A 54,216-nucleotide genomic window follows, 5' to 3' on the forward strand; every position below is an offset into this window, starting at 1 on the left:
AGGGCCGACAGATCCCGTTCAGGACCCAAGGTCAGTCAGTCGCTGGGTCAGACCCCCGCCGGGAGGCGCTCACCTACATCATCTCTGTCAGTCGCCGGCGGCGATGCAGAACGGGTGGCCTGCCGGGTCGGTGAGGACGGTCCAATCGCCTCCGCCGGGCTGGGTGTCCGGGCGGGTCGCACCGAGGGCGAGGAGCTCCTTCACCGCGGTCTCGACGTCCGAGACGGAGAAGTCCAGGTGCGCCTGCTTGGCGGGGCCGGGCCACACGGGAGGCTGGTAGCCCTCGATCCGCTGGAGCGCGAGTTGCGGCGCGGACCCGTTGCCGAGGTAGACGACGTCGTCGTCGCCGTAGGTCACCTCCCACCCGGTGGCCTTCCGGTAGAACTCGGCCAGCGCGGTGGGGTCGGCGCAGTCGAGGATGACCGCACCGAGCTTGTTGAGGACGGACATGGGGACCCCCTGTTGTCGAACATGGCTGGAACAGGACGGCCGAGTGCTTCCTCAGCACCCCGCCTGCGACCAGCCTGCTGGCACCGGCAGGCCCAGGGCTTGAAGATCTTTGCGCCCCTGGACGCCCGTCAGGCGCGGGTCCCAGGTCGGCGACGACGGCTGCGGGCGGAAAGCCCGTTCAAGCGCGGCCGAGCTCGATGACCAGGCCGTCGTGCGCCGTTTCGAAGGGGACGTCGCGGCCCAGCATGTCGTCCGACATATGGGTCAGGATCACGCGCCTGGCGGTCAGCCGGTCGCGGTGGGCCGCGAGGTCGGCCAGGCGCAGGTGGTACGGGACGGCCTTGTCGCGGTAGTAGGCCTCCGCGATGAGCAGGTCGGCGCCCGCCGAAGCCTCGATGAGCGCGTCCGTCCATGCGGTGTCGCCCGTGCAGGCGATGGCGCGTCCGGCGGCGTCCAGCCGAAGGGCCAGCGGCGGGGCGCCGCTCGGGTGGTCGACCTCCCACGCGGTGACGCCGAAGCCGGCGACGGTCGCGGTCTCCCCCGGCGCCAGTTCGACGACCTCGACGGCGAAGCGGCGGCGCGCGGTCGACGAGCCCGGGAACATCACCTCCATCGCCGCGGCCAGGCGGCGTCCGGTCCCCGGCGGTCCGGCCACGGTCAGCGCGCCGGTGCGCCCGGAGAACTGGCCGTCGAGGACGAGGAACGGCAGCCCTCCGAAGTGGTCGCCGTGCAGGTGGGTGACGAAGACGGCGGCCACCTCGCCGGGGTCGAGCCCCTGCCGTTTGAGCGCGGTCAGCGACGTGGCGCCGCAGTCCAGCAGGACGGGCGGCAGGCCCGGGGCGCGGACGTGCACGCAGGCCTGGCACCGTCCGCCGCTGCCGAACGCGTCGCCGGACCCGGCGAACGTCACGGTGATCGGGTCGTCCACGTCCCCAGTGAAGCAAGCGCCCGGGAGGGACGCGAGCCCCCTCCGCCGGGGCTGGGCTTTTCCTACCGATACGTAGCTATTCGCGGGGGGAGGTGCGGAAGAGGGCGGTTCACTAGGATGCTCGGGTGCGCGAAGATCAAGAGGTCCAGGACGACGTCGTGCTGACGGCGCCGATCCGGTTGCCGGGCGGCGCGCCGGCGGCCGCGGACGAGCCCGTGGAGCGCGCCACGAGCACCGATCCCGCGCCGGTCCGGGCGTTCCGGCAGGACGTGGAGCGGCTGTCCGGGCTGGTCGCGCAGCTCGTCGAGGCCGCGGGCGCGCTCGGCGTCCGGCTGGACGGCGAGGTCGGCGAGGTGCTCGGCAGCGCGGAGAAGGCGTTCGCCGAGGCGCGGGAGGCGCGGCGGGAGGCCGCCCAGGCGGACATCCTCGCGAGCGAGGCCGAGGCCCGCGCCGAGGCGGCCCGCCAGGAGGCCGTCGAGGCGCAGGAGGAACTCCGCAAGGGGCTCGCCGCCGCCAAGGCCAGCGTCACGGCGGCGCAGGAGAGCGAGGCCAACGCGTGGAAGGAGGCCGGCGCCCACCAGCAGGCCCGTGCCACCTCCGCGAACGAGGCCGCGAGCGCCGAGGGGCTGCGCAAGCGCGCCGAGGCGGCGTGGAGCACCGAGCACCAGGCGCGCATCGATGCCGAGCGCGAGCGCGACGACCTGGCCACGCGGCTGAGCACCGACCAGGCGGCGCTGGCCACGGCCAGGAGCGAGCTGGTCGACTCGCGCGCCGAGCTGGTGGAGCTGCGCGCCAAGCTGGAGGCCGCGGCCGAGGCCGAGCGGCGGCTGCGCGCGGAGCTGAGCGTCGTGCAAGGCGAGGTCGCGGGGCTCACCGTGGAGCGCGACGCCGCGACCGCGCGGGCCGACGAGTTGGCCGCGCGGGTCGAGCGCGCCGAGAAGCTCGCCGACACGGCCGACGCCCGGATCGAAGCCGAGCGGGTGCGCGCCGACCGGGCCGAGGAGCGCGCGGACGCCGCCGAGATCCGCATCGACCGCGACGCCGCGACCGTGCGGGCGTTGCAGGACACGCTGCGCGCGGCGCTGGACCTCCCGTCCATGGAGGACCTCGACGACGGCCGCGGCGTGCAGGTCGGCGACGTCGGGGCGGTCACCGTCCAGCCCGGCGGCCTCGTCGGCGTCGACCAGGTCCCGGAGCTGATGGACGGGGAGCTGGCCGGACGGTTCGCCCGCGCGATCCTGGCCGTGCGCGTCCACCAGGCGACCCGGCGGGCCGTGGCAGAGCCGCAGAACGAGCCGGACGAGGCGTCCGCCGAGGAGTAGCCCCTTACTCGGCAGGTCGCTGGGCCGGGGCCCGGCGGCGCAGGATGAGCCACCGTCCCGCCAGGCCGACGGCGAACATGATCACTCCGGCCGCCACCGACGGCCAGGGCAGCGCGGCCACCAGGACCAGGCATCCGGCGGCGCCGAGCAGGTTGAGCGGGCGCGGCCGGCGGCGGTCGGCCGCGGGCTGGGTGAACGCGGACGCGTTGGCGATGGCGTAGTAGACCAGGACGCCGAACGAGGAGAAGCCGATCACTCCGCGCAGGTCGGCGGTGGCGACCAGCGCGCTCACCACGACCGCCACGGCGATCTCGGCGTGGTGCGGCACCTGGTAGCGGGGGTGGACGGCGGCGAGCCGCTCCGGCAGGTCGCGGTGGCGGGCCATGGCCAGGGCGGTGCGTCCGATACCGGCGATCAGCGCCAGCAGCGCGCCGAGGGCCGCCAGTGCCGCACCGATCCGCACAACGGGTGCCAGGCCGCCGGCGCCGGCGGCGTTGACGGCGGTGGCCAGCGGGGCGGTCGAGGCGGCGAGCCGGTCAGGACCGGCGGCCAGCAGCGCCGCGACCCCGACGACCAGGTAGACCGCCACGGCGATGAACAGGGCGAGGGGGATCGCGCGGGGAATGGTGCGGCGCGGGTCGCGGACCTCCTCCCCCATGGTGGCGATGCGGGCGTAGCCGGCGAAGGCGAAGAACAGCAGCCCGGCGGCCTGCAGGAGGCCGTAGGCGCCGCCGCTGCCGAGGGACGACCAGCCGCCCAGCCGCCCGGTGCCGGCGTGCCCGCCCGCCGCGATCCCCGCGACCACGACCGCCAGTGCGGTCAGGCTCGTGGCGACGAGCACGCGGGTGAGCAGGGCGGTCCTGGTCACCCCGCGGTAGTTGAGCGCGGCCAGGCAGACCACGGCCGCGACGGCGACCGCGCGCTGCGCCCACCACGGCCCGGGGACCGCGTAGGACGCGAAGGTCAGCGCCATGGCCGCGCACGAGGCCGTCTTGCCGACCACGAACCCCCACCCGGCGGCGAACCCCCACCAGTGGCCCAGCCGCTCGCGGCCGTAGATGTAGGTGCCGCCGGAGGCCGGGTAGGCCGCCGCCAGTTGCGCGGAGGCGACCGCGTTGCAGTACGCGATGACCGCGGCGATCACCAGGCCGACGAGCAGCCCCGTCCCGGCGGCGCGCGCGGCCGGGCCGAACGCGGCGAACACGCCCGCCCCGATCATGGAGCCGAGCCCGATCAGCACCGCGTCCCCGGTGCCGAGGCGGCGCGCCAGGCCACCGCCGCCGGGCGACGGCGCCGCCCCGGACGGCCCCTGGGCTCCTCCGGGACGTGGTTCAGACGCCATCGCCGGGCCTCCCGCCACTATTGCATCAAACTGGTTTGATGTATCGTCCCGAGTGTGGTGTCACCGAGTCAAGCCGCCCGCGGGCGGGGCGAGCCGGATCACGGTCCGTCGGCCCCGGGGCAGGCCGTGCCGGAGTTCCTGCGCCTGGCCGCGCACCCGCTGCGCTGGGGGCTGCTGACCGCACTCGCCGGCGGCGACCTGCGGGTCCGTGAACTCATGGCGCGGGTCGACGCGCCGCAGAACCTGGTGTCCTACCACCTGCGGCTGCTGCGCGAGGGCGGCCTGGTCACCGCCGTCCGCAGCACCTTCGACGGACGCGACAGCTACTACCGCCTCGATATGGACAGGTGCGCGCAGTCCCTCGCCGGAACCGGCGCCGCCCTCCATCCGGCCCTGAACCCCGCCGTGCTCCCCGGCCTGCATCCGGGCCTGGATCCCGCCCTGCTCCCCGGCCTGCATCCGGGCCTGCGTCCGGCATTGGATCCCGCCTTACATCCGGCCCCGGATCCGGAGCAGGGCCAGATCGGGGCACGGCCCGCGGACCCGGACGACCGGCCCCGCCACGGTGTGCTGTTCGTCTGCACGGGCAACAGCACCCGCTCACCGATCGCCGAAGCGCTACTGCGCCACCACACCGCCGGACGGGTGACCACGATCAGCGCGGGCACCCGTCCCAAGCCCGCCCTGCATCCCCGCGCGGTGGAGGTAATGCGCGAGCGGTACGGCATCGACATCGCCGGCCGGCTGCCCCGCCATCTGGACACCCTGCGCGGCCACCGGTTCGACTACGTGGTCACCCTGTGCGACAAGGCCCGGGAAGCCTGCCCCGAGTTCGGCGATCGCACGCGCCGCATCCACTGGAGCACCCCCGACCCCGCCACGGCCGCCCCGGCCGGTCCGAACGACCCGGCCGGCGCGGAGCGTCAGGCCGAGGAGGCGGCGTTCGTCCGAGCGGCCGCCGAAATCGACACGCGCGTCCGCTACCTGCCGCCCGTCCTCTTCCTAGCATCGGAGGCTCAACCATGACGGAGCCCGCCCAGTACGCCAGCGTCCGCTACCTCGTCGACGACGTCCAGGCGGCCGTCGACTTCTACACCGCCCACCTCGGGTTCACCCTCAACTTCAGCGCCGCCCCGGCCTTCGCCGACGTGGTGCGCGGACCGCTGCGGCTGCTGCTCTCCGGCCCCGCCAGCTCCGGCGCCCGCGCCACCCCGGCCGACGCCGCCGGCGCGGGCCGCAACCGCATCCACCTGGTCGTCGACGACCTGGACGCCGAGACCGCCCGCCTGCGCTCGGAAGGCGTCGAGTTCCTCGGCGACGTCGTCAGCGGCCCGGGCGGAAGCCAGATCCTGCTCACCGACCCCGCCGGCAACCTCATCGAGCTGTTCCAGCCCGCTGCCGCCGCCCGCTAGAGAGACCGCTCGCTGGGCAAGCCGCTGGACGAGCCCGCGGAAGCGGTCGCCATGGAGATCTGCGGCGCAACCGGCTCGCGGACGGCCGTCCGCCGCTTTCCAAGAACCGCTTCCCGGCGGACCCGGGCGGCTTCGGTGCGATGCGGAGAACCGGCGCCGTCGTCGCACCGTGACCCGGCGGCGACCGATCGCAACCCCCCGGCCGGGAACGGCCGCCCGACGGCCGAATGCGGCCGGAAAAGAAGGGGCGAAGATGTGTTCCTTCGGGAAAATCCTCCTACGAACGGGGAGGGATTTCCTTGGACGCATTCTGGTCGATGATTCGCGCCGAGGAGCGGCGGGAGTTGTGGCGGGCGGGCCGAGTCCGTGTTTTCCCGGATGGGGCGCCGATGTATGTCGAGGGGCGACGGTCGGAAAAGGTGATGGTCCTTTTCGAGGCGCACGTCCGGATCACTCGCAGGGCGGGGAACGGCGAGAAGTGGCTCGCCTGCCGGGGCCCCGGCGACATCGTCGGGGAGATGGCACTGGTGCTGAACACACCGCATTCGGCGAACGTCGTCACCGTGCGCGGCGGGCGGGTCCTGGAGCTGTCGTACCAGGCGTTCGACACGGCGACGCGGCGGAGCGACGCCGTGCAGCGGGCCCTGCTGCGGGTGATGGCCGAGCGGCTGCGCAGCTCCGACGAGGAGCGCAGCGCCGCCGAGCAGCACGTGCTTCCACGGGTCGCGCGGCTGCTGAGCGGGCCCGGAACGGACGAGCGGCCGGCCGCGCCGCTCCGGTTCCAGCATGAGATCGCCGACCTGCTCGGCGTCTCCCGCGCCTCGGTGGTGCGGGCGCTGTCGACGCTCAGGGCGAGCGGCGTCGTCTCGACGCGGCACGGCTCCATCACCGTCCTCGACCCGGCGGGGCTGACCCGGTTCCTGCCGGACTGATGGCGCACATGCGCCTTACTCGCAGGTACCTTTCGGCCTGCTTTTCCGCTCATTGGGCGATCGGCGCCCCCCGGCAGGTCCACTCGCCGTCCCGGCTGAGCTGGGACGACGAGGAAAAGAAGATCGTCTATTTCCTCCGGTTCCGATCCGCGCGGTCGCGTTCCCCATTCCGGCGCGTTGACCCGCGGCACTCGCTTCCCCGAAATTGGCCCGAACAGATGGCCGATGACCGCCGCCGCGGTCCCGTCACCGAGGGGATTTCCAATGAACTGGTCCGTGTGGGAGGTCTTCTCCGTCATCTCCGGCCTCATCATGGCGGTCGCGGGGGTCGTGATGCCCGACACCTCCTTCCGCGAGCGGCTTTCCATCAGCGGAGTCGGCATCGGATTCGTGGTCTACGGGTTCTACGTCGCCAACCAGACGTCCGGCACCTTCGAGTTCCCGATCGTCATCTTCTTCGTCCCGGTCGTCGCGCTCGTCTACGTGGGGATCCAGGCCTACGAGTGGTGGACGAAGAGCGACGCGGAAGAGACCACCCGCGACTGACCATCCGTCACGGCTCAGGAGGTGCTTTCCGTGCACGCGAACGAACTGGCGACGACGGCGGTCGAGGTCCTCGCCGATGAACTGCCCGGCATCGCCGACGGCGCCGCCCGCGCGCGGGGCGACGCCGCGCTCGCCGACCTGTACGACCTGGTCCGGCAGCGACTCGTCCGGGACGGGCGGCACTCCGCCTTCGCGGCCTACACCATGAACCCGCGCAACAACGCGCTCGTCCAGGACGTGCTGCGGCAGGCGGCCGAGACCGACGCCGCCTTCGCCGCGGCCCTGCTGGACGCCGTCCGGCGCGCGCACGGCTCCGCTCCGGGCCCGTCCCGGTCGAGCGGCGTCAGCACGGGCGACATCGGGAGCGTCACCGGATCGATCACCGCGGCGGGCCGCGACATCAACGACAACAGCGAGAAGAAGACGACCGTCAACACGGGCGGGGTGGTGCTGCTGGTCGCGGGAGCCGTCGCGGCGCTGTTCGTGTTCGTGTTCGTCATCAAGGCGGCCACGGCGGACGCCATCACCGCCGACTCGACCTGTGCGGAGTTCCTCGACGCGGACGCCGAGACCCAGCAGCACGCGATCATCAAGATCGCGCGGGAGAAGGGTGTCAGCGGCGCGGGCAGCCCGCTGGCGCCACTCTCGATCCGCTACGACTGCAGCAGCGCCCCGGACGCGAAGGTCGGCGACATCATCGCCCGGTCCAAGGGCTTCTGATCCGGTCCCGGGGGGGAATGGGCCCCGCGGCCTGGGGAGGTCGCGGGGCCCGAGGGGTCAGGCTTTGCCGGCGCGGCCGGGGGTCCTGTTCTTGAGCGGGAGTTCCACGAGGCGGACGCAGAGCATCGTCAGGGCGAAACCGGCCGCGCACTCCGCCAGGAGGAAGGAGAGCTCCTGGACATCGCTGAACTCTCCCTCCACACGGAGCTGGCTCACGCGGTCGAGGAGCGGCAGGCCCGCCATCGCCAGGAGCGCGCAGGCCCGGCGGCCCTGGCCGGACCTCGACAGGATGGCGCAGACGAGTACGGCGATGACCAGAGCGGCACCGAGTTGGAGGTCGCTCCAGACCCCCGAGAAGTCGTAGAGCCGGTCGTAGTTCAAGTGCAGGACGTCGAAGTCTCCTTGGAGGAGGAGGGTGAACAGCGGCTGCGACGAGACCGCGACCAGGACGCCCGCCATGACCGCGATCCCGGCGACGCGGGCGCGCCCGAGCAGGCGGGCACCGTGCCGAGGACCGGGGGACGCGACGAGCGACGCGGTGGCCAGCAGCGCGAGCGGCAGCGGGACGCCCGCCACGGAGGACGCCACGAAGGCGTATGGGGCTTCCGGGAAGTCCGCGGCCCAGACGGCCAGGACGACCTGGGCCGCGGTCACCGTACAGGCGGTGGTGGCGGCTTGGCGGCGGGCTCCGCGCCAGGCCATGACCGCGATACCTGCCCAGGCCAGCCAGAACGGCGCGGTGCCGAAGAGGACGGGGAGCAGGCCCCACAGGGTGGCGCCATCGTACATCTGCAGGCCGACCTGCATCGCCGTCTGCGGGATGTTGACGGCGAACCGCACCCCGTCGGCCAGCAGCATGATCATCGAGACGAGACCGGCGACGGCGAGCGCTCCCGGCCACGGCGACCCGGTGGCGTCGCCCGCGGCGCGGCGCAGCCGGATCCGGACCGCGCCGCGGACCAGGTCGGCGGCGTCGGCGAGGGACGGCCGCGTCTGGTCCGGCCGGGCCGCGGACAGCAGCACGTCCAGCATCTCCTCCCCGTGCTCGGCGCGGTGTCCGGCCGGGTAACAGGCGAGGAGGCGGCGGTAGCGGAGTTCGAGTGCGCTCACCGGAGCCCCCCGAAGGCCGGGGTCGTGCCGCCGCGGAGGCTCGGGAAGGCGGCCAGCCGGCGGGCGGCGATCCGCGTCCGCTGCTGGAGGGCCTCGACCTCCGCGGCGAGCGCGGCGGCGCCGTCCTCGGTGAGCCGGTAGTAGCGGCGCAGCCGGCCGTCCACGACCTCCTCCCGGTCGGGCGCGATGAGCTCCTCGGCCTGCAGCCGGTCCAGTGCCGCGTAGAGCGTGCCGGCGCGCAGCCGGGTCCGCCCGTCGGAGATCTGCTCGACGTCGGACATGATCCCGTAGCCGTGCTGCGGGCCGTCCGCGAGCGCGGTCAGGATCAGGAACGTCGGCTCCTGCATCGATTTGGGCATGCCATCGTTATATATCGATCATCTGACCATGTGCAAGCGCACCGCATCAGCACCGGTCACCTGAGCGCGGCGGGGGCGGTGGGCGGGACGGCAGGGCTCTCGGGCAGGACGCGGTCGACGCGCTCGTAGGGGCGGCCCGGCTCGGGGCGGGGGTCCTTCTGCCCCCGGTTCGGCCAGAACGCCATGGCGCGTTCGGCCTGGGCGGTGATGGTGAGGGACGGGTTGACGCCGAGGTTCGCGGTGACCGCCGAACCGTCCACGATGTGCAGGCCCGGGTGGCCGTGGACGCGGTGGTAGGGGTCGACGACGCCGGTCTCGGGCGTCTCACCGATGACGCAGCCGCCGATGAAGTGCGCGGTCGTCGGGATGTTGAACAGGTCGAACCACGTCCCGCCGGGGGTGGCGTCGAGTTCCTCCGCGAGCATCCGGACGGCCTTGTGGGCGACGGGTATCCAGGTGGGGTTGGGCTCGCCGTCGCCCTGGCGCGCGACGAGCCTGCGGCGCCCGAGGCGGCCGCGCTTCTCGCCGATGGTGATGGAGTTGTCGGCGGTCTGCATGACCAGGGCGATGACGGTCCGCTTGGCCCAGTCCTTGAGGGACAGCCCGCGCAGGATGACGGTCGGGTGCCGGGCGGCCTGGCTGAGGAACTTCAGCCAGCGGGGCGCGCCGCCGCCGTCGACCAGCAGGGTCCGGATGACGCCCATGGCGTTGTTGCCCGCGCCGTAGCGGGTGGGCTCGATGTGAGTCCTGTCGTCCGGATGGAACGACGAGGTGATGGCGAGGCCGGTGCTGTGGTCGACGTCCTTCTTGCGGTGCCAGACGGTCATGCGCTCGACGCCGAGGAGCGCCTCGGAGTTGGTGCGGGTGAGCTCGCCGAGGCGGGGCGACAGGTGCGGGAGGCGGCCGGCGGCGCGCATCCGGTGCAGGAGGCGCTGCGTCCCGTACGTCCCGGCGGCGAGGACGACGTGCTCGGCGGTCAGCGTCCGGCGGCGCTTGCGGACCGGCCCGGTGCGTTCGGTGGTCACCTCGTAGCCGCCGGCCTCCAGGGGCGCCAGGGCGGTGACGGTCGTGTCGGGTATCACCCGCACGCCCGCCTTCTCCGCGAGGTAGAGATAGTTCTTGGTCAGCATGTTCTTCGCGCCGACCTTGCAGCCGATCATGCAGGAGCCGCAGCCGGTGCAGGTGGTCCGGCGGGGCCCGGCGCCGCCGAAGTAGGGGTCGTCGGCGTCCTCTCCCGGCCGCTCGCCGAAGAACACGCCGACCGGCGTCGGATGGTAGGTGTCGCCGACGCCCATCCGGTCCGCGACGCGCTTCATCGCCTCGTCCGCGGGCGTGACGAGCGGGTTCACGGTGACGCCGAGCATGCGGCGGGCCTGGTCGTAGAACGGCGCGAGCTCGTCCTGCCAGTCGGTGATGTGGCCCCACTGGCGGTCCTTGAAGAACGGCTCGGGCGGGACGTAGAGGGTGTTGGCGTAGACGAGGGACCCGCCGCCGACGCCCGCCCCGGCCAGGACGAGCACGCCGGCCTTGCCGCCCACCAGGTGGACGCGCTGGATCCCGCGCATCCCGAGGCGCGGCGCCCACACGTACTTGCGCAGCCGCCAGGAGGTCTTGGGCAGCGTGTCCTCGTCGAAGCGGCGCCCGGCCTCGATCACCGCGACCCGGTAGCCCTTCTCGGCCAGCCGCAGGGCCGACACGCTGCCGCCGAACCCCGAGCCCACCACGATCACGTCGAAGTCGTAACCGTCACCGGACATCCCGCTCTCACGGGACACAGCGCCATTACGGGACACAGCGCCATCAGGGGACACGGCGCACACCACCTTCGTCGGGGGGAACGAAGGGGCCGAGTGTGCCCCTCCGAAGCGTCGCGCACCATGCACGCATCGCAACGATTCACGGCGGTATTTGTCACCGGGGTGACAAAGCGCGGCACGGCGGACGGCGGCCCGCCCCGCGCTCGCCGCCGACCGCCCGCGCGGCTCCCTCCCAACGTGGCCCGGCCTTCGCGCGGCCCGATATCGTCGAGGCCCCATTCCGCTGGAGGGACCCCTGTGAACCGACTTCATCTGGCGGCTCTGCTGCTCGTCCCGGCGCTGGCCCTCACCGCTTGCGGAGGCGACGGCGGCAAACCGAAGCCGACGGCTCCGGCGCAGGCCGATGCCACGGCCTCGGCCCCCGACGACTCCTCCGGCGCGGGCGACTCGGCCAAGGGCGGCTCGGCGAAGGCCCCGGCGGGGGCTCCGACGTCCGCGCCCCCGAAGGCCGTGAACGCGTTCGTCGCCTGCATGCGCAAGCAGGGCGTGAAGGTGCCGAAGGACACGACCGGTTGGCGGCCCGACCCTCAGGACGGCCGGACGCAGAAGGCGCTCATGGCCTGCATGAAGTCCGCCGGTGCGCCGACGCCGTCATCCTGACGCGACGCAATGTTCTAATTCGCACTGCCTCGTTCTAATTTGCACTACCTCGCCAGGTGGCGTTTCCCCGGGCCGTCCGGCGCGGACGCCACCTCGACCTCCTAGGCTCGACTCCCGTGACCGAGGACCCGTCAGCGAGCTTCGCCCGTGCCAGGGCGGCTGCGGGTGTCCTGTTCTTCGACGACCATGACCGCGTCCTCCTGGTCGACCCGTCCTACAAGGACTACCGCGACATCCCCGGCGGCTACGTCGAGCACGGCGAAACGCCCCGCCAGGCGGCGGAACGCGAGGTCGCCGAGGAACTCGGGATCCACCCGGAGATCGGCCGGCTGCTGGTCGCCGACTGGGCGCCCGGCGAGGCCGAAGGCGAAAAGATCCTCTTCGTGTTCGACGGCGGCTCCCTCACCGCGGGCCGGCTCGACGCCATCCGCCTCGACCCGAGCGAACTGGCCGGCTACCGCTTCCACGACATCGCCCGGATCCACGACCTGACCATCCCGCGCCTCGCCCGCCGCCTCGTCCACGCCCACGCCGCCCACCGGGACGCCACCACCCGCTACCTCGAACACGGCGAGCCGATCTAGAGCGTTCGGTCACCCCATCCCTGGGCGGGCACCCGGACCGTCCCGCATCGCCCGCCGGTCTACGAGCTCTTGCGTGCCTCCCCAAGTCGGCGAACCTATTAGAATTTTCTTGTATTTTTAGAACTTGTGTCCAAAGATGCAGGTGACCGGGGCGCGCGCCCTGGCCCACGTGGCTCGACCGCTCGCATTCCGATTGCCTCGAAGAAGGAGCCACCCGCCAAAGGGGTCCCAAGCTCATGAACGACACCACCAGCACTGCGATGGACGGCCTCTTCCTCTACGACAGGTCTGGGCGGCGCTACCCGGTCAGCGACCGGCGATGGCGCGGTGAGGACGGCTCGCCCCTCATGCTCAGCCCGGTGCCCGGGCCCGCACCCGACCGGATCGACACGAGCGAGCGCTCCCTTTGGCGCTACCAGGCCGCGATCCCGGTCTCCCCCCGGCACCGGGTGAGCCTCGGAGAAGGCTTCACCCCCATGCCGCCGCTGGACTGGGACGGGATGCGCGTCCACTTCAAGCTCGAATGGTTCAACCCCACCTCCAGCTTCAAGGACCGCGGGGTCGCGGTGATGGTCTCCCACCTGCGCGGGCGGGGAGAGACGCACATCCTCGAGGACAGCTCCGGCAACGGCGGCTCCTCGGTCGCCGCCTATGCGGCCGCCGCAGGGATGAAAGCGAAGATCATCGTTCCCGCAGCGACGTCGGCCGCCAAGATCTTGCAGGCACGCGCGTACGGCGCCCGGATCGAACTCGTCGCCGGCACCCGCGAACAGGTGTCCGACGAGGCGATCCGGCAGTCCGAGCAGATCCCCTATGCCAGCCACAACTGGCACCCGTTCTTTCTGCAGGGCACCAAGACGGTCGCCTACGAGATGTGGGAGTCGCTCGGGTTCAGGGCACCGGACAACGTCGTGCTCGTGGCCGGTGCGGGCAGCAACGTCCTCGGCTGCGACATCGCGTTCAGGGAACTGCTCGAAGGTGGCCGCATCGACCGGCTCCCCAGGCTTCTGGTCGGCCAGCCGGAGCATTGGGCCACCATCGCGGACACGGTGAACGGGATCGATCCACGGAGCCGAGGACCGCGGGTTCCGACGATCGCGGAAGGAGCCTCCATCGCCGCGCCCGTCCGGCTCCCGGAGGCCGTCGAGGCGATCCACCGCTCGGGCGGGGCGGCGGTGGCGGTCACCGAGGACCAGATCCGCACGGCCGTGCGCAAGCTCGCCTCGCGCGGGCTGTACGCCGAGCCGACCAGCGGCGTCGCCGCGGCGGCCCTCGACCGCTTCTCGGCAGACGGCACCATCGGCCCCGGCGAGACCACCGTCGTCGTCCTCACCGGCTCCGGACTCAAGTCCGCGGAGAAAATGGCCGCTGTCTTCGACATCGACCGCGCCCCGGACGGAGAGAGCCACCCGTGACCCCCGACGACCCCGACGAGCACCTTCTCGCCGAAGCCGAGAAGATCGCGATCGCGATCGGACGCATGTTCCCCGGCCTGTGCGAGGTGGTCCTCCACGACCTGCGCCGGCCGGAGCACGCGATCCGCGCCATCGAGAACAACCTGTCGGGCCGCCAGGTGGGAGACTCCGCCACCGAGCTGGGACTCCGCCGGATCGCGGACCCGGACTACCCGAGCGTGATCCAGAACTACCCCAACCAGTTCCCGGACGGCCGTCCGGTCAAGAGCACGTCCATCGGGATCAAGAACGCCCAGGGCCGCTACGTCGCGGCGCTCTGCCTGAACCTCGACGTGTCGAACCTCTCCCCCCTGACGCTCGTCCTGGCCAACCTGGTGGCGACCGAGGTCGAGCATCGGGAAGAGGCATTGGAGACCCTGCAGAACCGCACGGCGCGGGAGTTGCGCGAGTTCATCGAGAAGTTCGCCGCCGAACGTGCCGCCACCCCGCGCTCACTCGGCCGTACCGCCAAGAAGGATCTCGTCCGGCAACTGCACCGCGACGGCTACTTCGCCACCAGGGGCTCCACCGAGGCCATCGCCGACCTGCTGGGGATCTCCCGGAGCACCGTCTACAACTACGCCAAGCAGTCCTGACCCCGCCCGACCGCCGCATGGAAAGAGCGTCCCCCGTCCGAAGGCCGCGTGACCAGATCCGGTGAACGTTCGTGGTCACCGCGACAGGGGGCGGGAAACGCGCCAGGACCGTCGGACGCGATGGTCCGACGGTCCTGTTCGGCCGGTTCACTGTTCGGCCGGTTCACTTGTGCGGCCGGTTCACTGTCAGGCCTTGTTGAAGGTGTGCTTGGCCCAGAGGTAGGAGACGACGCCGATCCCGGCGCACCAGGCGGTGGCGATGGCGGCGCTGTCGCCGATCGGGGTGCCGAGGAGGAGGCCGCGGACGGTCTCCATGATCGGCGTGAAGGGCTGGTACTCGGCGAACCAGCGCAGGACGGTCGGCATGGAGTCGGTCGGGACGAACCCGCTGCCGAGGAAGGGCAGGAACACCAGGGGCATCGGGGCGTTGCTGGCGGCCTCCGGGGTCGGGGACTTCATGCCCAGGGCGACCGCGAGCCAGGTGATCGCCACGATGAACAGGGTGAGCAGACCGGTGGCGGCCAGCCATTCGAGGGGTGTCGCGTTGGGGCGGAACCCGATGGCGAGGGCGACGCCGACGACGACGGCCAGGCCGATGAGCTGCTGGATGACGCTGCCGACGACGTGCCCGGTGAGGACGGAGGCGCGGGAGATCCGCATGGTCCGGAAGCGGGCGATGATGCCCTCGGTCATGTCGGTGGCGACCATGACGGCGGTTCCGGTCGCGGCCGTGGCCGCCGCCATCAGCAGGATGCCGGGCACGACGTAGTTGACGTATTCGTCGCGGCCGCCTCCGAGCCCGTCGCCGAGCGTGCCGCCGAAGACGTACACGAACAGGAACAGGATGATGACGGGCGTGACGACCAGCTGCACGGTCATGGCCGGGTAGCGGAGCAGTCGCTTGAGCTGGCGCCGGACCATGGTGGACGAGTCGCGCGCGGCGAGGGCGAGGGCGCTCATCGGAGGGCCTCCTTGTTCTGGTCGGCCGGGTTCTGGTCGGCCTGCCGACCGGTGAGGGTGAGGAAGACGTCGTCGAGGTCGGGGGTGTGCACCGACATCTCGTCGACCTCGATCGAGTGCTCGTCCAGGACGGCGAGCACGTCCCGGATCACCCGGACGCTGCCGTCGCTCGGCACCTGCAAGGTGAGCGCCTCAGGGTCGGGGGTGCCGACGCCGAGGGCGAGCAGGGCGGCGTCGAGACGGCCCGGGTCGGCGAATCTCAGCAGGATGTGGCCGCCGGGGATGCGCCGCTTGAGCTCATCGGCCGTTCCCTCGGCGATCAGCTGCCCGTGGTCGAGGAGGGCGATGCGGTCGGCGAGCTCGTCGGCCTCCTCCAGGTACTGGGTGGTGAGGAAGATGGTGACGCCGTCCCGGACGAGGTCGCGGACGATGCCCCACATGGCGCGGCGGCTGCGCGGGTCGAGGCCGGTGGTGGGCTCGTCCAGGAAGATCAGGCGCGGGTCCCCGACCAGGGTCATCGCCAGGTCGAGCCGCCGCTGCATGCCGCCGGAGTAGGTGGACGCCGGCTTGCGCGCCGCGTCCACCAGGTCGAACTTCTCCAGCAGTTCCGCGGCCTTCCGCTTGCCCTCGCGCTTCGGCAGGTGCCTGAGGTCGGCCATGAGGAGCAGGTTCTCCTCGCCGGTCAGCAGCTTGTCGACCGCCGAGTACTGCCCGGTGACCCCGATCGCGCCGCGCACGTCGTCGGCCTGGCGGACCAGGTCGAACCCCGCGACCCGGACCTCCCCGGCGTCGGCACGGATCAGGGTGGAGAGGATCTGGACGGCGGTGGTCTTGCCCGCGCCGTTCGGGCCGAGCAGGGAGAAGATCGTTCCTTCGGGGACGGCCAGGTCGATGCCGTCCAGGACGACCTTCTCGCCCTTCTTGTCGCGGTAGGACTTGCGGAGCCCTTCCGCCGCGATGGCCAGGGTGGTCATGGTGCTTGCTCCTCGGGGGGCCGGAGGGTCAGAACCGCAGGTCAGAGGCTGCGGGCGGCGATGTCGCCGTGCATGGTGGTGGCGTGGAGGTCGAGTTCGGCGGTGCCGTCGTTCTTGAGGGCGTTGGTGATGCGGCCGTGGCCGGTGCCGGCGTCCAGGGAGGCCGAGACCCCTGCGGCGGCGGCGACCGAGATGTCGCCGGACTGGGTGCGGAGGACGACCTTGCCGCTCACGGCCTCGGCGATCCGGATGTCGCCCCGCTGGGTGCTGATCTCCGCGGGCCCGCCCAGCCGTCCGACCTCCACGTCGCCGTCGGTGGCGGTGAGGCGGACGCTCGCGGCCTCGTCCAGCTTGATCGACCGGTAGGCGCCCTCGAAGGCGACGTCGCCCAACCGTCCGACGGCCCGGAACTCGGCGGCGGCCGCCTTACCCTCGACCTGGGAACCGGCGGGCAGCTGGACCGTCACCTCGATGGATCCGGAGGAGCCGAGGTACTGGTTCTTCGCCGGGACCTCGATCCGCAGGACGCCGTCGCCGTACTCGACCCTGGTCTGCTCCGCCGCCTTCACGTCGCGGCCCTTGGCGGCGTCCGCGGGCAGGACCTCGACCACGGTGTCGGCCCGGTCGGCGGCGATGAACTGGACGCGCCCGGCGGGGACGTCGAGGACGGCGGAGATCGGGGCGGGGGTGTCGAACTTCTGCATCGTGCTCTCCTTGCGGCTCGTCATTTCCAACGATGGAAAAGCTACGTTGCTTTCCAGAACTAGGCAACAAGGGCTTTGCATTTGAACAGCATCTATGCAGATCAGAGCCATAGAATCATTGCAACGAGCTTGAATCTAACGCAACGGCCCGCCTGGCTCGCGTTGCAATGTCGTGAGTGTGAACGCTATGGTCGAGGCGTCAGCGAACACCGGCAGCGCCATCGCCCCGCGCGGGCATCGAAGGGGGTCGTGATGCCCGGAGGCAGGCTCACCCAGCAGGAGCGCCAGCAGATCGCGGCGGGGCTGGCCGACGGCCTCGCCTACGCCGAGATCGCCCGCCGCCTCGACCGCCCGACCTCCACGGTCACCCGCGAGGTGATGCGCAACGGCGGACCCGCCGGCTACCGGGCCGACCTGGCCCACCACGCCACCCAGCGCCGCACCCGGCGGCGCCCCCAGGCCTCGTCCCGGGGGACGCGGGCGGTGCCGCAGCCCTATGGACGCGACAACGCGGCCGTGCAGGAATTCCAGGAGGCCCTCACGACCGTCATCCTGACGTCGGGCCTGCCCTCGATGGCGGCCCGGGTGCTGGGCTGCCTCTACACCGCCGACGACAGCCTCACCGCCTCCGAACTCGCCGAGCGCCTCCAGGTCAGCCCGGCGTCCATCTCCAAGGCGGTCACGCTCCTCACCGGCCTGGACCTCGTCCGCCGGGAGAGCGAAGGCCGCCGCGAGCGCTACGTCGTCGACAACGACCTCTGGTACCAGTCGATGATCCGCAGCGTCCGGGACAACGACCGCTTCAGCGAGACCGCACGGCAGGGCGTCGCCGTCCTCGGCCGCGACACCCCGGCCGGCAACCGCCTGGAGAACGCCGCCCGCTTCCTCGACTTCGTCAGCGAGAGCCTGACCCGCGCGATGGAGCAGGCCCGCGACGTCCTCTACACCAAGCCCGAAACGCCCCCGGCCGCCACCGCCCCGAGTCCAGACCACGAATAGAAGCCGTCCCGAAGGCCCGGCGAACACGACTTCCCGCCGGATGAACGGGGGCTCGCACCCGAGGCGGCTCCCGATGGGCTGAATCCGGCGACGCATCGGCGCGCCCCCGGGCAGGATCGGTCCCATGACGAACGCCGCGGACAGGCAGATACCCGGGTACCTCAACTATGTCGGACCCGGGTGGCGGGACATCCTGATGCGCGCCCACGCCCAACTCGTCGCCGTGCTGCCGAATTACCAGGTGGCCCAGGTCAAGGAGAAGTGGGGCATGCTGGACGTCCACCTGAGCGTGTACACCGACCCCGTCACCGGCGGACTCGGCATCTCACGTGAGCTCGGCAGTCGGGTCAGTGCGATCCTGAACGCCGCCCGCGACGAGTCCCGTCGCACCTGCGAGGTCTGCGGCGAGCCCGGCAGCGAGACCGGCCGGGAGTGGATCAGGACGCTCTGCCCCGACCACGCCCCGCCGCGCTAGAGCGGCCGGGCTCAAGCGTCCGGTCCCAGGGGCACCGCACGACCGGAGGCTTCACCCGGACGTGAGGGAGAGCGACTTCGGCCGGTGTCGCAGATCACACGAGCGGCCTGTCAGACGGACGGGGCCGCCGGTGTCTTGTGTGCGTCAGGAAGCCCGCGGACGATCCGCGCGGCACTCCCCTCCACGAGTGAGGACGAAGTCATGGCGACCACCAAGGCGCCCCCGCCGACCGCATCGCGCCGCTGGGCCGCGCTGTTGTTCATCGGCCTGGCCCAGCTAATGATCATCCTGGACGGCACCGTGGTGAACATCGCGCTGCCCTCGATCCAGCGCGACCTGCAGATCTCCGACGGCGACCGGCAGTGGATCATCACCGCGTACACGCTGGCGTTCGGCAGCCTGCTGCTGCTCGGCGGCCGGATCGCCGACTACACCGGCCGCAAGCGGGTCTTCCTGATCGCCCTGCTCGGTTTCGCCGGCGCGTCGGCGCTCGGCGGCGCGGCGTCCGACTTCGAACTGCTGCTGGCCGCCCGCGCCCTCCAGGGCGGGTTCGGCGCACTGCTCGGTCCGTCCGCGCTGTCGCTGCTCACCGTGACGTTCAGCGAGCCGAAGGAGCGCGCCAAGGCGTTCGGCATCTGGGGCGCCATCGCCGCCGCGGGCGGCGCGATCGGGCTGCTGGCCGGCGGAGCGCTGACCGACTACCTGGACTGGCGCTGGTGCCTGTACATCAACATCCCGATCGCGGCGGTCGCGGCGGTCGGCGGATTCGCCATCCTCACCGAGTCGCGGCGCCCGGGCCGGGCCCGCTTCGACGTCCCCGGCGTGCTGGCGGTCACCGGCGGCCTGGTCGCGATCGTCTACGGCACCAGCCGCGCCGAGTCCGACGGCTGGGACTCGGCGAAGGTCATCGGCCTGCTGGCGGCCGGCGCGGCGCTGCTCGCCGTGTTCGCCCTCATCGAGAGCCGCGTGGCGCAGCCGCTGCTGCCGCTGCGCGTCGTCGCCCACCGCACCCGCGGCGGCGCCTACCTCGCCGTCGGCATGGCCGTCATCGGCATGTTCGGGGCGTTCCTCTTCCTGACCTACTTCATGCAGGTCGTCAAGGGGTACTCCCCGATCAGGACGGGCGTGGGCTTCCTGCCGATGACCACGGCGGTGCTGGTGTCGGCCGGCGGGCTCACCACCCGGATGCTGCCCCGCGTCCCACCGCGTGCGCTGATCGTCCCCGGCATGCTCATCAGCGCCTGCGGCATGCTCTGGACGCTCACCCTGGACCCCGGCACCTCCTACGCGTCCGGCGTGCTGGTCGCGCAGCTCCTGCTCGGCTTCGGAGCGGGCATGATCATGCCCGTGGCCCTCAACTACGCCACCCACGGCGTCGAGCAGGGCGACTCCGGCATCGCCTCGGCGAGCGTCAACACCGCGCAGCAGATCGGCGGCTCGATCGGCATCGCGCTGCTCAACACCATCGCCACCAGCGCCACCGCGGACTACCTGGCCACGCACGCCCGGCACGGCATCAGCCCGGACGTCGCCAAGCGGGCACTGGTGGAGGGCTTCGGGGCGGCCGGCGCCTGGTCCGCGGGGATCATGATCGTCGGTGCGCTGATCGTCGGCATCCTGATGAACACCCCGCGCCCCGAGCACCAGCCCGTCGCCGAGGACGGGACTGTCGCCGACGACCAGCCCGTTCCCGAGGACGCGGGAGCGCCGGACCTGTCGGCAGGAACCCCCGCTCACAGCGTCTGACCAGCCGGAACCACGACCGCCGACCGGCCGCCTCAGACAACGGGCAGAAGCCCGAGGACCATGAGCCCGGCCGGTGGCGGCCCGGCCGCGGCGATGGTGGGGGGCTGCGGTGAGGCCGTCGATGGAAGCGAGGCCGGGGGTGGGCGCACCACCGGGGCGGCGCACCTCGTCCCGCCGGACGCACCCGGAGTTTCGGCGGCACTGCCGAGACGTCCCCGGGCGCAGGGGCTCATCCGGGGTCTGCGGTGGGGGGACGGCCGCGGAGGTAGGTCAGGACGGCGAGGACCCTGCGGTGCGTGTCGTCGGTCTGGGGCAGGTCGAGCTTGGCCAGGATGCTGCGGACGTGCTTGCCCACGGTCGCGTCGGTGACGACCAGCCGCCGGGCGATGGCGGCGTTGGAGCGCCCTTCGGCGATCAGGGCGAGCACCTCGTGCTCGCGCGGGGACAGCGCCGCGAGCGGGTCCCGGCGGCGGCCGAGGAGCTGCCGGATGACCTTGGGGTCCACGACCGTCCCGCCGTCGAGCACCTGGCGCAGCGCGGCGACGAAGTCGGCGACGTCCACCACCCGGTCCTTGAGCAGGTAGCCGACCCGGCGGCCGTCGCCGGAGTCCAGCAGGTCGGCGGCGTAGCTCAGCTCGACGTACTGGCTGAGCGCCACCACCGCGAGACCCGGGTCGGCGCGGCGCAGCCGCACGGCGGCGCGCAGGCCCTCGTCGGAGAAATCCGGCGGCATCCGGATGTCGGTGACGACGAGGTCGGGCCGGTGCTCGGCGACGGCCGCGAGCAGGGCCTCGGCGTCGTCGACGGCGGCGACGACGTCGAAGCCGAACCTGGCCAGCAGCCCGGCCAGCCCCTCCCGGAGCAGGACGCCGTCCTCGGCGAGGACTACCCGGACGGCGGTCGGATCGGTTCGCAAGGGAGCTCCACACGGACGAGGGTCGGGCCCCCGGCGGGGCTCGACACGAGAAGTCTGCCGTCGATGACCGCCACCCGGTCGGCGAGGCCGGTCAGCCCGGTGCCCCGGGCCGGGTCGGCGCCGCCCGCGCCGTCGTCGGTGACCTCCACGGTGAGGACGCCGCCGGTTACGCGCGCGACCACCGCGGCCCGGTAGGCGCCGCTGTGCTTGACGGCGTTGGTGAGCGCCTCGGCGGCGGCGAAGTAGGCCGTGCTCTCGACCTGGCGGGGCGGACGCCCGGGCAGGTCGGCCTCGACGGTGACCGCGAGCGGGGACCGGTCGGCCAGCTCGCCCAGCGCCGCCGCCAGGCCCCGGTCGGTGAGGACGCGCGGATGGATGCCGTGGACGAGTTCCCGCAGCTCGGTCATGAGCCGTTTGGCCTCGTCATGGGCGTCCGCGACGCTGTCGGCCGCCGGGGACCCGGGCGGCAGGTCCACGCGGGCGATCCCGAGCTTCAGGGTGAGTGAGAGCAGCCGCTGCTGGGCGCCGTCATGCAGGTCGCGCTCGATGCGGCGGCGCTCCGCCTCGAACGCGTCGACCAGCCGGGCCCGGGAGCGCGCCACCTCGACCAGCTCGGCCTGGAGCCGTTCCCCGGAGCCGTGGCGCAGCAGCGCCCGCGCGAGCGCGCCCTGCGCGGCGGCGGCCAGGGACAGCAGGTACGGGACGGCGGGCAGGAGCACCAGCCCCGCGACCGCATAGGGCAGCGCGGCCGCCGGAGTGGCGAGCCGCACCGGACCGAGCACCATCGGGCCGTCGCCGCCGAGCAGGATCAGCGGGGCGGCCACGGCGCCGAACTGGAAGGCCAGCACGGACATCAGCGCCGCGTACAGGACGGGAACGGCGGCGGACAGCAGCAGGAAGTAGCCGAGCGCGCGCCAGGTGACCGGCTCGGTGTAGCGAGTGCGGAACCACGGCAGAACGCCATGCTCGGGCGGCCGCCGATGCCCGGGGCCCGCCGGACGGACGTCCACCAGCCGGAGCCGTCGCCGTTCCAGCCCGGTCAGCGGGATGGTCGCCGCCGGACCGAGCCCGGCGATCAGCAGGAGGCCGATGGCGGCCGGCAGCGCCCGCTCGCCGAGGGCGGCGTCCGAAATGGCGGCCAGGAGCAGCGGCATGCCGAGCAGTACCAGCGGCAGGCCTGCCGCGACCACGACCGGCACGGTCGAGAGCAGGTAGCCGGCGGCGCGCCAGGGCCAGGCCGTCAGGAGGAACCCGCGGCGTCCCATCGCGGCCAGCAGAGTGGGCGGCGGGGCCGGCGGAGGAGTGGCCGACGGGGTGGCCGACGGGGTGGGCGGCGGGTCGTTCGGCACAGGCGTACGGTAACCGACCCCGCCGCCTGCCCGGCCCGGACGAACGCCGAGGTAGTGCCAGCCATACCTCCAAGTTGGTGGGCCACCGTGATGCGCTCGGCGGGGCCCCGGCGGTGGGATCGAAGCATGAGACGAAAGCTTCCCGCCCGGGTCGCCGCGCCCCTTGCCGGCCTCACCGCCGCTGCCCTGGTCGGCGGGCTCGGATACGTCTGGCCCCGTCCCGCTCCTGCCGCGGCGCAGCCTGTGTCATACGGGCCTGCGTCCCAGCGGGCGGCGTCCTTCAAGACCACGGGCTGGTCGCAGAGCTGGGGCGCGGCGATGCAGCGTCCGATCGCCGGCGGCGAGGACGAGGGGCCGAACTGGTCGGTGGAAGGCTTCGGCGACCATTCGCTGCGCCAGGTCGTCCGGCTGAGTGCGGGCGGGACGAAGGTGCGGATCCGGCTGTCCAACCGGTACGGGACCCGGCCGCTGCGGGTCGCCGGTGCGGCCGTCGCCCGGTCGGCGGGCGGCGCCCAGGCGTGGCCGGGAACCACGGTGCCGCTGAGCTTCGCCGGGGCACGGTCCGCCACCGTGACACCGGGCGGCGAGATCGCCAGCGATCCGGTGCCGGTGGCCACCGCGCCGCTGGAGAAGCTCGCGGTCACGCTGCGGTTCCCCGGCTCGACGGGACCCGCGACGTTCCACCGCTTCACCACCCAGCCCGCCTACCGCGCCTCCGGCGACCACCTGTCCGACGTGGGCGCCGACGCCTACACCACCTCGACCGACGCGCTGTACTACCTGACCGGCGTAGAGATCACCAACGGCAACAACAGAACCGGCGGGGGCACGGTGGTCGCCTTCGGGGACTCGCTCATCGACGGGGTCGGAGCCGCGCCCGGTGCCGACGCGCGGCTGCCGGACGCGCTGGCCGAGCGCCTCGCCGCCGCCCGCAGCCCGCTCGCCGTCGTGAACGCGGGCATCGGCGGGAACCGGCTGCGCTACGACTCGGCATGCGCCGGGGAGAAGGCCACCGCCCGGTTCGCCCGCGACGTCCTGGACCGTCCCGGCGTGCGAGCGGTGATCGTCCACCTGGGCGCCAACGACATCCGCGTCACCCCCGGCGACCCGTGCCTGCGACCGGGCGGGCCGGCGACCGCCGCGCAGGTCATCGACGCCCAGCGGCGACTGGTCCGCGCCGCCCGCGCCCGCGGCCTGACCGTCATCGGGACGACCATCCTGCCGATGAAGGGCGCCCTGTTCCCGGTTTGGACGCCGCAGGTGGAGAAGGAGCGCGACGCAGTCAACCACTGGATCCGGACCAGCGGCGCATACGACGCCGTCCTGGACGCCGACCGCATCATGTCCGACCCCGCCGACCCGGACCGTCCCCGCCTCTCGTACGTGTACCAGGACGGACTGCACCCCAACGACGCGGGCTACCAGGCTCTGGCGCGCGGCATCGACCTGCGGGTCCTGCGATGACGGCTCCCGCCCTCGCGCATCCCGCCGTCCCGGTCGCGCCGGTGCAGCTGCACCAGGTGAGCAGGCATTACGGGACGGGCGAGGCGCGGGTGCAGGCGCTGTCCGACGTCAGCGTGACCTTCCCCGCCGGTTCGTGGACCGCCGTGATGGGTCCCTCGGGCTCAGGCAAGTCGACCTTGCTGCACTGCGCGGCGGGCCTGGACCGGGTGACGTCCGGGCGCGTCCTGCTCGCCGGGCAGGACGTCACCCATGCCACCGACGCGATGCTGACCGGGCTGCGGCGCCGCGCCGTCGGGTTCGTCTTCCAGAACTTCAACCTGATCGGCGCGCTCACCGCCGAGCAGAACGTCGCACTTCCGCTGAAGCTCGCGGGTGCCCGGCCGTCGCGCCAGGTCGTGCGGGCCGCCCTCGCCGAAGTGGGCCTGGCCGACCGCGCGCGGCACCGTCCGCGCGAGCTGTCGGGCGGGCAGCAGCAGCGGGTGGCGATCGCCCGCGCGATGGCGACGCGGCCTTCGGTGCTCTTCGCGGACGAGCCCACCGGGGCCCTGGACACCGGCTCGGCCCGCACCGTCCTGCGGCTGCTGCGCCGCATGGTCGACACCGCCGGGCAGACCGTCGTGATGGTCACCCACGACCCGGTCGCGGCGGCGAGCGCCGACGCGGTCGTGTTCCTGTCGGACGGGCGGCTCGCCGACCGGCTGGCGAGTCCGTCCGCCGCGCAGGTCGCCGAACGGCTCACACGGTTGGAGGGCTGACGCGTGCTGCGCATCTCCGCCGGCACCGTCCGGGACCGCTGGCCGCTGTTCGCCGGGGCCCTGCTGACCGTCTCGCTGGGCGTGGCGCTGGTGCAGTCGTCGGTGCTCGTGCTGGTCTCGACGGGCGAGCCGAAGATCCCGCCGGGCGCGTCCGGACGGACGGCCGAGCAGATCCGGGAGGGGTACGTCGGGGCTGCCACGCTGCTCGGCATGGCCACACCGCTGGCGATGTTCCTGGCGGTGTTCATCGTGGGCTCGACGTTCGCCTTCGCCGTGGAGCAGCGGCGCAAGGACCTGGCCCTGCTGCGCATGCTCGGCGGGAGCCGTCCCCAACTGGTGAGGCTGCTGCTGGGCGAGGCGTTCCTGCTGGGGCTGGTCGGGAGCTTCTTCGGCATTCTGCTGGGCGTGCCGGGCACGTGGGCGCAGGCCCGGTTGCTGATCTGGATCGGGTTGCTTCCGCGTGACTTCTCCGCGCACTGGTCCCCCGGGGTCCTGCTGCTGTCGCCGAGCGTGGGGATCGGCGTCGCGGTCTTCGGGGTCCTGTCGGCGTCCTACCGGGCGGCCCGGGTCCGTCCGCTGGACGCGTTGCGGGACGCCCCGCGCGCGGCCCGGGTGATGACCGTCGGCCGCTGGCTGTCCGGGGTGTCGTCGCTCGCGCTGACGGTCGCGCTGGTCGCGGCCGGGCACGGCGCGGACCTGCTCGGCGCCCTGCTGATCGCCATGGCCGTGTCGGTCTTCGGGTCGATCGCGCTCAGCGCGCTGAGCCCCCTCGCCGTCCCGCTGGTCGGCCGGATGCTCGGGACGGTGCTGCGCGCCGGCGTGCTCGGCGAGCTGGCGCAGGCGAACCTGCGCGACGCGGTACGGCGCAGCGCCTCGACGGCCGCGCCGCTCATCGTCCTGGTCGGCCTGCTGGTCGGCCTGACCGGCGCGCTGAACTCGCTGGCCCGGGCCACCGGCGCGGACCTCGAACGGACCACCGCCGCCGACCTGGTGGTCACCTCGAACGGGGCGGCCGCCGCCCGGATCCCGCAGGTCCCGGGCGTCGCACTGGCGTCCCCGCAGAGCCAGGTGGAGATGTCGGTGACGTCCCGGCACCGCGTGGAAGGCCGTTCCTACCGGCAGACCCATCACTCGGGGATCACCGCCGTGGACGCCGCCGCGTACCGTCGCACCCACCGCCTCACCCTCCGCTCCGGTTCCCTGGACGCGCTGCACGGCCGCACCATCGCGATCGGCCCCCGGCTGGCCGCCGAAGGCGTCCGCAGCGGCACCGTCACGGCACGGATCGGCTCGCGCAAGGTCAAGCTCCGCACGGTCGCGCGCCTGCCGGAAGTCCTGGAGAACGGCAGCGACAACTTCCTGGTGCCGCGCGACCTCGTCCCCGCCGAGATGCTCGCGGACGCGCCCACCGAGACCTTGGTGCAGGTCACCCCCGGCACGTCACCGGCTGAGGTCGCCGCACGCATCCTCGCCGCCGAGGGCGGCGAGGTGCGCACCCTTCACCAGTGGGCCGACGCCAGGGTGGCGGACCAGCAGCGCGGCACCATGGGGATCATGGCCGTCCTGATGGGCATGTCCGGCCTGTACGCGGCCATCGCGGTCATCAACGCCGTCGTGATCGCCGCCGCCGAACGCCGCACCGAGTTCGCCGTCGCCCGCGCCACCGGCCTGACCCGCGCCCAGGTCGTCCGGATGGCCGCCATCGAGTCGGCCGCCGTCACGTTCATCGGCTTGTCCTTGGGGGCTTTGGTCGCGGCAGGGGCTTTGGCGGGCTTCTTCCCAGAGACCCAAGGCGTCCGCATCCTCTCCGTCCCCTGGACCCTCCTAGCCCTGCTGACCACGGCTTCCCTCCTCGTCACCCCCGCGACCGCCGCCCTGACCGCCCTCGCCGCTACAAGACCGTCCCCCACGGCTCTGGTCGCCGCCCGCGAATAGAGCCTCGTTGAGCCCCGACGCAGGTGAAAAAGGGTTTGAGCGAGACGACGCTCCGTTGCTACCTTCGCGGTCGACCGTGAAGAAGTCGCAAGGAGGTGAGGACCCGTGAACACAGTCACCCATGGGTGCTCCCTCAGCCTGTCACTGTCCGGCGACTGACGTCCGGAGTCGCCAGGAGCGCCTGAGATCGAGGCTCTCCTGGAAGGAGACTCCGATGGACGCAAAGCCTTCTACATCCGGCCTGAGCGATAACGCCGTGCTGACCACGCGCGTCGCGGACAGGCACTGGCATGCACTGGACGACGACCTGGTGGTCGGCCGCGGATATGCCGAACACCGGCCCGACGGACGCCTGTTCGTCAGCATCGACGCCTGGCAAGACGCCACCTTCGACCAGCTCGCCGAGGCGATGCTGGCGGAGCTGCCGGCGCCGCTGTACACGGTGGTCGATGAAGCCGACGTCGACCTGACCGCTCGCTGGCAGCGGGTCGGTTTCACGATCCGGCGCCGCGAGTGGGAGTACGTCGTGCCGACCGACCCGCAGGTCACCGGGCTCGACAAAGTCCTGCCGCCTCCGGGCGTCACGATCGTGCCCGCCGGTCAGGCGGACGAGAACCTGCTGCGGGAGGTGGACCGCGCCATCCGCGACGAAGTCGAGTCGACCGTCGGATGGTGGCAGTCGATGCCCGCGGAGGTGCTCCCCCACCCGGGCGACGACACCATCGTCGACCCGTCGAAGTACGCGGCGGCCGCGGCGCCCGGCCGCTACCTGGGCCTGATCCGGGTGGTGACCGTGCGCCGCCCGCGCATCGGGCTGATCGCGGTCCGAGCCGGCGAGCAGCGCCGCGGCATCGCACGGGCACTGCTGGCCCACGCGCTGGGCAAACTGCACGACTCCGGGTTCACCACCGCCTGGGCCGAGGCCCACGAGTCCAACCGAGCAGCCGTAGCGCTCTTGGAGGACATCGAGGCCCGGCAGGTGGGCAGCAACCTGGAGCTGGTGCGATGAGGAACAAACACGGCATAGAAGTCGAGGGCAAGGTCGTCGAGTGCCTCCGCAGCGCCATGTTCACCGTGGAGCTGCAAAACGGCCACCGGGTGCTCGCGCACATCAGCGGCAAGATGCGCAAGAACTTCATCAAGATCTACCTGGAAGACCGGGTCCTGGTGGAGCTCACGCCATACGACGTAACCCGCGCCCGCATCGTCTTCCGCTACCGCAACTAGCGGTCGGCACCGTCCCTTGTAGCTGATCCCGGAGGTGTGTATTGCTGTGGAGGGCAGGGCATGCGCTCTGCCCTCCACGCCATGTCAAGCGGACTCGGTCGGGAGGCCCGCCTCCACCCAGTCCTGGATGCCCTCGCGGTACTTGCGGACGTTGGTGTAGCCGAGAGCGGTGAGTCGATCGGCGACCTGTCCGCTGTTGGCGCACGCCGGGTTGGAGCAGTAGGTGACGATCGCGGCGCCGCGGTCGGGCAGCAGGGTCGGCGCCTGGGCGTCGACATCGGCCAGGACCAGTTCGAGCGCACCGGGCAGGTGCTGCTTGGCGTAGTACTCGCCGCCCAGGGTGTCGAGGACGGTCACGGAGCCCGCGTCGATCGCTGCCTTCAGCTCGTCGCGGGTGATGAGTGCGGTCATGCCAGTACCCCTCACAAATTAGGACTACGGTCCGGTTAGTCATGGGACGTTACCGGACTGTGGTCCGCTTGCAAAGTCCAGTGGAAACCCGGCGTTGAGCCCGCCCGTCCGGCGAGGCGGGGGAAGCGCGGTCGCACCCCAGGGGGTCGGGTGCGGCCACTCGCCGGACGGGCGGGGGTTCTAGAGGACGAGCCGCGCCCAGACGACCTTGCCGCGACCGCCGTTGACGTGCCGGTATCCGCAGCCGCCGGTCGCCAGGAGCCGCACCACCATCAGGCCCCGGCCGCCCTCGGCCTCGGGATCGGCCGTCGGCACGACCGGCGGAGCGTGCGACGGATCCCACACCCGGAACTCGATGGCACCGTCCAAGAGCGTGACCCACGCCTGGATCTCGTGCCCCTCGACGGCGTGCACCACGGCGTTGGTCGCCAACTCGGACATGATCGTGCGCCCCACGTAGTCGTGCTGCGCCAACCCCCACGCCTCACACGCCTGCGTCACCAGCGAACGCGTCAGATACACGCTCTCGGGATACGCGCGCCAGCGGAGAGCGAATTCGTTTGGCGCCTTTGATGGAAGCTTGTCCCAATTGCCCTGAATGACATTCACACCGGGCCACCTTTCGCCGACTGGGCTCTGGCGAAAGACTGCCGCCTCCCGATACGGTAAATACCATTCAATCAACCAACCTGTACTTTAAGGATCTTGAATGACCTCGGCGAACGAGCTTGATCCGGATAACAACCACTGGCACTGGCTCGCCTCTGACCTGCGAATATGGCGCACGGAGCGGAACATGACACAGGAAGCCCTGGGCGACCTTCTCGGCGTGACGAAATCCCATGTTTCGAACTGGGAATCGGGTCGCGAAAATATTCCCATGAAGCACGCCGAAACTTTGGACCTGCTTTGGCGCGCTCGCGGGCATTTCGCCCGACTTCGACGCTTAGCTGAGCGAACACACGACCCCGGCTGGTGGTCCCAGTACACCCCGCTGGAGGAAAAAGCATCCCGCGTGAGCTACTGGGCGCTCGCGATCATTCCCGGACTACTCCAGACGGAGGATTACGCCCGAGCCCTGCTCGAAGACGGCCAGATCATCGAGGACGTCGAGGCAGCCGTCGCCGCACGCATGGCCAGGCAAGTGATCCTCGAACGCGAAAAGCCCCCTGAACTGCGCGTCCTGCTCAACGAGGCGGCACTGGAACAACCGGTTGGCGGGGCGGAGGTTATGCGTCAACAACTCGCCCATCTGGTGACCCTCAGCCACAGGCGAAACGTCATCCTTCGCACTGTGCCACGCGAGGTCGGAGCGCATATCGGCCTGGACGGCTCGTTCACCCTCCTGAACGGAACAAACTGGTCCGCGGCCTACATGGAAGCCAACACAGGTGGCAGACTGACGCACGACCCCACGATGCTTGACGACTTCGTAAGGCGCTACGACCTCATAGGCTCGGAAGCCTTGTCCGCATCTGCCTCACGGAGTCATGTCGCACGGATTATGGAGGCCATGAAGTGATCGAATGGCGGAAGGCCAGCCGGAGCAACGCGTCCGGGAACGAATGCGTGGAGGTGGCCGCCCTCCCGCAGGGACGCGGCATCAGGGACAGCAAGGCACCCGACACCGGACACCTCACCCTCTCCCCCGCGAGATTCGCCCAACTCGTCACCCGCGTGAAGCGCGGAGACCTGGACCTCTAACCCGCCGGACAACACGGACGGCCCCGCCTTCGATCTATGGCGAAACCCGAATCGACGCGAGGGCGGGGCCGGTCCCGGGCCCTGACGCTGGGCACCATGACACCCGCTCTCGCAGGCGTGCCGCTCCTGGCAGTCTGTGTCGTTCCGGCCACCTGTGTCTGCGCGTAGGGCACTCCGACTCGCCTGCCTGGCGCGGCCGTTTCTCCTTCTCTCTGTCCGCCCCTCCCTCATGGACTCGACGGGTAGCCTCATCGCGGTGCCCGTAGCGACGGGATACGGCGGCGCTGGTGGCCGGTGGCCCGGGCGGGGCGAGCCGTTGGCTTGTGGATGTGACGCATGGACTTGCTGCCCGAAGACGACTTCACCATCAGGCTCACGCGTGATCAGGCTCTGGTGCTCTCCGACTGGCTCGACCGCATGGAGGGCAACAAGGAGTTCGCCAAGCTGGTGAACGAAGACCGAGCCGTGTGGTCACCGATCCACCGGATCTCCGGAACGCTGGACAAGTCGCTGGTGGAAATCTTCATGCCCGACTACACGGCCCGTCTCGACGCCGCCCGAGAGCGGCTCAAGGACACCCTCGGCGACCTTGGCCACCCACCGGCGGAACCCTAGAGCCCATGTCGCGCCTGCTGGAGTTGCCGCGATGTCAGGTGCGGGCGCCGGGGCGGTCGACGATCTTCTGGGTCACTTCCGCGTACCACGACAGGACGGTGCCCGGCTTCGTCGTGTACGGCTTGCCGTCATCGCCCTTATAGGTGTGCGGGTACACGACGTCCTCGCGAGAGCCCAGGTAGGCGTAGGTGGTGGGGTCGAGGATGATGCTGGTCTGTTCGCCCACGTCGTTGGTGCGGGCGAAGGCGACGCCTGGGCGGCCGGCGGCGTCCCGTACGTTCTTCCGCAGCGTCACGCCCTCGACCTTGGGCAGTGCACGGTAGACGGCCGCTCGCAGCTTGGGCGGCGACGGGTCGCGGAGGATGTCGTCCATGGTTTCGAAGACGTCCTCGGCGGACGTCTCGCCGACCTGGGTCGGATACCGGGCCGTGGACAGGCGATGCAGGAGTGCGCCGGGCGCCGTGGGCAGCGTGTCGTAGTTGCCGAGGTTGAACAGCGGTCCATTCGTGTGGTTCTTCAGGTCGTACGGGGCGGCGGGGAATACGCGCAGTTTGCCGCCGAAATAGTGGGCCCGGCCGCCACCGTCGACACGGTGCCAGTCCTCGAACGTTATCCGGGAATTGACGTCGACGCCCTTCCACCAAGTGCTCATGTCGAAGCCGCCCGCGCTCACCGCACGCGTGTAGACCCATTGCTTGGGACCGGGTTTGCGGTACGGCTGCCGCTCGGCGGCATGGGCGGCGCGTGAGCCCAGTTCTACCGCGCTGGCGAGCCGGACGTCAGGGAACGGTTTGACGTCCGTGGTGGGAAGCGCCGTTGAGGCATGTGTCGGACGTGGCGGCCCGTCGGAATCGTGCAGGATGACCACGCCCGCCACGGCGCTCGCTGCCAGGATCGCCCCGGTCGGCAGGACCCATGGTGTGAACCGTCCAAAGGCAGGGCGTCTGATCCGGCCCCGGATGGTCCCGCCTGCGGGCCGGGGGGCGGGGCCGTCGGCGGCGGCCAGCGCGCGCAGGCCGCGCCGCACCGACTCCTCGGCTTCGGCGGACATCGGCGGAACGGTCTTGCGGAACTCCCGCACCTTCGTGAGTTCGTCCATCAGTGCTCCTCTCCGATCGAATCCACGTCGCCGAGCGCCGCGCGGATCTTGCGGCGAGCCCGGTTGAGGCGGGATCGGACGGTGCCGATGGGCACGTCCAGCGCCGCCGCGACCTCCTCGTAGCTGAGTTCGGCCCAGGCGACCAGCAGCAGCACGTCGCGGTCGCGGCGGTGGAGCGCCGCGATCACCCCGGCCAGGCGGCGGTCCTCGACCTGCGCGTCCACCCGCCGGACGACGGTCTCCGCGAGCGGCTCGGGGAGCGGGTCGAGTCCCGTGCGCCGGAGTGCCCGGTACATGCGTTCCTCGGTGCGACGGTGCCGCGCGATGAGGTTGGTCTCGATCCCGTACAGCCAAGGCCGCGCCACCGGCTGCGCCAGGTCGTAGGAGGCGCGCTGCCGGAACGCGACGAAAAATGTCTCGGCGACGATGTCCTCAGCCGTCTGCCAGCCGAGCCGTCGCGCCGCGTACTGCTGGATCTGGCTGCCGTACCGTTCGAACAGCACCGAAAAGGTCTCCGGTTCGGTCAGCGAGTGCCGGATCACCTCCGCGTCGCTCAGGACCCGCGCCGTTCGCTGATCGGCGGCGGCGCCGGTCACGGGGTGGGCCCATCTCGATGCGTCATGGCGTCCCTTCGTGTGGTTGCGATGGGTTGTTGCCCGAATTCGCCAAACGAGTTCACGCGCCTATTCGCCCTGCTCCGGTACATGCGAGTCCTTCTGCGTCTATCTGCGTCCATCCGCCGTCGCGGCCGAGCCGACATCGGGGCGGCGCGGCGGGTCCGGTTGGCGTGTTCGGTGCTGGACGTCGCCCCACATCGCTGGTTGGTCGGCAGGCGCTGTTCGGGCTGGTTCCAGAAAGTTCTGGGATTTCGTGGCCGGGGATGTCGAGAGGGGAGGGGTGGCTCCGTCCCAGGGGCACGGGCGGCCGCGAACGGGGCGCTCGACGACGCGAGCCAAGGAGCGATGACCATGGAGCAGCACGAGATCGACGAGATCCTCGACCGGCCGTTCAGCCAGGAGCTGCTGGCCCGCGATCTGACCCGCCTGGCCTATGTCGCCGAGGACGGCACGCCCCGCAACGTGCCGATCGCGTTCACCTGGAACGGCTCGGAGATCGTCCTGTGCACCAGCAAGAACGCCCCGAAACTGCGCCACCTGCGGCAGCGTCCCGAGGTCGCGCTGACGATCGACACCGAGGTGCACCCGCCGAAGATCCTGCTCATCCGGGGATGCGCCGAGCTCGACGTCGTCGACGGCATCCCGGACGAGTACCTCCAGATGAACGGCAGCTACGAGATGACGCCCGAGCAGCGCGTCGAGTGGGAGGCCGAGGTCCGCTCGCTCTACGACGGCATGGTCCGGATCGTCGTCACCCCGACCTGGGTGAAGCTCATCGACTTCGAGACCACGCTCCCCAGCGCGGTCGAGGAGCTGGTCCGGGAGCGGGCCGAACGCCAGAACGCCTGATTCGCCCGCATGGACTCAGGGTCGACTCATCCCCTTGGTTCAGACAGAGCTGGCCGCCAGCAGCAGCCCGGCCGAACTGGTCAGCAGGACTGGGCAGATCTTGAACCAGACGACCGGCGTGCGGGCGCCGGCGAGAGTCGTCAGTGCCGCGAGGACGAGCAGCGCCCCCGCGATGACGCGGTAGGTCCAGTCGGCGGCGGACGTCCCGCCGCCGACCGCCGTGACCACGATGACCAGCGCGGCGAACGACCACATGGACACGGCCTCGGCCAGCCACTCCTGGGTCAGCACCCTCCGGTTGTCCTCGGTGATCTCACCGAACCCGGCGACGACCGCCCTGGTGGGAATCGCATGCGAGATCCCCCACAGACCGACCAGGCCCGCGGCGAGGTAGGCGAGAACCTCCTCCATGCCACCACCGTCCATAGCCACCCGTCCCGGCCTGGTCGAGAGCCCTTCGCACCGGACACCTGACAGAGGAAGGCGGTCGGTATCGAGTCTTGTCGGCTGACAGGTCCCGTGCTTCCGATCCGGTCAGCCCACGCGGTCGGACCAGCAGGACGCGACCGCGTAAGGACCGGTGGATGTGTTGCTGGAGACCAGCTTGCCGTTCACGCTGATGCGACAGGTGACCGAGCCTCGCTCCCCCGTGTTCTGTACGTCGAGCGAAATGACGTCAAAGCCGCTGACCTTCCGGGACGCCGTCTGGCGCCACGGCAGTGACCGGCCGTTGGCCTGCCCGGAGTCCTGGCCGAACGAATAGGCGATGTCTGCGCGGGCCGCACCGCCGGAGCCTTCGGCCTCCAGCACGACGCGGGTCTGCTTCTCCGCCGTCTCGTTGGCGAATACGACCAGGAAGATGACGACGACCGCCCCGATCACGATGCCGAGATAGCCGAGGACCAGGCCCGCGATCGCCATGCCCCTGCCGCTCTGGCCGGACCTCTTGATCTGGGAGAGCGACACGTGCCCGAAGATGACCGCCAGGATGCTGCCGAGCCAGCCCAGCCAAGTGATGCCGAGGATCAACGAGACTATGGCCAGGGCGTTGGTGCTTCCCGGCTGCGGCTGCCCACGAGGCGCCCCAGGCGGTGGCCCTCCGGGCGGCGGCGGACCTCCCGGAGGCGGCGCCCCAGGAGGCGGCCCCTCAGAGGGCGGCCCTCCGGGTGGAGGAGCTCCGCGGTCTCCGTACCCACCGCCCGGCACGGACATGACGACCTCCCAGGAACGACCTTCCCCGGTCAGCTACCCAAGGTGATCATCCATTACACTCCGCGTAATCGGCGCCTCCGCCGTCGGCGTCCGCGCGCCGGGTTCGGGTGGGACGTCCATCAGCCTGCGAGCCCTGAGCGTCCGGGCGAGGACGAACACGGCGACGGCCGCCGCCGCGACGCAGACGATGGCCTCCGCGGTGGTGTGAGCGCCGGTCCGCCCCGGCTCCGAGACGCGCAGCAGCAGCGTCTGCGCCACCGCGCCGGCCGGCACCGCCAGACCCGCGAACATCCCGATCAGGCCTTTCCGGACGACCTGCGACCCGATGGCGCCGAGTAGCGGTCCGAGGACGAGGCTCGCGATCGACCACACGACCATCTCGACCAGATGGCTCGACAGTGGCTCGCGGCGCAGCGGGGCGTCCGCGCAGAAGTACCCCACCGATGCGCCCAGGAGGGCCAGCGCGCCGCAGGCCGCCCCGATCGGTGCCGCGCGCTCGGCGCCGCGTCTGGCCCACACCGCGTACCAGCCCGTCAGGACGGCCAGCGCGGCCCATGACCACCCGGCGTCGAAGAGGATGCTCGACACCTTCAGCGCCGGGACGAAAGGGGAGTCGGCGAGCCCGCGGCCGAACGTCCCGTACTCCGACGAGAGATCGTTGACGAGGGAGGTCCCAGCCCCGAAGAGCGCCCCGGACGCTGTGGCGACGATGGCGACATACAAGGCTGGCTTTTCCGGCATGCCGCGCATTCTGCCAATCGACGATGAGGGCGGCCGACGGGAAAGCCGCGACGGCCGGGCGCCTTAGACGGGTGCCTGTCGGTACGTCCGGTCACCCAGGTGTGCTTTGGTCTGCTGCCGTTTGTAGGCGGAGGTCGTTGGCGACTGCGAGGGCCAGTGCGATGCCGTCTGCGGCGCGGGCGCCGTGTTGCCAGGCTTCGGTGTAGGCCGCCGGGTCCAGGCGCTCGCGCACCCGGGTCTCGGTGCGGGTGTGGTGAAGGTGGAAGGGGCGGAGTCCGGTGAGCGCGGCGCCGGTCACCTGGCGCTGGCGGTGCGCGGCTCCCAGCAGGCGGGCGGCGTGGTGGTGGTTCCCTAGGACGCTCGCCGTCCAGGCAAGCGTCTCGACGCCCCAAGCAGGCCCCCAGCGGTCGTTCATGGCCCGTTGCCGCAGGAGGGCGTCGCAGAGTGGTGTGAGCGCAGTCGCCGGGTCGCCGTGCAGGAGGGCGGTGAGGCCCGTGGCCCATTGGGCCCAGGTGCGCGCCCACTCGGCTCCGGAGGCGTCGGCCTCGGCTACATAGGTTTCGCATGCGGACACGGCGGTGCTCTGGTGCCCGAGAAACGCGGCCGCCATCGCCCAGAACATGGTGGCCATGTGGGCATCGCCGATGTGGCCCGCGTCCCGAAGCCTCTCGCGGGCCTGGGCCAACCGCTCGATGCAGGCGGGGTCACCGTGCGCCAGCAGCATCTGGACGCCCTCGACATAGGCCACGGGGGGAGCCTGCGCGCCCAGGTCGCGGCACTCGTTCATGAACGTCTCGGCGGCCGCCTGGTCCCCCTGGATGGACGCGATGAAGGCCTTCATGACCGTCACCATGATCGTCTCTTCGCGGACGCCGGGGCCGAGACCGGCCGCGAGGCTTTCGAGCCAGTGGCGCGCCTCGCCCAGCGTTCCGCTGAAGAACCAGGACCGGGTGCGCGTGAGGTCGGCGGCGATGTCCGCGCCGGTCCGGACCCGGTCCGGGCGGTTGACGCAGAACCCCAGGGCGGCGCGGAAGTTGGGCACCTCCGTGCGCAGCCGGTCCAGCCATTCGACTTCTCGCGGGCTGCACCAGTCGGCGGCGGCGCCCGCCGCGAGGGAGTGGTAGTGGTCGCTGTGGCGTATGCGGTACCCGGCGGCGTCGCCGTCCCTCCGGAGCCGGTCGAGCCCGTACTGGCGGATGGTCTCCAGCAGCCGGTAGCGCGCGGAGCGGCCGTCGCCGTCGACCACCACGACGGACTTGTGGATGAGGCCGGTGATCAGGTCGAGCACGTCGGCTCGGGCGATGCCGTCGCCCGCGCACACTGCCTCGGCCGCCCTGAGGTCGAAACTGCCGGCGAAGACCGAGAGCCGGGGCCACAGCCGGCGCTCCCCTGGCGTGCACAGGTTGTAGCTCAGGTCCATGACCCCGCGCAGCGTGCGACGGTAGCGGTCCGTCGCGGGCGACTGGGGGACGGACAGCAGCCGGAAGCGGTCCTCCAGGCGTTCGAGGATCTCCTCGACGGTGAGGGACGTCAGGCGGACCGCCGCCAGTTCGATGGCCAGCGGGATGCCGTCCAGGCGCCGGCAGAGTTCGGCGGCGGAACCGCCGTCCCGCAAGGGAGCGGCGCACGCCGCCGCCCGGTCGCTCAGCAGGCGGACGGCCTCGCACGCGCCTCCGTCACCGCCGGGCCGGAGCGTCAGGCCTGAGACGAGCAGGACGTGCTCGCCCGGTACGCCCAGCCGCTCACGGCTGGTGGCGAGCACCCGGAGGCTCGGCGCCGCGCACAGCAACCGCTGGACGAGTCGCGCCACGGCGTCGACCAGATGCTCGCAGTTGTCGAGCACGAGCAGCAGGTGCCGATCGCGCACGTGGTCGGCCAGGGCGTCCATCGCGGACCGCACGGACTGGTCGCGGAGCCCCAGCGCCTCGGCGACGGCGCGCGCCACCAGCGTCGAGTCCGTCAGCGCGGCCAGGTCGGCCAGCCATACCCCGTCGGGGAAGTGCGGCCTCATCTGCCCGGCGGCGCGCAGGGCCATCCTCGTCTTGCCGACTCCGCCGACTCCGGTCAGGGTGACCAGGCGCGACGCGCGCAGCAGGCGGCGCGTCTCGGCCAACTCCATATCCCGGCCGACGAAGGACGTCGTCTCGGCGGGCAGATGCCCCTCTCCGGCCGGCGAGCCGCGGCGGGTCGCGGTGAGCTCGGGGGCGGAGGCGAGGATCCGCCGGTGCAGCGTCCGGAGTTCGTCCCCGGGATCGATCCCCAGTTCGTCGGCGAGGAGGCGGGTGACCTCGCGATAGCGCTCCAGCGCCTCTCCCTGCCGACCGCACTGGTAGAGGGCCAGCATCTGCTGCGCCCAGAAGCGCTCCCGGAAGGGGTGGCGGCCGGTCAGCCTCCGCAGCTCCGGCAGTACGTCGGCGGGACGTCCGCACCGCATGACCGCGTCGATCCACAGCTCCTGCGCGGCGAGATGCCGCTCGCACAGCGCCGGGACGACGTCCTGGAACCGTTCCGCGGGCAGGTCGGCCAAGGGTTCGCCCCTCCAGAGCGCCAGCGCCTCGCCGAGCAGCTCCGCGGCGCTATCGGGGTCGCCTGCGGACGACGCGGTGGCCCCCTGCCGGACGAGGGCGTCGAACCGGCGCGCGTCCACGCCCTCGGGCGGCACCTTGAGCACGTAACCGCGACGATCGGTGACCACGATGCCCGGGCCGAGCGTCCGGCGGAGCCGCAGGACGTAGTTCTGGACGGCGTTCCGCGCTCCCTGGGGCGGGTCGTCGCCCCACAGCCGGAACGCGAGGGCGTCCACCGAGACGATCCGGCCCGCGTCGACGAGCAGCGCCGCAAGAAGGACGCGGTGCTGACCGGCGCGGATCGGCACGCGCACGCCGTCGCGCACGGCCTCGAGAGGCCCCAAGATCCCGAACTCGTACCGGGGGTTCACTGTCCAAAGATATAACAATGTGTTAGTAAACGCATACTCTCCGCATCGACCCGCAGATCAGGGGCCAGAGTGACCACGACGTGACCGGGACGACAGCGCAGGTCGGGATGGTGGAGCGCAGACGCCGGAGGCGAACCGCCGACGGCGCGACGCTCCCCTCGCTGCGGCGGCGCAACCGCCCGCAGCCGACGAACCCTCGAAGGGATCCTTACTCATGACCCGCATACCCACCGCCCTGCCCGCACGTACGGCTCGCGTGCTGGCCATGGGGTCGGCGTTCCTCGCCCTCACCGCGGCAAGCGTCGCCGCGGCGGGCGCGGCGGACGCGGCGCCCCGAGACGCCGCGGCCCCGTCCGGCACCACCGCGGCCCTCAAGGTAAGCCAGACCTACCAGAACGACGCGACCAAGCGTTGCCTGGACGACCACGGAGGCATGGGGAACCTGCGCACGTTCCCCTGCAACAACTCCAACTTCCAGAAGTGGGAGGTCTTCGTCGTGGGCGACGCCCGCGTCCTGAAGAACGTCGCCACCGCGCGTTGCCTGGACGACCACGGGGACATGGGGAACCTGCGCACCTTCCCCTGCAACAACTCCAACTTCCAGAAGTGGCGCATCGCCCCGTACGAGGGAGGCGCCATCCAGATCAAGAGCGTGGCGACCGACCGGTGCCTGGACGACCACGGGGACGAGAGCCACCTGCGCACCTGGCCCTGCAACTGGCAGCACTACCAGGCCTGGCGCTGATCGGGGGCCGCCAGGCCGACGTGGCGGTGCGGTCCGTCCTGGCCGCACCGCCTCGGCCGAGGTCGCCCGCCGCCGGATTGCCGGTGCTGGGGACTAGGAGCGCCGGGCCGTCGAGGGTCCGGCGCTCCTGGTCGTTTTGGATGGCAGAGACGGGTCCGAGGGGTCTCAGAGGCGGGTCATGGTGGACTGGTATCCGCCGCCGCCCGGGTAGACCCATTCGCCGGTGACGGTTGCGCCGTCGGCGCTGAAGGTGCCTTCGAAGTAGGCGGGGCCGCCGCGGACGCCGCCCCAGATGGTCAGCTTGCCGCCGGTCAGTTCGTCGCCGGTCAGTTCGTAGACGTAGTCGAAGGTGTTGCCGAGCGAGTCGTAGTACCGCGACACCACCTCCTCGCCGGTGGGCTCGCCGAACGGGCGGAGCTTGCCGATCACTTCCATGCCGGTGACGGGCTGGTCGGACTGGGTGAGGTCGACGTGCTGGAGCAGGAAGTGGCGGCCCGGCATCCACTCGTAGCGCACCGTCCCTTCGGCTCCCCCGGTGACCTTCCAGGTGCCGACCAGGCGATCAAGGGCCTGCACCTCGGCGCTCGGCTGCGCGGCCTCGTTCGTGGCGGGCTCGCTCGTGGTGGGCTCGGACATCGCGTCCTCCTCTGTGTAGGTGGTCGCGGGTACCTCGGAGCGACTCGGTCGGTTCTGACAGCGCTCATCTGTGACCTAGGTCACTTTCTGATGGTGTCGAGATCCTGGACGCGGGTCCGAGGTAGCGGCGAGACCCGTCGACAGAGGAGGAATCCATGGCCGCCGCCATCGCCCCGTCGTCCCGCGCCGCCCGTCCCACGTCCCGCGCGTTGATCGCGGGGGCTCTCGCTGGGCCGTTGTTCCTCGTCTCCGCCGTCGCTCAGATGGCCATGCGCGAGGGCTTCGACATCACCCGGCACCCGATCAGCCAGCTCGCCACCGGTGGGCTCGGCTGGATCCAGATCGCCACGTTCGTGCTGACGGGACTGGGCTGCGTCGCCCTGGCCGTCGGCCTCAAGCACTCGATCACCGAGGGGGTCGGCCGGCGGACCGTGCCCGTCTTCGTCGCGGTCTTCGGGGTCGGCCTGGTCGCCGCCGGGCTGTTCCCGATGGATCCGGAGAACGGCTTTCCGGCCGGCACCCCGGAGGGGCCCGTCGCCCGGATGTCCTGGCACGGTGTCGCGCATTCGGTCGCGGCTGCCGTCGCCTTCACCGCGCTGGCCATCGCGGCCGTCATGATGACCGTCCGCTGCGTGCGCCGGCGGGCCGTGTGGCCGGCCGTGCTGAACGGCGCCGTGGCGCTCGTCCTGCTGGTGCCGATGTCACCGGACCACATGAGCCTGCAGATCGCGCTCAACGGCCTGGTCGCCTTCAGTTGGACGACCGCCGTCGCGGTGTCCGTGCACCGCCCGTCATACCCGGCTTGACCTGGTTAGACGGCTGGAACCCGGTCCCGCACACTGGTGAGGCAAGGAGAGGATCGCCATGAAATACCTGCTGCTCAGCTACACCCCGGCCGCCGCCTGGGACGCCGCGACCGCCGACACCCCGTCGGAGGAGGCGCTCGCCGCGTTCGCCGCGTACCAGGAGTTCCAGCGGGAACTGACCGAGACCGGCGAGTTCGTCGCCGGCGAGGGCCTCGGCCATCCGGTGGTGAGCACCACGGTCCGCAGGGGACCGGGCGGCGTGGTCGCGACCGACGGGCCGTTCGCCGAGCTCAAGGAGGTCCTGGCCAGCTTCGCCGTGGTCGACGTGACCGGCCGGGAGCGCGCCGTGGAGATCGCCTCGCGGATCGTCGAGGTGCTCGGCGAGCCGATCGAGATCCGGCCGATCATGGGGGAGGAGTTCACGGCGTGAACGGCGAGGTCGAGCATCTGCTGCGCACGGAGGCGCCGCAGGTGCTCGGCGCCCTGGTGCGGCGCTTCGGCCGCTTCGACATCGCCGAGGACGCCGTCCAGGAGGCGCTGCTGGCCGCGGGCCGGGACTGGTCCGCCCACGGCGTGCCGAGCGATCCGCGGAGCCGGCTGATCAGGATCGGCTACCGGCGGATGGTCGACCTGCTCCGCTCCGACCAGGCCCGGCGCCGGCGCGAGACCGAAGCCGGGATGGCGGAGCTGGCCATGCGGGAACCGTCCCGCCAGGCCGGTCCCCCGCAGGAGATGGACGACAGCCTCACCCTGCTGATGCTGTGCTGCCACCCCGCGCTGAGCACCACGTCCCAGGTCGCGCTGACCCTGCGTGCGGTCGGCGGCCTGACGACCGCCGAGGTCGCGCACGCCCTCGGCACGTCCGAGGCCACCATGGGCACGCGGATCAGCCGCGCCAAACAGCAGCTCGCCCGTGCCGGCGCCCGCTTCACCCCGCCGACCGACGCCGACCGGGACGCTCGGACGGCCGCCGTGATGCAGGTGCTCTACCTCGTCTTCAACGAGGGCTACACGGCCACGGCGGGTCGCGAGCTCGCCCGCGTCGACCTGACCCGGGAGGCGATCCGGCTGGCCCGCATGCTCCGCGCCTCGCTCCCGGACGACGCCGAGGCGACCGGCCTGCTGGCGTTGATGCTGCTCACCGACTCACGGCGGGACGCGCGCACCGGCGCCGACCACGAACTCGTGCCGCTGGACGAGCAGGACCGCGCGCGGTGGGACCCCGAGCTGATCCGCGAGGGCACCGAGCTGATCGACAGCGTCTGGAACCGCGGTGCGGCGGGCCCGTACCGGCTTCAGGCGGCCATCGCGTCCGTGCACGCGGCGGCGGCGTCGCCGCAGGAGACCGACTGGCCGCAGATCGCGATGCTGTACCTCTGGCTCGAACGGCTCGTCCCCACCGCGCCCGTCCGGCTCAGCCGCGTGGTGGCGGTCGCCCAAGCGTACGGACCGGCCCGAGGGCTGGCCCTTCTGGACGATCTCAACAGCCGGCACCACCTGGACCGGGAGCCCCTGACCCGGCAACGTGAACGTGCGGTACGCGCCCACCTCCTCCAGATGACCGGCGACACCGCCACCGCAGCCGACCTGTACCGCCAGGCGGCCGCCCTGACCGGCAACCAGGTCGAACAGCGCTACCTGCTCGCCAAAGCCGACCGCCTCGCCTGACCCCGGATGATGAACGGAAGCGGGCCACTGCCGTCGCGCTCGGTCGGTGTCCCGTATGAGGCAGGACGTCCGCCGTCGCAGGACCGTGGCCAGTGCGACGCGGCAGACGCTGCGCGGCAAGGTCGCGGTGGTGAGCGGATGACCACCCAGGACGTGGAGGCGATCACGCCACAGACGCTCATCCGGTCGGTGGTTCGCTGAACGCCCGGCCCTCGTTGAAGGCGGCTGTGGGCTCCCCGCCGCCCCTCTGCATCGAGATATCGTGGTCCGTCGGTTTGATTGACGAGGGGATGGGCGCATGGCGGCGGTGGCGGAGTTGGGTGCCGAGGAGCTGATCGAGGCGTTCAAGGCCCTCGGGAATCCCGCGCGATTGCAGATCATGCAGTGGCTCAAGGACCCCGAGAGGCACTTCGGCGATTGGGAGCCGATCGCGGACCGCCAGGCGGTCGGCGTGTGCGTCACGCACATCCAGGCGAAGGCGGGGCTCGCCCAGTCGACCGTGTCCAGCTACATGAGCACGCTCGAACGGGCCGGGCTGGTGCGTTCCACCCGGGTGGGCAAGTGGACCCACTACCGGCGCGACGAGGAGCGGGTGGCGCGACTGGCGGAGGCGCTCGCCATCACCGTTTGATTGACGAATCGCGATATGTCGATATGATCTCCTCATGTCGACTCCTGATGCCGCGCCCAGTGCCCTGATCGTCCACGCGCACCCCGAACCCGCCTCGTTCACCTCCGCCCAGATGGCGACCGCGGCGCAGGCCCTGCGCGACGCCGGATACCGGGTCGACGTCCTCGACCTCTACGCCGACGCATGGGCCCCGACGCTCGTCCGCGATGAGTTCGCAGGGGTGGAAGGCCACTTCAAGCCGCAGGCCGAGCAGATGCGCGCGGTCAGGGACGGGACGCTCGACGCGGCCGTCCAGGCGCACCTTGACCGGTTGCTCGCCGCCGACCTGCTGGTGTTGTCGTTCCCGATGTGGTGGTTCTCGCTGCCCGCCATCCTCAAGGGATGGGTGGACCGGGTCTTCGTGATGGGCGCGGTCTTCGGCGGGGACCACGGGCTCTTCGAGGACGCGGCGCTCGTCGGAAAGCGGGCGATGCTGCTGTTCACGACCGGCGGGTCCAGGGAGTCGTTCCGGCCTGGCGGCGCCTTCGGCCCGATGGACGACTTCCTGTTCCACATCCACCGCGGAATGCTGGAGTTCGTCGGCTACCAGGTGCTCGACCCGGTGGTCACCTACGGCGCGGCCCACATGAACGACCAGGAACGGGCGGCGGCGTTGGACGTGGTCAGAGAGTCCGTCAAGCGTGTCGCGACGGATTCCCGGTCACGCGACGTCTCATTGGTGTGAGTCGACCTCAGCGGTGAACTGCAGGACGCGTTCGTTGACGCGGTCGGCGCATTGGCCGGAGATGGCGTGCGTCGCTTCGGGCCACAGTTCCGCCTGGACGTGCGGGATCAATCGGCGGGCTCGTTCCTGGGCGGTCGCGGGATCGTGGATGACGCTGCGGCCGGCGACGACGGCGAGGACCGGCATGGGCAGCGAGCGGAGTGAGTCGTCCTTGAACAGGGCGGGTTGCGGTGTCGCCTTGCGGTACCCGCGCATCGCCGCGTCGATGACCCGGCCGACCGGCTCCGCGAGCGGGTCGGTGCCCTGGCCGTCGATGTAACGCAGGAAGCGTGGCGTCGCCCACCGGGACAAACCCGGGATCAGGGTGGGCACCGTGCGCAGGATCAGGCCGAGCGGCATGCGGGCGAGCGTGTTGATGGGATCGAGCAGCGTCGCCGAAGCCACCCGCTGAGGACGCCAGACGGCCAGGTTGCAGGCCGTCCAGCCGCCCATGGAGACACCGACCAGATGGGCGCGGGCCAGGCCGAGGCCCTCCAGCGTCTGGTCAAGCCAAGCGGCCTGGTCGTCGGCGTTCCGTATGGGAGCCGTCTGGACGCTGGCCCCGGCTTCGCCCAGGAGGTCGACGGAGAAGACGGTGCGGCGCTGGGCGAGCGGCTCGATGTTGGGCTCCCAGGAGACCGTCGTCCCGTTGGTGCCGTGCAGGAGGACGAGCGGCACGCCGGGCGCGGACCCGAACCGGTACACGCGGACCTCACCGAACGCCGTACCGACGTCGTGGACCCCGGCCGGTTCCGGGAGGAGCCGCATTCCTTTCGAGTAGGCCTCGCGGAAGCGCCGCTCCGCGTCCGGAGACAGGAACCGGCCGACCCGCTCGGACATGGCACCCCTCCGCGACCACTGAAATTGGATCGCTCACTGTATCCGTTCCGTGACGGATGGCGTTCCAGCCCACTCCCGATCCCGATCCCGCGATCGTCGCGCCGTGACCGGATGCGCGTGGACACCGCGATCACTTCAGCACGCGGAACCGGAGGTCGGTGAGCCCGCCCGTCTCGCCGAGTTCGGTGCGTTCAAGGTCTACTCGGAGCGTTGGGTCGGAGACCAGGCGCACGCCGTCGCCGAGCAGGACGGGGGCCAGGTGCACGAGGATCTCGTCGAGCAGTCCGGCCTTCAGGCATTGGCGGGCGACGTCCGCGCCGAAGACCACGACGTCGCGGCCGTCGGCCGCCTCGCGCGCCGCGGCGAGGCCCGTTTCGATCGCACCGGCCAGGAACGTGATCGACGGATCGGCGGCCTCCGGCGCGGACCGGTGCGTCATGACGAACACCGGCCCGCGCCAGGCCCCGCCGTAGACGCCGTCGAGCCCGTTGTAGCGCTCCATCGCCACGTCGTACCAGTTGCGTCCGGCCAGCAGGGCCCCGGTCGTGCGGACCACCTCCCGCGCCGAGGCGGGCATCCGATCCGCGTGCCCGGAGACGAAGTCCATCGACTCACCCGGTCCGGTGATGAATCCGTCGAGCGACATCGTGATGTGCCAGCGCACGAGACCTGTCATCGCTGCTCCTGGGCTCGCATGGATGGTCTGGATGTGTCCGTCCGGAACGATCCCACACGCCCCGGACACTCTCGTGCGGATGGAGCCGGACGCATGGTGCTGAGGGGAGGTGGTCTGTGCGATGTGTGGAGCGCGATGGCCACGGCCGCTGTCCGCGGCGTCATGTGCGAGCGCCGACAACAGGAGGCGCGCGCCCGGGCGGCCTCCGACCGGTGCGCACGCCTCCGCGCCTCCGCGTGCCTCAGCGGGTGCCGAAGTTCTGCGTCCAGTAGGGGGTTCCGGCCTTGAGCGTGACGCCCACGCCGATGTTCTTGAACTTGCAGTTCAGGATGTTGGCCCGATGGCCGGAGCTGTTCATCCACGCCGACATCACGGCGGCGGGGGTCCGCTGGCCGTAGGCGATGTTCTCGCCGTAGGTGGACCAGCGGTAGCCGGCGGCGGTTATCCGGTCGCCGGGGTTCTTGCCGCTGGGGTTGGTGTGGTCGAAGAAGTTGCGGGCGACCATGTCGTTCGAATGGCCCTGCGCGGCGGCCTGGAGCCGGGAGTCGACCGTCAGTGCGCCGCATCCGTTCTTGGCGCGCTCGGCGTTGGTCAGGGAGACGACCTGCTGGGCGAGCGTGCCGCCGCCGCTGCCGCCGCCGGGTGCCGTGGAACGGGGCACCTGCGTGGTCGGCCGCTTCTTCTTCGGCGGACGCTTCGTGGTGTGCTTCGCGGGCTTCTTCGCCACGGTCGAGCGCTTGGCCGTCTTGGCGGCCTTGGGCTTGGCGGCCGTCACGTTCGTCTTGGCGGGGGACGGCGAGGCGGGCGCGGGTGCCGCGTGGTCGGCGACCGGGCGGGAGTCGGCCGGGCTGTCAGAAGAGCCGGTGAGGCCGTAGGCGATCCCGCCGGTCAGGGCGAGCACGCTCGCGCTCGCTCCGATGGCGGCCCACCACCGGCCGCTCGGACGCGACGCCCGTCCGCTCGGACGCGGCGCCTGTTCGCTCGGACGCGGCGCCCGTCCGTAGCTCCCGCGGCGCGTCCGGGGGCTCCGTCTCGACCCCGTGTTGTTCCTCTCGCTCACGTAAGCCTGCCTTCATGGGTTCCAGGTGAATTGCCGGACACCTGGGAGACCCTCGGGCCCTGTACGGATAACAGAAACCGCGTCCGGAATCTGAAGATCAGGCTTCACCTGGGAGGACGTGCGAGCGGCTCGGGTCGGTCGTCAGGAGATGCGAGCGTCGTAGTTCTCGCGGTTCGCCTGGACCTCGTCCATGTGCGTCTGCGCCCAGCTTCGGAGCCCGCGCGTCATGTTGTGCAGCGAGAGTCCGAGGTCGGTCAGCTCGTAGGAGACGGTGACGGGGACCGTCGGCGTCACGGTACGGGTCAGCAGACCATCGCGCTCAAGCGACCGCAGCGTCTGGGTCAGCATCTTCTGGCTGACCCCGGCCAGAAGACGAGAGATCTCGGAGTAGCGCATCGCCTTCGGAGCGTCCGCGTGTGCTGCACCGGCCTGGCCGGCGCCGTCGTCGCCGCCCAGCGCACACAGGATCAGGACCACCCATTTGTTCGAGATCCGGTCGAGCAGCTTCCGGCTGGGGCATGCCGCCAGGAACGCGTTGTACTCGACCTTGGCCTGATCCCTCTTCTGTGCCGCCTTCATCGTCGTCACTGATGGCACCTCTCACCGACGGGTGGGTTACGCACTCCAGAGTGCCTACTTCCTGATGGGAAGTAGCTCTCCAATACTGATGCAGGTGGCGCCGCCGACGCCACCCCCTTCAAGTGCGCGACGAAAGGCAACAGGATGAGCACCCCTTCCCTCTCTCTTCCCGGCGGTACCTGGACTCTGGGCGACCTGACCGTCACCCGGTTCGGCTACGGCGCCATGCAACTGGCCGGTCCATGGGTCATGGGGCCGCCCGCCGATCGCGATGCCGCCCTGGCCGTTCTGCGCGAAGCGGTCGACCTCGGCATCACTCACATCGACACCAGCGCCGCTTACGGACCGCGGGTCACCAACCAGTTGATCCACCAGGCGCTGCACCCCTATCCCGAGTCGCTGCACATCGCGACCAAGGTGGGCGCGACCCGCGACGAACAGGGCGGCTGGCCTCCGGCCCGGCGCCCCGACGACCTGCGGCGCCAGGTCCACGACAACCTGGAGTCCCTCGGGCTCGACGTGCTCGACCTGGTCAACCTCCGGCTCGGCAACGCCGAAGGCCCCCGGCCCGGCTCGCTCGCCGAGGCGTTCGGAACGCTGGTCGAACTCCAGCAGGAGGGCCTGATCCGCCATCTCGGGGTCAGCAACGCCACCGAGGAGCAGGTCACCGAGGCGCAGAGCATCGCGCCGATCGTGTGCGTGCAGAACATGTACAACCTCGCCCACCGCCACGACGACGAGCTCATCGACCGGCTCGCCACTGACGGCGTCGCGTACGTGCCCTTCTTCCCCCTCGGGGGCTTCACCCCGCTCCAGTCCTCGGCGCTCTCGGCGGTCGCCGCCCGGTCGGAGGCGACGCCGATGTCCGTCGCACTGGCCTGGCTGCTGCGGCGATCAGCGAACATCCTGCTCATCCCCGGCACCTCGTCGACGGCGCACCTGCGCGAGAACGTCGCGGGCGCGGGACTCTCCCTCTCCCATGACGACCTGACCGAGCTGGACGGCATCGGGCTCGGGTCGACTCCCACGGACTGAGCCGGACCGCCGCCCCGTAGGGCACCAGGACAGCGCTGGGAGGGCCCATTGCTGGAGGCGTAGGTGCCGGACGCCGGCGCGCGTTCCGGAACGCATCTGGTTTTCGTCCGCTGGAGCGCACAATGCGAGTAGGAGAGGGGCGGTGCGACGGATGGAGCGTGAGCACTACGGCCGCCTTTTGCGGCTCGCTTACCTAGTTCTGGACGACGGGAACGATCCGCTCGGGCAGGCTCGCCGGGCCGTCGCCAGGGCCGTCCGTGGACGGCGTGGCGAGTACCCGACCATGCGGGCCCGGCTCGTGACGATTCTGCTCGACGACCCGCCCACCGGACGGCTCCCTGGGCATCGGCCCCTCTTCGAGCCCGCGCGGACGCCGCGAGGGCCGGTCCGGGAGGCCTTACTGGAACTGGCGCCGCGCGAGCGGCTCCTCTATCTGCTGCGTCGGGACGGCCTCACCGCTCCCGAAGTCGTCGCGGAGCTGGGCGACCAGCACCCGGTCGACTTCCAGGACGTCGACCGGGCCACCGCCCTCGTCGGCGAGCTGACCGGGCTGGACGAGGAGGCGCAGCGCGACGAGATCGAGGCGTTCGAGCCCGACCTCGTGCGGCTTCGGCCGCCGCTCGCCGGCCCGGCCGTCCGGCATGCCGCCGTGGCGGGCGTGCTCGCGGCGGCGTTGCTGCTGGTCACCGGGGCCGTCATCGCACGGCCGGGCGGTTCCGTCGAGCCCGGCAGGGTCGACCCGGGGGCGTGGCGGGTGTCCGGTACGCCGACCATCTACGAGTGGCCCGCTCACGGCGGGCTGCTCCATGACGAGGGGCTGCTGCGCCGGGCAGCCGACGCGTGGCAGGACGACCGCCGTGATCCCCCGGTCGGCCGCGTCGTCGTCCTGTACGCCGGGACGGTGGACGGCGCGGCCCTGGTGGTGCTGCGCGACTCGCCCGGCCCTCGGGACACCCCCAGCGTGGCGCAGTACTTCGAGCGGCGGTTGTCGCGCGGTGTGGAGTCCGTCCGCAAGCTGGAGACGGACGCGGGGCAGCTCATCATGCTGGGCATGACGTGGCGTTACCTCGTCCCGCCATGGCTGCGGGACGTGCGCGCGGCGGTGCCGTCTGGGCGGGCTCCGGACTGGCGGCCGGTGGCGGTCCGGGACGGGCTGAGCGATCGGCTGCCGTGGCACTGGTTCATGCCGCGCTGCCAGAACTACGTGGTGTTCCAGATGGCGTTCGGGTCGCGGACGGTCACGCAGTTCGCCTCGAACGACCCGCGGTCCTCGGCGCCTCGGGTGCGGTTCCGGGATCCGGCGGAGGAGGCGAGACGGTCCGGGTGGGCGGCGCTGCACGCGGTCGCGTGCGGAGGTGCCGCGACGCTGAGCGAATCCGGCGACCTGCGGCTCGGCCGGTTGTGGAGCGGCGGGCTGCCCGACGGGGGCGGCCGGGCGACGCTGCTGACGGTGGACGCGTCCTCGCCGTGGGGCGCCCCGGGCGGCTCGGTGCTGATGTCCGACAGCGGGCGCGCGATGTCCGGGAGGGGCGGGACGAACAGCGACTACTCCTCGCCCGCCGGGACGACGGCCGCCGCCGTGTGGTGGCGGTCGCCGCGTCGCTGGTACCTGGTGGCCGCGGCGGGCTCCGCCGTCACGCGGCTGAAGGCGGTCGGCGAGCTGGGCTCCCACGAGGACACGGCGGACGGGACGCCCCTGCTCATGGTGCCGGGCCCGCGCGGCGGAGCTTCGGCCCGGCTGCCGGTGGTGCAGGTCGTGGCGTACGAGGCGGACGGAGACCGCACGGTCATCAACCCCTCGTGACAAGACGTCATGCGCACCGCATTAGGAGCGGTCACCCTGGCCTTCGGCACGGTGGCGGCCCTCGCCGTCCCCGCGAACGCCGCCGCGGTCACCCAGCTCACCGTGAGCATCGCCCCCGACATCAGCACGGGCCCCGCCGCCAAGTCCGTGACGCTGGAGTGCGAGCCGACCGGCGGCACCCACCCGGACGCCGAGGCGGCCTGCGCCGACCTCATCAAGGCCGGCGGCGACTTCCGGAAGATCCCCCGGGTGCCGGGGGCCACCTGCCCGCAGTACTACGACCCGGTCACCGCCAGCGTGGTGGGCCGGTGGCGCGGAATGTTCATCTCCACCAGCGCGCGCTACATCAACGCCGCCTGCGCGAACGTCGAGACCGGCGGCCACGTCTTCCACTTCTGACCCGCGTCCGCTCCCCTGCTCCCCGCTCTCGTCTTGGCGAACCCGCCGTCCGGGACTTGGGCCTGCTCCCCGCGTCCCGGACCTCGGTGTTTCGAGGTCGGCGGTGTCATTTGAGGTTGGCGGTGAGGGTGCCATCGGCGCCGAACAGCTCCTCGCGCCAGCGTTCCAGCAGGTCCGTGCTGTCGAAGTCGTCCGGGTGGAAGCCGGGCTTGTTGTAGGCGCGCAGCCGCCGGATGACCTCGCGCTTCAGGAACGGCGAGTGCCGCAGCGCGGCGAGGCTGCGGAGCAGGCGGCCGGGACGGTAGGTCGCGGGGTCGCCCAGCAGCGAGATGAACGTGCCGGTGACCACGAGGAACAGGAACCCCGCGCTGATGACCCGCATCGTCCGGATCCGGGTGCGCTCGGTGCCGCCGACCTGCCGGAAGACGTCGAACGCGACGGCCTTGTGCTCCGACTCCTCCAGCGCGTGCCACAGCAGGATCGACCGGACGCTGGTGTCGCCGAGCAGCCTCTGCGCGCGGGGGTCGGAGAGCAGGCACTCGGCCATGGTCGCGGTGTAGTGCTCCAGCCCGGCGGTGAAGCCGAGGCGGACGATCGGCGGCAGGAACCGGTCGGCCAGGCGGAGGTCCCGCTTGACGACGGCGGAGATCCGGTGGGTGGGGTAGCCCATCTCGCGGAGCGTCCGGTTGAGGTGGTCGTGCTCGCGCCCGTGGACGACCTCCTGCCCGATGAAGCCGCGCACCTGCGCGGCGAGTTCGGGGTCGGTGATGCGGTCGCGGTAGTGCCGCACCGAGCGGACGAAGAAGTCCTCGCCCGGCGGGAACGTCGCCGACAGCAGGGCCACGAGGTGGCTCATGACCAGGTCGCCGTCGACGTAGTGGTGGCGCAGGGACCCCTTCGGGTGGTCGAAGGCGACGCGGCGGGTCTGGATGGCGCGCTCTGTCATGCGGACCTCTCCTCGGACGCGGGGGATGTGTCGGGTGCCGAGTAGGCGTAGTCGTCCAGCGGGAACGTGCGTGCGGCGTGCGCGGCCTGCGCGGCGCTCGTCGGCCGCAGGTAGGGCGTGTCGCCGTGGTGGTCGAAGTAGTAGCTGTTGGCGGTGGCGCAGCCGTTGGTCGCCCACAGCGAGCCGGCGAGCCGGTCGCGCATGCGGTTCGTCCAGCGCTCGGTCGGTTCGGGACGGACCTCCACCGAGACCGCGCCCCGGCGGCGGGCCTCCTGGATCACGCGGACGACGTGGGCCGAGGTCGTCTCGACGAGCTGGTGCCAGGTGCCGCCGACCCAGCCGTACGGGCCGAACATCATGAAGTGGTTGGGGAGGCCGGGGATGCTGATGCCCTCGTAGGACGCGAGCCGGTTCTCCGCGTAGAAGGTCGCGAGGTCGAAGCCGCCGCGGCCGCGGACCGGCGTCCGGCGGTAGACCTCGGGGTCGCTGGCCAGGTGGAACCCCGTCGCGAGGACGATCGCGTCCACGTCGCGCTCACGGCCGTCCACGGTGCGGACGCCCGTGGCGGTGACCCGGTCGATGGCGTCGGTGACCAGCGCGACGTCGGGCCGGTTGAAGGTCCTGAGGTAGGTGTTGGAGACGGAGGGGCGCTTGCAGCCGAGTCCGTAGCCGGGCGTGAGCCTCCGGCGCGTCTCGGGGTCTTTGACCTGCGTCCGGTACCAGAGCGAACGGGCGAGCCGCGCGCCGCCGTGCGCGAGGTAGGGCTTCCTGCCGTGCCCGACGACCAGGTCGACGAGGACCATCTCGACGCCCCGCGTGGCCGCCCGGCGCACGGCGTCCTGGACGCGCGGGGCGCGCCGGAACAGCCGGCGGACCGGGCGCGGGACGGGCGCGTCCAGCTTCGGACCCACCCAGATGGGGGTGCGCTGGTAGACGTCGAGGCGCGCGGTCCGCGGCGCGATCTCCGGGATGATCTGGACGGCGCTCGCGCCCGTCCCGATGACCGCGACCCGCTTGCCGGCCAGGTCGTAGCCGTGGTCCCAGGCGGACGAGCGCAGCACCGTGCCCGTGAAGTCGTCGAGGCCCGCGATGCCGGGCGGCTTGGGATCGACGAACGCGCCGATCGCGCTGACCACGAAGCGTGCCGTCACCTCCCCGCCGGGCGTGCGCAGCCGCCAGAGCGCGGCGTCCTCGTCCCACACGCGCTCGGTGACCTCGGTGCGCAGGCGGACGTGGCGGCGCATGCCGTACCGGTCGGCGAGCCCGTCGATGTACTCCCTGACCTCGGAGCCGGGCGCGAACACCCTGCTCCAGCGCGGGTTGAGGGCGAAGCTGAACTGGTAGGCCTGCGCGGGCACGTCCACGCCGATGCCGGGGTAGACGTTGTCGCGCCACGTTCCGCCTATGTCCCCGGCGCGCTCCAGGATGACGAAGTCGTCGATGCCGGCGCGCCGGAGCGCGATCCCCATCCCGATCCCGCTCAGCCCGGCCCCGATGATCGCGACCTCGGCGTCCGGCGCGGGGGCGGCGTTAGGCGCGGACGCGGGCAGAGCGTCAGGCACGGGGTCCGGCATGGGGGGCACCTCCCGCTATTGGAGCACGCGTCGAATATACCTCCGCAAGTCCACCGCGCCAGGTGTCGTCAGGTACACCCCCGGCCCGGGTTCTGGGCCCAGTGCCGCCGGGCGGGGCGGACGGAAGTCTTGATCACGTCAAGCGGACGACCTTCCAGGAGGAATCCATGCCACGCGCTTTCGCTCCCCGCCGGGCCATCACCGCCTCGCTCGTCTCGGCCACGGCCCTGGCGGCCGGAACCGCCCTGGTCGCCGGGACGGCCCTCGTCGCCGCGCCGGCCGCCGACGCCGCCCCGTCCCGCGGCCCGCACGGGCTCGACCGGAAGGTGCAGGTCGCCGCCGACCGGCTCGTGGCCGACGGCGCGCCCGGCGTGATCGTGATGACGCGGCGCGGCGGGCGGGTCTCGCACGTGACCGCCGGGGTGTCGGACAAGGCGACCGGCGCCCCGATGGACCACCGGCTGCTCTTCCGGGCCGGGAGCGTGACCAAGTCGTTCACCTCGACGGTCGTCCTCCAGCTCGCCGCCGAGCACCGGTTGTCCCTGGACGACAGCGTGGACGAGTGGCTGCCGGGCCTCGTGACCGGCAACGGCAACGACGGCACGAAGATCACCATTCGGCAGCTGCTCGCGCAGACCAGCGGACTCAACGACTACACGCCCGATCCGCGGGTGATGACCGACCCCACGCGGGCCTGGCGGCCCGAGGAGCTCATCGCGATCGCGATGGAGAAGCCGCCGCAGTACGCGCCCGGGACGAGCTGGAACTACGCCAACACCAACTACATGCTGGCCGGAATGATCATCGAGAGGGCGACCGGGCGGACGGTGGGCACCGAGTTCGAGCAGCGCCTCTTCGGGCCGCTGCGGCTGCGGCACACGTACTACCCGACGACCGAGACCTCCTTCCCCGGCCGCTACGTGCACGGGTACTACTACGACTTCGGGGACGTGAGCACGCAGGTCAGCCCGTCCAGCGCGCGGACGTCCGGGGGGCTCGTCAGCACGGTCGACGACGTGGCCCGGTTCAACCGCGCCCTGTTCACCGGCAGGCTGCTGCCCGCGGAGCAGATGCGCGAGATGCGGACCGTCCGGCCGGTCAACGACGACGGCGTCGTGGAGGACTACGGACTCGGCGTCGCCCGCATCAAGTTCTCCTGCGGTTACGCGTGGGGCCACGACGGCGGCTTCCCCGGGTACCGGACGTGGACCTACACCAGCGCGGACGGGCGCAGCCAGGCGGTCATCACCTACAACGAGTCCAAGCTGGAGTACGACAAGACCTTCCGGGCCGACCTCGCCAAGGCCGCCGACACCGCCTTCTGCGCCTGACTCGCCTTCTGCACCTCACCCCGCCTTCTGCCCCTGAGCCCGCTTCCTGTGCCTGATTCCGGTTCCTTGGGCGGCCGCTCCTCGGCAGGCCGCCCAAGGAACCGTCTTCGGTGCGGGTGTCCGGTTATAGGCAGGTGAGCAGCGGCGGCCGGGTTTTGTGCCCCCGCCCTACAGCCGAAGGGGGTGTGACGTGCGTACGGTCAGGACGTCCCGCTGCACAGCCGGGCAGACGGAGGTGTGCGATGAACCCGAGGGTGTACCGATGAACGCAAGGGCGCGCCGATGAAGAGAGCCCTCGCATCCGGTGTTCCCGCCGACCGCCCCGTGCGCATCCCGCCGCGGCTCGCCGAACGGGCCGAGTCCGCCCAGCGGGCCGAGCTGGACGAACGTCGGAGGCGGCTGCTGCGTCTCCTCCTCACCGCCCCTCAGCCAGGCCTCGGTGCTCTCGCGGTGGCGGCCGAGCGGGCCCGGTGGCCGCTGCCGGACGAGGTCACGCTGGTCGCCGTCGAGCCGGGCGCCCACCGCGTCTGGACGGCGCTGGACGAGGACGTCCTCGCCGAGGCGGAGGGGCCGGAACCGCACCTGCTCCTGCCGGGGCCGTTCACGTCCGGGCGCCGCGCCATGCTGGACGAGGCGCTCCCGGGCCGTCGGGTCGCGGTCGGCCTCGCCATGCCGCTAGCCCAGGCCCCGGACTCGCTGCGCTGGGCGCGGCGGGCTCTCGGACTCGCGCTCGACGGCGTCCTCGACGGGCCGGTGACGCTGTGCGAGGAGAACCTCGTGGCGCTGTGGCTGCTGTCCGATCCGGCGCTGGTCGAGCAGCTGACCCGGCGGCGCCTCGGCGTCCTGGACGGCATGCCCCCG

The 54,216-nt window shown here is 71.7% G+C and carries 59 protein-coding genes (1 of these 59 only partly in view); 33 read left to right on the plus strand and 26 right to left on the minus strand.

Annotation, left to right across the window (positions count from 1 at the left end; translation table 11 throughout):
- Positions 1–87: 87 nt before the first annotated feature.
- A complete protein-coding gene (locus tag ABWI07_RS10705; RefSeq protein ID WP_353818414.1) occupies positions 88–450 on the minus strand; it encodes a VOC family protein in 363 nt (120 codons plus the stop codon).
- 178 nt (positions 451–628) lie between these two features.
- On the minus strand, positions 629–1,378 hold the full coding sequence (locus tag ABWI07_RS10710; protein ID WP_200841967.1) for an MBL fold metallo-hydrolase: 750 nt from the start codon (positions 1,376–1,378) through the stop codon (positions 629–631).
- 125 nt (positions 1,379–1,503) lie between these two features.
- Here ABWI07_RS10710 and ABWI07_RS10715 point away from each other — a divergent pair, with 125 nt between their 5' ends.
- Positions 1,504–2,700 carry a coiled-coil domain-containing protein gene (locus ABWI07_RS10715; RefSeq protein WP_149260279.1) on the plus strand — a complete coding sequence of 399 codons (1,197 nt, stop codon included), beginning with the start codon at positions 1,504–1,506 and terminating at the stop codon, positions 2,698–2,700.
- Positions 2,701–2,704: 4 nt separating this feature from the next.
- Here the strand turns inward: ABWI07_RS10715 and ABWI07_RS10720 are convergent, their stop codons facing one another.
- A complete protein-coding gene (locus tag ABWI07_RS10720) occupies positions 2,705–4,042 on the minus strand; it encodes an APC family permease (protein ID WP_353818415.1) in 1,338 nt (445 codons plus the stop codon).
- A gap of 126 nt (positions 4,043–4,168) precedes the next feature.
- Between ABWI07_RS10720 and ABWI07_RS10725 the strand changes: the two genes are divergently transcribed.
- The 5 genes from ABWI07_RS10725 (at position 4,169) to ABWI07_RS10745 (ending at position 7,652) form a co-directional block, all read left to right on the plus strand.
- A complete protein-coding gene (locus ABWI07_RS10725; RefSeq protein ID WP_353818416.1) occupies positions 4,169–5,068 on the plus strand; it encodes an arsenate reductase/protein-tyrosine-phosphatase family protein in 900 nt (299 codons plus the stop codon).
- On the plus strand, positions 5,065–5,454 hold the full coding sequence (locus ABWI07_RS10730; RefSeq protein WP_149260282.1) for a VOC family protein: 390 nt from the start codon (positions 5,065–5,067) through the stop codon (positions 5,452–5,454). Before ABWI07_RS10725 ends, ABWI07_RS10730 begins: the two co-directional genes overlap by 4 nt.
- 317 nt (positions 5,455–5,771) lie before the next feature.
- Positions 5,772–6,386 carry a Crp/Fnr family transcriptional regulator gene (locus tag ABWI07_RS10735; RefSeq protein WP_353818572.1) on the plus strand — a complete coding sequence of 205 codons (615 nt, stop codon included), beginning with the start codon at positions 5,772–5,774 and terminating at the stop codon, positions 6,384–6,386.
- 264 nt (positions 6,387–6,650) lie between these two features.
- Entirely contained in the window at positions 6,651–6,932 is a 282-nt protein-coding gene (locus ABWI07_RS10740) for a hypothetical protein (RefSeq protein WP_149260284.1), read from the plus strand.
- A 30-nt stretch (positions 6,933–6,962) separates the two neighbouring features.
- Positions 6,963–7,652 (plus strand): hypothetical protein, encoded by a 690-nt coding sequence (locus ABWI07_RS10745; protein ID WP_353818417.1) that lies wholly within the window; start codon positions 6,963–6,965, stop codon positions 7,650–7,652.
- Positions 7,653–7,709: 57 nt separating this feature from the next.
- Here ABWI07_RS10745 and ABWI07_RS10750 read toward each other — a convergent pair whose 3' ends face one another.
- From ABWI07_RS10750 to ABWI07_RS10760, 3 genes are read right to left on the minus strand one after another with little or no spacing between them, the layout of a single operon-like run.
- Complete coding sequence (locus ABWI07_RS10750) at positions 7,710–8,762, minus strand: hypothetical protein (protein WP_353818418.1); 1,053 nt, start codon at positions 8,760–8,762, stop codon at positions 7,710–7,712.
- Positions 8,759–9,121 carry a PadR family transcriptional regulator gene (locus ABWI07_RS10755; RefSeq protein WP_235036912.1) on the minus strand — a complete coding sequence of 121 codons (363 nt, stop codon included), beginning with the start codon at positions 9,119–9,121 and terminating at the stop codon, positions 8,759–8,761. The genes ABWI07_RS10750 and ABWI07_RS10755 overlap by 4 nt, the downstream gene beginning before the upstream one ends.
- Positions 9,122–9,177: 56 nt before the next feature.
- Positions 9,178–10,878: a GMC oxidoreductase gene (locus ABWI07_RS10760; protein ID WP_353818419.1), complete on the minus strand. Its 1,701-nt coding sequence runs from the start codon at positions 10,876–10,878 to the stop codon at positions 9,178–9,180.
- A gap of 297 nt (positions 10,879–11,175) precedes the next feature.
- On the opposite strand from ABWI07_RS10760, the gene ABWI07_RS10765 reads away from it, so the two are divergent.
- The 4 genes from ABWI07_RS10765 (at position 11,176) to ABWI07_RS10780 (ending at position 14,172) form a co-directional block, all read left to right on the plus strand.
- The gene (locus ABWI07_RS10765; RefSeq protein ID WP_149260286.1) at positions 11,176–11,538 is read left to right on the plus strand and encodes a hypothetical protein; all 363 of its coding nucleotides are present in this window, start codon (positions 11,176–11,178) and stop codon (positions 11,536–11,538) included.
- Between the two features lie 116 nt (positions 11,539–11,654).
- Positions 11,655–12,122 carry an NUDIX domain-containing protein gene (locus ABWI07_RS10770; protein WP_149260287.1) on the plus strand — a complete coding sequence of 156 codons (468 nt, stop codon included), beginning with the start codon at positions 11,655–11,657 and terminating at the stop codon, positions 12,120–12,122.
- A gap of 236 nt (positions 12,123–12,358) precedes the next feature.
- Entirely contained in the window at positions 12,359–13,537 is a 1,179-nt protein-coding gene (locus ABWI07_RS10775; RefSeq protein WP_353818420.1) for a threonine synthase, read from the plus strand.
- Positions 13,534–14,172 carry a helix-turn-helix transcriptional regulator gene (locus ABWI07_RS10780; protein ID WP_353818421.1) on the plus strand — a complete coding sequence of 213 codons (639 nt, stop codon included), beginning with the start codon at positions 13,534–13,536 and terminating at the stop codon, positions 14,170–14,172. The genes ABWI07_RS10775 and ABWI07_RS10780 overlap by 4 nt, the downstream gene beginning before the upstream one ends.
- A gap of 186 nt (positions 14,173–14,358) precedes the next feature.
- Here the strand turns inward: ABWI07_RS10780 and ABWI07_RS10785 are convergent, their stop codons facing one another.
- From ABWI07_RS10785 to ABWI07_RS10795, 3 genes are read right to left on the minus strand one after another with little or no spacing between them, the layout of a single operon-like run.
- Positions 14,359–15,132 (minus strand): ABC transporter permease, encoded by a 774-nt coding sequence (locus tag ABWI07_RS10785; protein WP_149260290.1) that lies wholly within the window; start codon positions 15,130–15,132, stop codon positions 14,359–14,361.
- Positions 15,129–16,106 (minus strand): ATP-binding cassette domain-containing protein, encoded by a 978-nt coding sequence (locus ABWI07_RS10790; RefSeq protein WP_353818422.1) that lies wholly within the window; start codon positions 16,104–16,106, stop codon positions 15,129–15,131. The genes ABWI07_RS10785 and ABWI07_RS10790 overlap by 4 nt, the downstream gene beginning before the upstream one ends.
- A gap of 41 nt (positions 16,107–16,147) precedes the next feature.
- Complete coding sequence (locus ABWI07_RS10795) at positions 16,148–16,810, minus strand: DUF4097 family beta strand repeat-containing protein (protein ID WP_149260292.1); 663 nt, start codon at positions 16,808–16,810, stop codon at positions 16,148–16,150.
- 252 nt (positions 16,811–17,062) lie between these two features.
- Between ABWI07_RS10795 and ABWI07_RS10800 the strand changes: the two genes are divergently transcribed.
- The 3 genes from ABWI07_RS10800 to ABWI07_RS10810 all read left to right on the plus strand — a co-directional run bounded on the left by ABWI07_RS10800 (position 17,063) and on the right by ABWI07_RS10810 (position 20,030).
- Positions 17,063–17,809, plus strand: a complete 747-nt coding sequence (locus tag ABWI07_RS10800; protein ID WP_353818423.1) for a GbsR/MarR family transcriptional regulator — start codon at positions 17,063–17,065, stop codon at positions 17,807–17,809.
- A 124-nt stretch (positions 17,810–17,933) separates the two neighbouring features.
- On the plus strand, positions 17,934–18,284 hold the full coding sequence (locus ABWI07_RS10805; protein ID WP_353818424.1) for a hypothetical protein: 351 nt from the start codon (positions 17,934–17,936) through the stop codon (positions 18,282–18,284).
- Positions 18,285–18,485: 201 nt separating this feature from the next.
- Positions 18,486–20,030: an MFS transporter gene (locus ABWI07_RS10810; protein WP_353818425.1), complete on the plus strand. Its 1,545-nt coding sequence runs from the start codon at positions 18,486–18,488 to the stop codon at positions 20,028–20,030.
- Positions 20,031–20,259: 229 nt separating this feature from the next.
- Here ABWI07_RS10810 and ABWI07_RS10815 read toward each other — a convergent pair whose 3' ends face one another.
- Both ABWI07_RS10815 and ABWI07_RS10820 read right to left on the minus strand, forming a co-directional pair.
- Complete coding sequence (locus ABWI07_RS10815) at positions 20,260–20,946, minus strand: response regulator (protein ID WP_353818426.1); 687 nt, start codon at positions 20,944–20,946, stop codon at positions 20,260–20,262.
- Positions 20,916–22,295: a sensor histidine kinase gene (locus ABWI07_RS10820; protein ID WP_353818427.1), complete on the minus strand. Its 1,380-nt coding sequence runs from the start codon at positions 22,293–22,295 to the stop codon at positions 20,916–20,918. The genes ABWI07_RS10815 and ABWI07_RS10820 overlap by 31 nt, the downstream gene beginning before the upstream one ends.
- A 126-nt stretch (positions 22,296–22,421) precedes the next feature.
- Between ABWI07_RS10820 and ABWI07_RS10825 the strand changes: the two genes are divergently transcribed.
- The 5 genes from ABWI07_RS10825 (at position 22,422) to infA (ending at position 27,676) form a co-directional block, all read left to right on the plus strand.
- Positions 22,422–23,759: a GDSL-type esterase/lipase family protein gene (locus tag ABWI07_RS10825; protein ID WP_353818428.1), complete on the plus strand. Its 1,338-nt coding sequence runs from the start codon at positions 22,422–22,424 to the stop codon at positions 23,757–23,759.
- Positions 23,756–24,514, plus strand: a complete 759-nt coding sequence (locus tag ABWI07_RS10830) for an ABC transporter ATP-binding protein (RefSeq protein WP_353818429.1) — start codon at positions 23,756–23,758, stop codon at positions 24,512–24,514. The genes ABWI07_RS10825 and ABWI07_RS10830 overlap by 4 nt, the downstream gene beginning before the upstream one ends.
- 3 nt (positions 24,515–24,517) lie before the next feature.
- The gene (locus ABWI07_RS10835) at positions 24,518–26,449 is read left to right on the plus strand and encodes an FtsX-like permease family protein (RefSeq protein ID WP_353818430.1); all 1,932 of its coding nucleotides are present in this window, start codon (positions 24,518–24,520) and stop codon (positions 26,447–26,449) included.
- Between the two features lie 214 nt (positions 26,450–26,663).
- Positions 26,664–27,458, plus strand: coding sequence for a GNAT family N-acetyltransferase (locus ABWI07_RS10840; protein WP_353818431.1), 795 nt, complete (start codon positions 26,664–26,666; stop codon positions 27,456–27,458).
- Positions 27,455–27,676 carry a translation initiation factor IF-1 gene (infA, locus tag ABWI07_RS10845; protein ID WP_149260300.1) on the plus strand — a complete coding sequence of 74 codons (222 nt, stop codon included), beginning with the start codon at positions 27,455–27,457 and terminating at the stop codon, positions 27,674–27,676. The genes ABWI07_RS10840 and infA overlap by 4 nt, the downstream gene beginning before the upstream one ends.
- 84 nt (positions 27,677–27,760) lie before the next feature.
- Here infA and ABWI07_RS10850 read toward each other — a convergent pair whose 3' ends face one another.
- Together ABWI07_RS10850 and ABWI07_RS10855 are read right to left on the minus strand one after the other, a co-directional pair.
- Positions 27,761–28,087, minus strand: coding sequence for a rhodanese-like domain-containing protein (locus tag ABWI07_RS10850; protein ID WP_149260301.1), 327 nt, complete (start codon positions 28,085–28,087; stop codon positions 27,761–27,763).
- 180 nt (positions 28,088–28,267) lie between these two features.
- Positions 28,268–28,696, minus strand: coding sequence for an ATP-binding protein (locus ABWI07_RS10855; RefSeq protein ID WP_353818432.1), 429 nt, complete (start codon positions 28,694–28,696; stop codon positions 28,268–28,270).
- Positions 28,697–28,796: 100 nt separating this feature from the next.
- On the opposite strand from ABWI07_RS10855, the gene ABWI07_RS10860 reads away from it, so the two are divergent.
- From ABWI07_RS10860 to ABWI07_RS10870, 3 genes are all read left to right on the plus strand, one after another.
- Positions 28,797–29,609 (plus strand): helix-turn-helix domain-containing protein, encoded by an 813-nt coding sequence (locus ABWI07_RS10860; RefSeq protein WP_353818433.1) that lies wholly within the window; start codon positions 28,797–28,799, stop codon positions 29,607–29,609.
- Positions 29,606–29,791, plus strand: a complete 186-nt coding sequence (locus tag ABWI07_RS10865) for a DUF397 domain-containing protein (protein WP_353818434.1) — start codon at positions 29,606–29,608, stop codon at positions 29,789–29,791. The genes ABWI07_RS10860 and ABWI07_RS10865 overlap by 4 nt, the downstream gene beginning before the upstream one ends.
- Before the next feature lie 336 nt (positions 29,792–30,127).
- Positions 30,128–30,406 (plus strand): hypothetical protein, encoded by a 279-nt coding sequence (locus ABWI07_RS10870; protein ID WP_353818435.1) that lies wholly within the window; start codon positions 30,128–30,130, stop codon positions 30,404–30,406.
- Positions 30,407–30,440: 34 nt separating this feature from the next.
- Here ABWI07_RS10870 and ABWI07_RS10875 read toward each other — a convergent pair whose 3' ends face one another.
- Both ABWI07_RS10875 and ABWI07_RS10880 read right to left on the minus strand, forming a co-directional pair.
- Positions 30,441–31,505 carry a CU044_5270 family protein gene (locus ABWI07_RS10875; RefSeq protein ID WP_353818436.1) on the minus strand — a complete coding sequence of 355 codons (1,065 nt, stop codon included), beginning with the start codon at positions 31,503–31,505 and terminating at the stop codon, positions 30,441–30,443.
- A complete protein-coding gene (locus ABWI07_RS10880; protein ID WP_353818437.1) occupies positions 31,505–32,101 on the minus strand; it encodes an RNA polymerase sigma factor in 597 nt (198 codons plus the stop codon). Before ABWI07_RS10880 ends, ABWI07_RS10875 begins: the two co-directional genes overlap by 1 nt.
- Positions 32,102–32,473: 372 nt before the next feature.
- Here ABWI07_RS10880 and ABWI07_RS10885 point away from each other — a divergent pair, with 372 nt between their 5' ends.
- A complete protein-coding gene (locus ABWI07_RS10885; protein ID WP_353818438.1) occupies positions 32,474–32,971 on the plus strand; it encodes a pyridoxamine 5'-phosphate oxidase family protein in 498 nt (165 codons plus the stop codon).
- A gap of 39 nt (positions 32,972–33,010) precedes the next feature.
- On the opposite strand, the gene ABWI07_RS10890 is transcribed toward ABWI07_RS10885, so the two are convergent.
- From ABWI07_RS10890 to ABWI07_RS10905, 4 genes are all read right to left on the minus strand, one after another.
- Positions 33,011–33,382: a hypothetical protein gene (locus tag ABWI07_RS10890; protein WP_353818439.1), complete on the minus strand. Its 372-nt coding sequence runs from the start codon at positions 33,380–33,382 to the stop codon at positions 33,011–33,013.
- Between the two features lie 123 nt (positions 33,383–33,505).
- A complete protein-coding gene (locus ABWI07_RS10895; RefSeq protein WP_353818440.1) occupies positions 33,506–34,183 on the minus strand; it encodes an MmpS family transport accessory protein in 678 nt (225 codons plus the stop codon).
- Positions 34,184–34,216: 33 nt separating this feature from the next.
- The gene (locus tag ABWI07_RS10900; RefSeq protein WP_353818441.1) at positions 34,217–34,924 is read right to left on the minus strand and encodes a DUF6518 family protein; all 708 of its coding nucleotides are present in this window, start codon (positions 34,922–34,924) and stop codon (positions 34,217–34,219) included.
- 91 nt (positions 34,925–35,015) lie between these two features.
- Positions 35,016–37,862: an AfsR/SARP family transcriptional regulator gene (locus ABWI07_RS10905; RefSeq protein ID WP_353818442.1), complete on the minus strand. Its 2,847-nt coding sequence runs from the start codon at positions 37,860–37,862 to the stop codon at positions 35,016–35,018.
- Between the two features lie 214 nt (positions 37,863–38,076).
- Between ABWI07_RS10905 and ABWI07_RS10910 the strand changes: the two genes are divergently transcribed.
- Positions 38,077–38,607, plus strand: coding sequence for an RICIN domain-containing protein (locus tag ABWI07_RS10910; protein WP_353818443.1), 531 nt, complete (start codon positions 38,077–38,079; stop codon positions 38,605–38,607).
- A 165-nt stretch (positions 38,608–38,772) separates the two neighbouring features.
- On the opposite strand, the gene ABWI07_RS10915 is transcribed toward ABWI07_RS10910, so the two are convergent.
- Positions 38,773–39,243: a hypothetical protein gene (locus ABWI07_RS10915; protein ID WP_353818444.1), complete on the minus strand. Its 471-nt coding sequence runs from the start codon at positions 39,241–39,243 to the stop codon at positions 38,773–38,775.
- Between the two features lie 155 nt (positions 39,244–39,398).
- On the opposite strand from ABWI07_RS10915, the gene ABWI07_RS10920 reads away from it, so the two are divergent.
- The 5 genes from ABWI07_RS10920 (at position 39,399) to ABWI07_RS10940 (ending at position 43,072) form a co-directional block, all read left to right on the plus strand.
- The gene (locus tag ABWI07_RS10920) at positions 39,399–40,049 is read left to right on the plus strand and encodes a DUF998 domain-containing protein (protein ID WP_353818445.1); all 651 of its coding nucleotides are present in this window, start codon (positions 39,399–39,401) and stop codon (positions 40,047–40,049) included.
- Between the two features lie 58 nt (positions 40,050–40,107).
- On the plus strand, positions 40,108–40,479 hold the full coding sequence (locus ABWI07_RS10925; protein ID WP_149260315.1) for a YciI family protein: 372 nt from the start codon (positions 40,108–40,110) through the stop codon (positions 40,477–40,479).
- Positions 40,476–41,717, plus strand: coding sequence for an RNA polymerase sigma factor (locus ABWI07_RS10930; RefSeq protein ID WP_149260316.1), 1,242 nt, complete (start codon positions 40,476–40,478; stop codon positions 41,715–41,717). The genes ABWI07_RS10925 and ABWI07_RS10930 overlap by 4 nt, the downstream gene beginning before the upstream one ends.
- A gap of 298 nt (positions 41,718–42,015) precedes the next feature.
- Positions 42,016–42,348 carry an ArsR/SmtB family transcription factor gene (locus ABWI07_RS10935; RefSeq protein ID WP_149260317.1) on the plus strand — a complete coding sequence of 111 codons (333 nt, stop codon included), beginning with the start codon at positions 42,016–42,018 and terminating at the stop codon, positions 42,346–42,348.
- A gap of 34 nt (positions 42,349–42,382) precedes the next feature.
- Positions 42,383–43,072, plus strand: coding sequence for an NAD(P)H-dependent oxidoreductase (locus ABWI07_RS10940; protein ID WP_353818446.1), 690 nt, complete (start codon positions 42,383–42,385; stop codon positions 43,070–43,072).
- Here the strand turns inward: ABWI07_RS10940 and ABWI07_RS10945 are convergent.
- From ABWI07_RS10945 to ABWI07_RS10960, 4 genes are all read right to left on the minus strand, one after another.
- On the minus strand, positions 43,061–43,951 hold the full coding sequence (locus tag ABWI07_RS10945; protein ID WP_353818447.1) for an alpha/beta fold hydrolase: 891 nt from the start codon (positions 43,949–43,951) through the stop codon (positions 43,061–43,063). The two genes, ABWI07_RS10940 and ABWI07_RS10945, sit on opposite strands and share 12 nt — an antisense overlap.
- 130 nt (positions 43,952–44,081) lie before the next feature.
- Entirely contained in the window at positions 44,082–44,627 is a 546-nt protein-coding gene (locus tag ABWI07_RS10950) for a dihydrofolate reductase family protein (RefSeq protein ID WP_149260320.1), read from the minus strand.
- A gap of 241 nt (positions 44,628–44,868) precedes the next feature.
- Positions 44,869–45,528 carry a CAP domain-containing protein gene (locus tag ABWI07_RS10955; RefSeq protein WP_353818448.1) on the minus strand — a complete coding sequence of 220 codons (660 nt, stop codon included), beginning with the start codon at positions 45,526–45,528 and terminating at the stop codon, positions 44,869–44,871.
- A 300-nt stretch (positions 45,529–45,828) separates the two neighbouring features.
- Positions 45,829–46,266 carry a winged helix-turn-helix transcriptional regulator gene (locus tag ABWI07_RS10960; protein ID WP_502912815.1) on the minus strand — a complete coding sequence of 146 codons (438 nt, stop codon included), beginning with the start codon at positions 46,264–46,266 and terminating at the stop codon, positions 45,829–45,831.
- 144 nt (positions 46,267–46,410) lie between these two features.
- On the opposite strand from ABWI07_RS10960, the gene ABWI07_RS10965 reads away from it, so the two are divergent.
- The 3 genes from ABWI07_RS10965 (at position 46,411) to ABWI07_RS10975 (ending at position 49,504) form a co-directional block, all read left to right on the plus strand.
- Positions 46,411–47,301, plus strand: a complete 891-nt coding sequence (locus tag ABWI07_RS10965; protein WP_353818449.1) for an aldo/keto reductase family oxidoreductase — start codon at positions 46,411–46,413, stop codon at positions 47,299–47,301.
- Positions 47,302–47,443: 142 nt separating this feature from the next.
- On the plus strand, positions 47,444–49,105 hold the full coding sequence (locus ABWI07_RS10970; protein ID WP_353818450.1) for an amino acid adenylation domain-containing protein: 1,662 nt from the start codon (positions 47,444–47,446) through the stop codon (positions 49,103–49,105).
- 9 nt (positions 49,106–49,114) lie between these two features.
- Entirely contained in the window at positions 49,115–49,504 is a 390-nt protein-coding gene (locus tag ABWI07_RS10975; protein WP_149260325.1) for an SSI family serine proteinase inhibitor, read from the plus strand.
- A gap of 106 nt (positions 49,505–49,610) precedes the next feature.
- Here ABWI07_RS10975 and ABWI07_RS10980 read toward each other — a convergent pair whose 3' ends face one another.
- Positions 49,611–50,450: a metal-dependent hydrolase gene (locus tag ABWI07_RS10980; protein WP_353818451.1), complete on the minus strand. Its 840-nt coding sequence runs from the start codon at positions 50,448–50,450 to the stop codon at positions 49,611–49,613.
- Positions 50,447–52,024 carry a flavin-containing monooxygenase gene (locus ABWI07_RS10985; RefSeq protein ID WP_353818452.1) on the minus strand — a complete coding sequence of 526 codons (1,578 nt, stop codon included), beginning with the start codon at positions 52,022–52,024 and terminating at the stop codon, positions 50,447–50,449. Before ABWI07_RS10985 ends, ABWI07_RS10980 begins: the two co-directional genes overlap by 4 nt.
- Before the next feature lie 167 nt (positions 52,025–52,191).
- On the opposite strand from ABWI07_RS10985, the gene ABWI07_RS10990 reads away from it, so the two are divergent.
- Both ABWI07_RS10990 and ABWI07_RS10995 read left to right on the plus strand, forming a co-directional pair.
- Positions 52,192–53,355, plus strand: coding sequence for a serine hydrolase domain-containing protein (locus tag ABWI07_RS10990; RefSeq protein WP_353818453.1), 1,164 nt, complete (start codon positions 52,192–52,194; stop codon positions 53,353–53,355).
- A 282-nt stretch (positions 53,356–53,637) separates the two neighbouring features.
- On the plus strand, positions 53,638–54,216 hold the 5' portion of the coding sequence (locus tag ABWI07_RS10995; protein WP_353818454.1) for a PucR family transcriptional regulator. 291 nt of this gene lie beyond the right edge of the window; the window shows 579 of its 870 coding nt (coding positions 1–579); the start codon lies at positions 53,638–53,640; its stop codon lies off the right edge, out of view.

Origin of the sequence: Actinomadura sp. NPDC000600 (genome assembly GCF_040492135.1) — a bacterium.
Lineage (GTDB): Bacteria > Actinomycetota > Actinomycetes > Streptosporangiales > Streptosporangiaceae > Spirillospora.

Coding starts and splice junctions, on each gene's coding strand:
- ABWI07_RS10705 (WP_353818414.1), bottom strand. CDS start 450: ATGTCCGTCCTCAACAAGCTCGGTGCGGTCATCCTCGACTGCGCCGAC.
- ABWI07_RS10720 (WP_353818415.1), bottom strand. CDS start 4,042: ATGGCGTCTGAACCACGTCCCGGAGGAGCCCAGGGGCCGTCCGGGGCG.
- ABWI07_RS10730 (WP_149260282.1), top strand. CDS start 5,065: ATGACGGAGCCCGCCCAGTACGCCAGCGTCCGCTACCTCGTCGACGAC.
- ABWI07_RS10735 (WP_353818572.1), top strand. CDS start 5,772: ATGATTCGCGCCGAGGAGCGGCGGGAGTTGTGGCGGGCGGGCCGAGTC.
- ABWI07_RS10740 (WP_149260284.1), top strand. CDS start 6,651: ATGAACTGGTCCGTGTGGGAGGTCTTCTCCGTCATCTCCGGCCTCATC.
- ABWI07_RS10755 (WP_235036912.1), bottom strand. CDS start 9,121: ATGCCCAAATCGATGCAGGAGCCGACGTTCCTGATCCTGACCGCGCTC.
- ABWI07_RS10760 (WP_353818419.1), bottom strand. CDS start 10,878: ATGTCCGGTGACGGTTACGACTTCGACGTGATCGTGGTGGGCTCGGGG.
- ABWI07_RS10775 (WP_353818420.1), top strand. CDS start 12,359: ATGAACGACACCACCAGCACTGCGATGGACGGCCTCTTCCTCTACGAC.
- ABWI07_RS10785 (WP_149260290.1), bottom strand. CDS start 15,132: ATGAGCGCCCTCGCCCTCGCCGCGCGCGACTCGTCCACCATGGTCCGG.
- ABWI07_RS10790 (WP_353818422.1), bottom strand. CDS start 16,106: ATGACCACCCTGGCCATCGCGGCGGAAGGGCTCCGCAAGTCCTACCGC.
- ABWI07_RS10795 (WP_149260292.1), bottom strand. CDS start 16,810: ATGCAGAAGTTCGACACCCCCGCCCCGATCTCCGCCGTCCTCGACGTC.
- ABWI07_RS10800 (WP_353818423.1), top strand. CDS start 17,063: ATGCCCGGAGGCAGGCTCACCCAGCAGGAGCGCCAGCAGATCGCGGCG.
- ABWI07_RS10805 (WP_353818424.1), top strand. CDS start 17,934: ATGACGAACGCCGCGGACAGGCAGATACCCGGGTACCTCAACTATGTC.
- ABWI07_RS10810 (WP_353818425.1), top strand. CDS start 18,486: ATGGCGACCACCAAGGCGCCCCCGCCGACCGCATCGCGCCGCTGGGCC.
- ABWI07_RS10825 (WP_353818428.1), top strand. CDS start 22,422: ATGAGACGAAAGCTTCCCGCCCGGGTCGCCGCGCCCCTTGCCGGCCTC.
- ABWI07_RS10830 (WP_353818429.1), top strand. CDS start 23,756: ATGACGGCTCCCGCCCTCGCGCATCCCGCCGTCCCGGTCGCGCCGGTG.
- ABWI07_RS10840 (WP_353818431.1), top strand. CDS start 26,664: ATGGACGCAAAGCCTTCTACATCCGGCCTGAGCGATAACGCCGTGCTG.
- infA (WP_149260300.1), top strand. CDS start 27,455: ATGAGGAACAAACACGGCATAGAAGTCGAGGGCAAGGTCGTCGAGTGC.
- ABWI07_RS10850 (WP_149260301.1), bottom strand. CDS start 28,087: ATGACCGCACTCATCACCCGCGACGAGCTGAAGGCAGCGATCGACGCG.
- ABWI07_RS10860 (WP_353818433.1), top strand. CDS start 28,797: ATGACCTCGGCGAACGAGCTTGATCCGGATAACAACCACTGGCACTGG.
- ABWI07_RS10870 (WP_353818435.1), top strand. CDS start 30,128: ATGGACTTGCTGCCCGAAGACGACTTCACCATCAGGCTCACGCGTGAT.
- ABWI07_RS10875 (WP_353818436.1), bottom strand. CDS start 31,505: ATGGACGAACTCACGAAGGTGCGGGAGTTCCGCAAGACCGTTCCGCCG.
- ABWI07_RS10885 (WP_353818438.1), top strand. CDS start 32,474: ATGGAGCAGCACGAGATCGACGAGATCCTCGACCGGCCGTTCAGCCAG.
- ABWI07_RS10890 (WP_353818439.1), bottom strand. CDS start 33,382: ATGGAGGAGGTTCTCGCCTACCTCGCCGCGGGCCTGGTCGGTCTGTGG.
- ABWI07_RS10895 (WP_353818440.1), bottom strand. CDS start 34,183: ATGTCCGTGCCGGGCGGTGGGTACGGAGACCGCGGAGCTCCTCCACCC.
- ABWI07_RS10900 (WP_353818441.1), bottom strand. CDS start 34,924: ATGCCGGAAAAGCCAGCCTTGTATGTCGCCATCGTCGCCACAGCGTCC.
- ABWI07_RS10910 (WP_353818443.1), top strand. CDS start 38,077: ATGACCCGCATACCCACCGCCCTGCCCGCACGTACGGCTCGCGTGCTG.
- ABWI07_RS10915 (WP_353818444.1), bottom strand. CDS start 39,243: ATGTCCGAGCCCACCACGAGCGAGCCCGCCACGAACGAGGCCGCGCAG.
- ABWI07_RS10920 (WP_353818445.1), top strand. CDS start 39,399: ATGGCCGCCGCCATCGCCCCGTCGTCCCGCGCCGCCCGTCCCACGTCC.
- ABWI07_RS10925 (WP_149260315.1), top strand. CDS start 40,108: ATGAAATACCTGCTGCTCAGCTACACCCCGGCCGCCGCCTGGGACGCC.
- ABWI07_RS10935 (WP_149260317.1), top strand. CDS start 42,016: ATGGCGGCGGTGGCGGAGTTGGGTGCCGAGGAGCTGATCGAGGCGTTC.
- ABWI07_RS10940 (WP_353818446.1), top strand. CDS start 42,383: ATGTCGACTCCTGATGCCGCGCCCAGTGCCCTGATCGTCCACGCGCAC.
- ABWI07_RS10945 (WP_353818447.1), bottom strand. CDS start 43,951: ATGTCCGAGCGGGTCGGCCGGTTCCTGTCTCCGGACGCGGAGCGGCGC.
- ABWI07_RS10950 (WP_149260320.1), bottom strand. CDS start 44,627: ATGACAGGTCTCGTGCGCTGGCACATCACGATGTCGCTCGACGGATTC.
- ABWI07_RS10960 (WP_502912815.1), bottom strand. CDS start 46,266: ATGAAGGCGGCACAGAAGAGGGATCAGGCCAAGGTCGAGTACAACGCG.
- ABWI07_RS10965 (WP_353818449.1), top strand. CDS start 46,411: ATGAGCACCCCTTCCCTCTCTCTTCCCGGCGGTACCTGGACTCTGGGC.
- ABWI07_RS10975 (WP_149260325.1), top strand. CDS start 49,115: ATGCGCACCGCATTAGGAGCGGTCACCCTGGCCTTCGGCACGGTGGCG.
- ABWI07_RS10980 (WP_353818451.1), bottom strand. CDS start 50,450: ATGACAGAGCGCGCCATCCAGACCCGCCGCGTCGCCTTCGACCACCCG.
- ABWI07_RS10985 (WP_353818452.1), bottom strand. CDS start 52,024: ATGCCGGACCCCGTGCCTGACGCTCTGCCCGCGTCCGCGCCTAACGCC.
- ABWI07_RS10990 (WP_353818453.1), top strand. CDS start 52,192: ATGCCACGCGCTTTCGCTCCCCGCCGGGCCATCACCGCCTCGCTCGTC.